The organism is Pseudomonas sp. GW821-FHT02B10, from assembly GCF_059421865.1.
The window spans coordinates 1-57,671 of record NZ_JBWKVU010000021.1; the positions used below are offsets into that span (position 1 = coordinate 1).

The 57,671-nt window shown below is 62.6% G+C and carries 45 protein-coding genes and 5 pseudogenes (1 of these 50 running past the window's edge); 29 read left to right on the forward strand and 21 right to left on the reverse strand.

Going from position 1 to position 57,671, the window contains the following annotated elements; translation table 11 throughout:
* Positions 1-221: 221 nt before the first annotated feature.
* The 8 genes from AC07VU_RS29605 to AC07VU_RS29640 form a co-directional block, all read right to left on the reverse strand.
* The gene (locus AC07VU_RS29605; protein WP_457276528.1) at positions 222-1,421 is read right to left on the reverse strand and encodes an MFS transporter; all 1,200 of its coding nucleotides are present in this window, start codon (positions 1,419-1,421) and stop codon (positions 222-224) included.
* Positions 1,422-1,688: 267 nt separating this feature from the next.
* A complete protein-coding gene (gene efeO / locus AC07VU_RS29610) occupies positions 1,689-2,513 on the reverse strand; it encodes an iron uptake system protein EfeO (protein ID WP_277588660.1) in 825 nt (274 codons plus the stop codon).
* Positions 2,514-2,540: 27 nt separating this feature from the next.
* Positions 2,541-3,863 (reverse strand): iron uptake transporter deferrochelatase/peroxidase subunit, encoded by a 1,323-nt coding sequence (efeB, locus tag AC07VU_RS29615; RefSeq protein WP_495030971.1) that lies wholly within the window; start codon positions 3,861-3,863, stop codon positions 2,541-2,543.
* A gap of 18 nt (positions 3,864-3,881) precedes the next feature.
* Entirely contained in the window at positions 3,882-5,081 is a 1,200-nt protein-coding gene (efeO, locus tag AC07VU_RS29620) for an iron uptake system protein EfeO (RefSeq protein ID WP_277588662.1), read from the reverse strand.
* 9 nt (positions 5,082-5,090) lie between these two features.
* Positions 5,091-5,933: an iron uptake transporter permease EfeU gene (gene efeU / locus AC07VU_RS29625; RefSeq protein ID WP_495030972.1), complete on the reverse strand. Its 843-nt coding sequence runs from the start codon at positions 5,931-5,933 to the stop codon at positions 5,091-5,093.
* A gap of 257 nt (positions 5,934-6,190) precedes the next feature.
* Positions 6,191-7,096, reverse strand: a complete 906-nt coding sequence (locus AC07VU_RS29630; protein ID WP_053261601.1) for an AraC family transcriptional regulator — start codon at positions 7,094-7,096, stop codon at positions 6,191-6,193.
* A gap of 222 nt (positions 7,097-7,318) precedes the next feature.
* Complete coding sequence (locus AC07VU_RS29635) at positions 7,319-8,611, reverse strand: glycosyltransferase (protein ID WP_274303359.1); 1,293 nt, start codon at positions 8,609-8,611, stop codon at positions 7,319-7,321.
* A gap of 129 nt (positions 8,612-8,740) precedes the next feature.
* The gene (locus AC07VU_RS29640; RefSeq protein WP_087090671.1) at positions 8,741-9,100 is read right to left on the reverse strand and encodes a response regulator; all 360 of its coding nucleotides are present in this window, start codon (positions 9,098-9,100) and stop codon (positions 8,741-8,743) included.
* Positions 9,101-9,362: 262 nt separating this feature from the next.
* Here AC07VU_RS29640 and AC07VU_RS29645 point away from each other — a divergent pair, with 262 nt between their 5' ends.
* The 5 genes from AC07VU_RS29645 to AC07VU_RS29665 all read left to right on the forward strand — a co-directional run bounded on the left by AC07VU_RS29645 (position 9,363) and on the right by AC07VU_RS29665 (position 15,887).
* On the forward strand, positions 9,363-12,839 hold the full coding sequence (locus AC07VU_RS29645; protein WP_495030973.1) for a response regulator: 3,477 nt from the start codon (positions 9,363-9,365) through the stop codon (positions 12,837-12,839).
* A complete protein-coding gene (locus AC07VU_RS29650) occupies positions 12,839-13,654 on the forward strand; it encodes a CheR family methyltransferase (RefSeq protein WP_025808689.1) in 816 nt (271 codons plus the stop codon). Before AC07VU_RS29645 ends, AC07VU_RS29650 begins: the two co-directional genes overlap by 1 nt.
* Positions 13,651-14,256 (forward strand): chemotaxis protein CheB, encoded by a 606-nt coding sequence (locus AC07VU_RS29655; protein ID WP_007924855.1) that lies wholly within the window; start codon positions 13,651-13,653, stop codon positions 14,254-14,256. The genes AC07VU_RS29650 and AC07VU_RS29655 overlap by 4 nt, the downstream gene beginning before the upstream one ends.
* Positions 14,250-15,431 carry a hybrid sensor histidine kinase/response regulator gene (locus AC07VU_RS29660; RefSeq protein WP_053261429.1) on the forward strand — a complete coding sequence of 394 codons (1,182 nt, stop codon included), beginning with the start codon at positions 14,250-14,252 and terminating at the stop codon, positions 15,429-15,431. The genes AC07VU_RS29655 and AC07VU_RS29660 overlap by 7 nt, the downstream gene beginning before the upstream one ends.
* Positions 15,432-15,509: 78 nt before the next feature.
* Positions 15,510-15,887, forward strand: a complete 378-nt coding sequence (locus AC07VU_RS29665; protein WP_007924849.1) for a response regulator — start codon at positions 15,510-15,512, stop codon at positions 15,885-15,887.
* Positions 15,888-16,175: 288 nt separating this feature from the next.
* Here AC07VU_RS29665 and AC07VU_RS29670 read toward each other — a convergent pair whose 3' ends face one another.
* Entirely contained in the window at positions 16,176-17,231 is a 1,056-nt protein-coding gene (locus AC07VU_RS29670; protein WP_150051621.1) for a tetratricopeptide repeat protein, read from the reverse strand.
* A gap of 290 nt (positions 17,232-17,521) precedes the next feature.
* Here AC07VU_RS29670 and AC07VU_RS29675 point away from each other — a divergent pair, with 290 nt between their 5' ends.
* Genes AC07VU_RS29675 through AC07VU_RS29685 form a run of 3 tightly spaced genes read left to right on the forward strand, consistent with a single transcriptional unit; the run spans position 17,522 to position 20,806 of the window.
* A complete protein-coding gene (locus tag AC07VU_RS29675) occupies positions 17,522-19,669 on the forward strand; it encodes an FUSC family protein (RefSeq protein ID WP_495030974.1) in 2,148 nt (715 codons plus the stop codon).
* Complete coding sequence (locus AC07VU_RS29680; RefSeq protein ID WP_007924845.1) at positions 19,659-19,862, forward strand: DUF1656 domain-containing protein; 204 nt, start codon at positions 19,659-19,661, stop codon at positions 19,860-19,862. Before AC07VU_RS29675 ends, AC07VU_RS29680 begins: the two co-directional genes overlap by 11 nt.
* The gene (locus AC07VU_RS29685; RefSeq protein ID WP_053261426.1) at positions 19,859-20,806 is read left to right on the forward strand and encodes an HlyD family secretion protein; all 948 of its coding nucleotides are present in this window, start codon (positions 19,859-19,861) and stop codon (positions 20,804-20,806) included. Before AC07VU_RS29680 ends, AC07VU_RS29685 begins: the two co-directional genes overlap by 4 nt.
* 200 nt (positions 20,807-21,006) lie before the next feature.
* Here the strand turns inward: AC07VU_RS29685 and AC07VU_RS29690 are convergent, their stop codons facing one another.
* The 6 genes and pseudogenes from AC07VU_RS29690 to AC07VU_RS29715 form a co-directional block, all read right to left on the reverse strand.
* Positions 21,007-22,428: an efflux transporter outer membrane subunit gene (locus AC07VU_RS29690; protein ID WP_495030975.1), complete on the reverse strand. Its 1,422-nt coding sequence runs from the start codon at positions 22,426-22,428 to the stop codon at positions 21,007-21,009.
* Positions 22,425-25,604 (reverse strand): efflux RND transporter permease subunit, encoded by a 3,180-nt coding sequence (locus AC07VU_RS29695; RefSeq protein ID WP_062826036.1) that lies wholly within the window; start codon positions 25,602-25,604, stop codon positions 22,425-22,427. Before AC07VU_RS29695 ends, AC07VU_RS29690 begins: the two co-directional genes overlap by 4 nt.
* 15 nt (positions 25,605-25,619) lie before the next feature.
* Entirely contained in the window at positions 25,620-26,876 is a 1,257-nt protein-coding gene (mexE, locus tag AC07VU_RS29700) for a multidrug efflux RND transporter periplasmic adaptor subunit MexE (RefSeq protein ID WP_274303343.1), read from the reverse strand.
* Positions 26,877-27,156: 280 nt separating this feature from the next.
* Positions 27,157-27,806 (reverse strand): annotated as a pseudogene (locus tag AC07VU_RS29705) (DUF2931 family protein).
* A gap of 74 nt (positions 27,807-27,880) precedes the next feature.
* Positions 27,881-28,540, reverse strand: coding sequence for a DUF2931 family protein (locus tag AC07VU_RS29710; protein ID WP_092420123.1), 660 nt, complete (start codon positions 28,538-28,540; stop codon positions 27,881-27,883).
* A complete protein-coding gene (locus AC07VU_RS29715; protein WP_495030976.1) occupies positions 28,540-30,114 on the reverse strand; it encodes a phospholipase effector Tle1 domain-containing protein in 1,575 nt (524 codons plus the stop codon). The genes AC07VU_RS29710 and AC07VU_RS29715 overlap by 1 nt, the downstream gene beginning before the upstream one ends.
* Before the next feature lie 258 nt (positions 30,115-30,372).
* Here AC07VU_RS29715 and AC07VU_RS29720 point away from each other — a divergent pair, with 258 nt between their 5' ends.
* Genes AC07VU_RS29720 through AC07VU_RS29755 form a run of 8 tightly spaced genes read left to right on the forward strand, consistent with a single transcriptional unit; the run spans position 30,373 to position 39,433 of the window.
* Positions 30,373-31,689 carry a flavin-containing monooxygenase gene (locus AC07VU_RS29720; RefSeq protein ID WP_277588669.1) on the forward strand — a complete coding sequence of 439 codons (1,317 nt, stop codon included), beginning with the start codon at positions 30,373-30,375 and terminating at the stop codon, positions 31,687-31,689.
* Complete coding sequence (locus AC07VU_RS29725) at positions 31,689-32,099, forward strand: RidA family protein (RefSeq protein WP_007924833.1); 411 nt, start codon at positions 31,689-31,691, stop codon at positions 32,097-32,099. The genes AC07VU_RS29720 and AC07VU_RS29725 overlap by 1 nt, the downstream gene beginning before the upstream one ends.
* A gap of 10 nt (positions 32,100-32,109) precedes the next feature.
* Entirely contained in the window at positions 32,110-32,784 is a 675-nt protein-coding gene (locus AC07VU_RS29730; RefSeq protein WP_274303338.1) for a DUF1028 domain-containing protein, read from the forward strand.
* Positions 32,777-33,937 (forward strand): acetylornithine deacetylase, encoded by a 1,161-nt coding sequence (gene argE, locus AC07VU_RS29735; RefSeq protein WP_495030977.1) that lies wholly within the window; start codon positions 32,777-32,779, stop codon positions 33,935-33,937. The genes AC07VU_RS29730 and argE overlap by 8 nt, the downstream gene beginning before the upstream one ends.
* A 33-nt stretch (positions 33,938-33,970) precedes the next feature.
* Positions 33,971-35,464, forward strand: coding sequence for an aldehyde dehydrogenase (locus AC07VU_RS29740; RefSeq protein WP_420801025.1), 1,494 nt, complete (start codon positions 33,971-33,973; stop codon positions 35,462-35,464).
* A 58-nt stretch (positions 35,465-35,522) separates the two neighbouring features.
* Positions 35,523-36,959 (forward strand): APC family permease, encoded by a 1,437-nt coding sequence (locus tag AC07VU_RS29745; protein ID WP_495030978.1) that lies wholly within the window; start codon positions 35,523-35,525, stop codon positions 36,957-36,959.
* The gene (locus AC07VU_RS29750) at positions 36,956-38,338 is read left to right on the forward strand and encodes an aspartate aminotransferase family protein (protein ID WP_007924823.1); all 1,383 of its coding nucleotides are present in this window, start codon (positions 36,956-36,958) and stop codon (positions 38,336-38,338) included. The genes AC07VU_RS29745 and AC07VU_RS29750 overlap by 4 nt, the downstream gene beginning before the upstream one ends.
* A 54-nt stretch (positions 38,339-38,392) precedes the next feature.
* The gene (locus AC07VU_RS29755) at positions 38,393-39,433 is read left to right on the forward strand and encodes an ABC transporter substrate-binding protein (RefSeq protein ID WP_277588672.1); all 1,041 of its coding nucleotides are present in this window, start codon (positions 38,393-38,395) and stop codon (positions 39,431-39,433) included.
* Between the two features lie 237 nt (positions 39,434-39,670).
* Here AC07VU_RS29755 and AC07VU_RS29760 read toward each other — a convergent pair whose 3' ends face one another.
* Positions 39,671-40,582 carry a LysR substrate-binding domain-containing protein gene (locus AC07VU_RS29760; RefSeq protein ID WP_007924821.1) on the reverse strand — a complete coding sequence of 304 codons (912 nt, stop codon included), beginning with the start codon at positions 40,580-40,582 and terminating at the stop codon, positions 39,671-39,673.
* A gap of 351 nt (positions 40,583-40,933) precedes the next feature.
* On the opposite strand from AC07VU_RS29760, the gene AC07VU_RS29765 reads away from it, so the two are divergent.
* From AC07VU_RS29765 to AC07VU_RS29775, 3 genes and pseudogenes are all read left to right on the forward strand, one after another.
* Positions 40,934-41,569, forward strand: a complete 636-nt coding sequence (locus AC07VU_RS29765; RefSeq protein WP_277588673.1) for a lytic polysaccharide monooxygenase auxiliary activity family 9 protein — start codon at positions 40,934-40,936, stop codon at positions 41,567-41,569.
* Between the two features lie 36 nt (positions 41,570-41,605).
* Positions 41,606-42,616: pseudogene (locus AC07VU_RS29770) on the forward strand (chitinase); the annotation flags it as partial.
* A gap of 128 nt (positions 42,617-42,744) precedes the next feature.
* Positions 42,745-42,906, forward strand: a complete 162-nt coding sequence (locus AC07VU_RS29775; protein WP_277588675.1) for a hypothetical protein — start codon at positions 42,745-42,747, stop codon at positions 42,904-42,906.
* Here the strand turns inward: AC07VU_RS29775 and AC07VU_RS29780 are convergent.
* Positions 42,899-43,471: a LuxR C-terminal-related transcriptional regulator gene (locus AC07VU_RS29780; RefSeq protein ID WP_007924818.1), complete on the reverse strand. Its 573-nt coding sequence runs from the start codon at positions 43,469-43,471 to the stop codon at positions 42,899-42,901. The genes AC07VU_RS29775 and AC07VU_RS29780 overlap by 8 nt on opposite strands.
* A 148-nt stretch (positions 43,472-43,619) precedes the next feature.
* On the opposite strand from AC07VU_RS29780, the gene AC07VU_RS29785 reads away from it, so the two are divergent.
* From AC07VU_RS29785 to AC07VU_RS29805, 5 genes and pseudogenes are all read left to right on the forward strand, one after another.
* Positions 43,620-44,798, forward strand: a complete 1,179-nt coding sequence (locus AC07VU_RS29785) for an acetyl-CoA acetyltransferase (protein ID WP_495030979.1) — start codon at positions 43,620-43,622, stop codon at positions 44,796-44,798.
* A gap of 2 nt (positions 44,799-44,800) precedes the next feature.
* Positions 44,801-46,342 (forward strand): class I adenylate-forming enzyme family protein, encoded by a 1,542-nt coding sequence (locus AC07VU_RS29790; protein ID WP_495030980.1) that lies wholly within the window; start codon positions 44,801-44,803, stop codon positions 46,340-46,342.
* A 43-nt stretch (positions 46,343-46,385) separates the two neighbouring features.
* On the forward strand, positions 46,386-47,726 hold the full coding sequence (locus AC07VU_RS29795; protein ID WP_457276510.1) for an MFS transporter: 1,341 nt from the start codon (positions 46,386-46,388) through the stop codon (positions 47,724-47,726).
* A 246-nt stretch (positions 47,727-47,972) separates the two neighbouring features.
* A complete protein-coding gene (locus AC07VU_RS29800; RefSeq protein WP_495030981.1) occupies positions 47,973-48,290 on the forward strand; it encodes a helix-turn-helix domain-containing protein in 318 nt (105 codons plus the stop codon).
* A pseudogene (locus tag AC07VU_RS29805) lies at positions 48,283-49,541 on the forward strand (type II toxin-antitoxin system HipA family toxin). Before AC07VU_RS29800 ends, AC07VU_RS29805 begins: the two are co-directional and overlap by 8 nt.
* A 323-nt stretch (positions 49,542-49,864) precedes the next feature.
* Here the strand turns inward: AC07VU_RS29805 and AC07VU_RS29810 are convergent.
* Positions 49,865-50,176, reverse strand: coding sequence for a hypothetical protein (locus AC07VU_RS29810; protein WP_277588680.1), 312 nt, complete (start codon positions 50,174-50,176; stop codon positions 49,865-49,867).
* 283 nt (positions 50,177-50,459) lie between these two features.
* The gene (locus AC07VU_RS29815) at positions 50,460-51,575 is read right to left on the reverse strand and encodes an alpha/beta fold hydrolase (protein WP_495030982.1); all 1,116 of its coding nucleotides are present in this window, start codon (positions 51,573-51,575) and stop codon (positions 50,460-50,462) included.
* Between the two features lie 93 nt (positions 51,576-51,668).
* On the opposite strand from AC07VU_RS29815, the gene AC07VU_RS29820 reads away from it, so the two are divergent.
* The 3 genes and pseudogenes from AC07VU_RS29820 to AC07VU_RS29830 form a co-directional block, all read left to right on the forward strand.
* Complete coding sequence (locus AC07VU_RS29820; protein WP_277588682.1) at positions 51,669-52,592, forward strand: LysR family transcriptional regulator; 924 nt, start codon at positions 51,669-51,671, stop codon at positions 52,590-52,592.
* Positions 52,593-52,677: 85 nt separating this feature from the next.
* Positions 52,678-52,968 (forward strand): annotated as a pseudogene (locus AC07VU_RS29825) (transposase); the annotation flags it as partial.
* A 40-nt stretch (positions 52,969-53,008) separates the two neighbouring features.
* Positions 53,009-53,119: pseudogene (locus AC07VU_RS29830) on the forward strand (IS5/IS1182 family transposase); the annotation flags it as partial.
* A gap of 400 nt (positions 53,120-53,519) precedes the next feature.
* On the opposite strand, the gene AC07VU_RS29835 reads toward AC07VU_RS29830, so the two are convergent.
* Positions 53,520-54,224, reverse strand: a complete 705-nt coding sequence (locus tag AC07VU_RS29835) for a TetR/AcrR family transcriptional regulator (protein WP_277588684.1) — start codon at positions 54,222-54,224, stop codon at positions 53,520-53,522.
* A 240-nt stretch (positions 54,225-54,464) separates the two neighbouring features.
* Between AC07VU_RS29835 and AC07VU_RS29840 the strand changes: the two genes are divergently transcribed.
* Both AC07VU_RS29840 and AC07VU_RS29845 read left to right on the forward strand, forming a co-directional pair.
* Entirely contained in the window at positions 54,465-54,989 is a 525-nt protein-coding gene (locus AC07VU_RS29840) for an OmpP1/FadL family transporter (RefSeq protein ID WP_277588685.1), read from the forward strand.
* Positions 54,990-55,155: 166 nt separating this feature from the next.
* Complete coding sequence (locus AC07VU_RS29845; protein WP_277588686.1) at positions 55,156-56,997, forward strand: polyurethane esterase; 1,842 nt, start codon at positions 55,156-55,158, stop codon at positions 56,995-56,997.
* Positions 56,998-57,150: 153 nt separating this feature from the next.
* Here AC07VU_RS29845 and AC07VU_RS29850 read toward each other — a convergent pair whose 3' ends face one another.
* Positions 57,151-57,671, reverse strand: partial view of a LysR substrate-binding domain-containing protein gene (locus AC07VU_RS29850; RefSeq protein ID WP_495030983.1) — the 3' portion only. It continues 427 nt past the right edge of the window; the window shows 521 of its 948 coding nt (coding positions 428-948); its start codon lies off the right edge, out of view — the gene reads right to left on this strand; the stop codon is at positions 57,151-57,153.

Sequence of the window (57,671 nt, forward strand, 5' to 3'; positions counted from 1 at the left end):
CACCCCCCGCCGGGCCTTCATCGGTCCTGAGATCGCCGCGCCCCTTCGGGACGTATGCAGCCTGTGGCAGCGGCTACACGCCAGGCCCCGATCCTGTAGCCGCTGCCGAGCCCGCGAGGCTGCGATAAGGCCCGCAGGACCTTCATCGGTCTCGAGATCGCCGCGCCCCTTCGGGACGTACGCAGCCTTCGGCAGCGGCTACAGGGGTATCGGCGGCCGGATCAGTTGGGGCTTTTCGCCGCCGGCCAGACCGCCACCAACAGCAGCAACAGCGTGGCAATCAGGTAGGGCAGGCGCGGTTCGACGGCGTAGATCAGCGAGCCGGCCAACGGGCCGATCACCACGCCGAATCCCTGGGCCGCGCCGATGGAGCCGGCGGTGGCGCCTTGTTCGGAAGCGTCCACGGCGTTAGCCGCCAGGGCGGAGAAGGACGGGAAGATCGCACCCATGCCCGCCGCCGAGACGAAGAACCCCAGCCACAGCCCCCAGGCGGTTTCCACCAGCATGCAGCCGGCAAAACCGCTGGCGGCCAGCAGCGCGCCGGCGCGGATCATCCGCAGCGGCGGCCATTCGAGTTTGCGCACCACCAGTTGCGAGCAGATCAGCGCCACGCCGACCATGGCCAGGGCGATACCGGCGACCTGGGCGGCGTCGGCGCTGTCCAGGCCCAGGCGGTCGAGGGCGTAGAAGCTCACGGTGATCTGCGCGATGGACACACAGAGCATGGCGACGAAGGCCACCGCCATCGGCCGGCGCAGCCGTGGGTCGCTCAGGCGTACCGAGCGCGGCGCCTGCTTGAGGTGCAGTTCCTGGCGCGGCAGCTTGTACAGCAGCACCAGGAACGCCGCCAGCGGCAGCACGGCCATGGCGTACAGCGGCAGGCTCAGGCTGACCCGGGCCAGCAGCGCGGCCACGGCCGGCCCCAGCACCAGGCCGACGGCGTTGGCGGCGCCCAGGGTGGCCATGGCGCGGGCCCGATGCTCGGATTCGACGTTGTCGGCGATCAGGGCAAAGCCGCCCACCGGAATGGCCGCGTAGAACACCCCGATCAGGCCGCGCCCGAGCATCAGGCCGATAAAGGCCAGCCACATGCCCGGCAGCAGGTGCAGCGAGACATCGATGAACAGGCACAGCGCCCAATAGGCGAGGGTGAAGCCGGCCGTGCCGAGCAGCAGCACCCGACGGCGCCCGAAGCGGTCGCTGGCCTGGCCCCAGGGGCGTGCCAGGAGCATCCAGATCACCCCGGAGACGGTCACCGCCGCGCCGGCCTGCCAGGTGGCCAGGCCGAGCACACGCACGATCGGGCCGATCAACGAGACGAAGGCCATCATCGACATGGTGCACGCCATGTAGGCGAGCATCAGCGGTAGCAGTTTGAACGGCGCGGCGGTCTGCGGCGGTTGGGCCGTGGCAGTGGACATGCAGGGTCTTCCATGAAAGTCGGGAGTGCGCGGGACGTTATAGACAAAACGCGCCCGCGCCCAGGGTTATTGGCGCAGGTGATGGTAGCCCAGCAGGGCAGGTGACGGGGCGAGTCATCGGCACGCCGGCCGGACGCTTGTCTGTAGGAGCGAAGCTTGCTCGCGATAGCCGCGCAGCGGCGGTCGTCAAATTTCACCGCGTTGTCCTGACGGGTTTATCGCGAGCAAGCTTCGCTCCTACGCAAGATCGAGCCGGGTACCCGGAGATCAGTCCAGGCCCAGCTTGCCTCGCAGGGTCGAGAGGTCTTCGGCCAGGGTATTGACCGGGCCCACCAGCGCCTTGCGGTCGCTGTCCTTGACCTTGTCGTAGGTCTCGAAGCCGCCGTCGGCGGTTTTGTACTTGGCCAGGATCTTGTTCACCGTGGCGAAGTTCTTGTCGACCTTGGCGACGAAGGCCGGGTCTTGCTGCTCGATCTGCGCACGGAACAGATCGACGATTTTCTTCGCCCCGTCGATGTTGCCCTGGAAGTCGTAGAGGTCGGTGTGGCTGTAGCGGTCTTCCTCGCCGGAGACCTTGGTCGCGGCCACTTCCTCCAGCAGGGCGGCGGCGCCACCGACGACTTTTTCCGGTGGGAAGGTCAGGCCGGCGACGCGGGCCTGCAGGTCCTTGACGTCCTTGTTCAGGCGGTCGGCCAGGGCGTCCAGGCCCTGGGTGGAGTTCTGGGCGAACAGCGAATACTCGATACGGTGGAAGCCGGTGAAGTCCTCGGCCTCGACACCTTGTTCGTGGTCGTCGACCCGCGAGTCGATGGCCGCGTCGAGGTCGCTGAACAGTTCGGCGATCGGCTCGATCGACTCGTAGTACACCCGGGTCGGTGCGTAGAGTTTTTTAGCCGTAGCCAAATCACCTTTCTTCACCGCGTCGGTAAAGGCCTGGGTGTGGCTGGCCAGCTCGTCGAGCTGCTCGGTGACGTAGATCTTGTAGTCGGAAATCGGCCCCACCAGCTCCAGCGGCGAGGTGGCGGCAACCGCCGACAGCGGAACATGCAGCAGGCCAAGGGTCAGCAACACAGCGAGGGGCGACTTTTTCATGGGACGTTTCCGTGGGGGATGGGATGGTCAGGCGCTGGTTTTCGCTTGGGTGGCTTCGAGCAGCGTGCGCCCGAGGAAGTCCTGCTCGTCGCTGACGCCGGGTAGGCTGAAGAAATAACCGCCGCCCACCGGCTTGAGGTATTCCTCCAGGGGTTCGCCGTTGAGACGGGTCTGCACCGCGATGAAGCCTTGCTCCAGGTCGGCCTGGTAGCAGATGAACAGCAGGCCCATGTCCAGCTGACCGTTCTTGTTCACCCCGTTGGAGTAATTGAACGGCCGGCGCAGGATCAGGTTGCGCTGGGTCTCGGCGGTGCGCGGGTTGGCCAGGCGGATGTGGGCGTCGAGCTTGGTCAGCTGGCCGTGCGGGTCCTTGCGGTAGTCCGGCACCTGGTGTTCCTGCTGGCCGTCCATGGGCGCGCCCGAGGCCTTGACCCGGCCGATGATGCTTTGCTGTTCCTGCAAGGGCGTGCGGTCCCAGCGTTCGACGAAGTTGCGGATGATGCGTACCGCCTGATAGCTGCCATGGGCGGCCCAGGCCGGTTCGTCGCTGTCGGGCTGGACCCAGACGATCCGCTCCATGGCCTTGCGGTCGTTGGAGTCGGGGTTGGCCGAGCCGTCGCGAAAACCCAGGAAGTTGCGCGCGCTCTGCGCCGGCTCGCCAGGACGCGCCGGGGCCTGGGGTGGCACGCTGCCTTCCTGCTTCCAGCGCACCAGCAGCAGGTCCGGCAGATTTTTTACGATGTCGCGCAGGGCGTGGATATTGGTGTCGGTGGTGTTGGCGCAGAACTGCAGGCTCAGGTCGCCGTGGCAGCAGTCGGGCTCCAGCGCATCGTTGGGGAAGCCGACCATGCGTATCAGGCGCTTGGGTTTGGCCGCGGCCAGGCCGAAGCGCTCGTCGAACAGCGAGGCGCCCACCGAGACGGTGATGGTCAGGTTGTCCGGGGTCACCACCGGGCCGAGGATGCCCGAGTCCAGCGGCGGCAGTTTCGGATCGACTTGACGCACCGGGCCGCCGGTCATCAGGAAGCGGATGCGCTGGTCGAGGGTACGCAGCAGCCGCTCCAGGTCTTCGCGGTCGCTGGCCAGCACGTCGAACGCCACCAACATGCCGGCCGCCGGACGCGGGGTGACGATGCCGCTTTGGTGCTGGCCATGGAAGTCGTGGCGGTCCTGGGTCTGGTCGCTGCTCGGTGCTTGTGTGACCTGGGCGGCGGCTTTCCCGGTCTGGGCTGCTAGCGCCGGGCAGCTCAGGCTGCTGCCGGCCAGAGCCACACCGGCGGCGCCCATGCCCAGCAGCACGCGACGGCGTTGGGCGGAGAAATCTGGATTGGAAGCGTCTGAATCGTTCATCGGGCGAAGGTCTTCTGCTTACAGGCCGGAGAGGCCAAGGACGGGATCGATTCCATCGAGTGCATCGGCCAGAACCTTGGCCTGGTCGGCGATCCGCTTGCGCTGATCGGCGCCGACACTGTCGTAGGAGGCATAGCCCTCGGCGCTGCGCAAGGCGCTGTACTGGCTGTCGAGGGCGCCGAGGGCGCTGTCGATCTGCGCCAGCAGCGGGGTGGCGGGCTTGGCCAGCAAGGGCCGCAGCAGGTCGACGACCTTGCGCGTGGTTTCCAGGTTGGCGGCAAAGCCGTTGAGGTCGCTGTGGCTGTAGCGTTCTTCCTCGCCGCTGGCGGCGCGCACCTCGGCGATGCTGCGCTGGGTGCGCGCGACCAGGCTGACCAGTTGCTCCGGTGGCAGCGACTGGGCCAGCAGTTGTTGCTTGAGTGTGGTGACATCGCTGAGCAGGCGCTGGGCGATCGGCGCCAGGCCGCTCAGGTCGCGTTGCTGGAACAGCGCGTATTCGAGGCGGTGGAAGCCGACGAAGGCGGGGTCCTGCTCGCGCTTTTCGAAGTAGTCGGCGCGGGCGTTGATGCGGTTGTCCAGCTCGCCCAGGCGCTGGGCGGCCGGAGCAAGACGCTGGTAGGCCGCGCGCGCCGGCAGGTACAAGGCCTGGGCCTGGGCCAGGTCGCCGGCCTGGATGGCGTGCTCCAGCTCGCTCACGGCCTTGATCAGGGCTGTGCCTTGGCTGCTCAGGTAGACCCGGAACTCCGACAGCGGACCGATAAAGGCGACCATCGACGGTCGGGCCTTGGCCTGGGCGTCGGACTCGGCCGTCGGGGTCACATGCAGGGTGCCGCGCGGGTTGCTCAGCAGGCCGCAGGTGATGGCGTAGTCGCCAGGCTGCAGCCTGGCGTTGATCACCTGGCTCAGGCCCGGCGCGATGTTTTCCCGTTCTTCGACCACCAGCACGCCGTCGAGGATTTCCCATTCCACGGCGCGGTCCGAACGGTTGACGATACGAAAGCTCGCTGGCCCGGCCGGCACGCTCAGGGCGTTCGGCTCGCAACTGCGGGGGTGGATGGTCACGGTGATTTCGTCCTGATGCGCCTGGCGCTTGCTGGCGGCCAGCTGCGAGGCGTAATAGAACAGCCCGCCGGCGGCGATCATCACCATCACGGAGCCCGCGAGTGCCCAGCGCAGGACGCTCGGTGCCGGGGGCTGTGGGGAGGCTTGCTGGGTCATGGAAAGGCCTTACTGGCTGGAAACGGAAGACGATGGGCTGGCGGCGGGTGCCGCGCCGGGCATGAAGAACAGCACCAGGGTCACCAGCAGGTAGATCAGATAGGCGCCCAGGGTGCTGACGGTCGGCGCGTCCTGGTAACCGAACATGCCGGCCAGCACCGAACCCAGCGGTCCGTCCATCGGCAGGCTGGCGCTGAAGTCGAACAGCACGCCCTGCAGGTGGTTCCAGACCCCGGCTTCATGCAGGGCCTGCACCGAGTTGGCGAGGATGCCGGCGGCCACCACCAGGATGAACAGGCCGGTCCAGCGGAAGAACGCGCTGAGGTTCAGGCGCATGCTGCCGCTGTAGATCAGCCAGCCGACGACGATCGCCAGTACCAGGCCGAGCAGGGCGCCGATGGGCGCGGCGGGGCCTTGGCTCTGCTGGAACACCGCGAGGAGGAAGAACACGGTTTCCAGGCCTTCGCGGGCCACGGCGAAGAACACCATGGCGATCAGCGCCGTGACCTGGTGCCGGGAGCCGGTCAGCGCCTGGTCCAGCGAGGCTTGCAGGGAATGCTTGAGCGAACGCGCGACCTTGCGCATCCAGAACACCATGGAACTGAGGATGCCCACGGCCACCAGGCCGACGATGCCTTCGAAGAGTTCTTGCTGCTTTTGCGGAAACTCGGCGCTCATCAGCTCCAGGCCGCCCCCCACCAGCAGCGCCAGGGCCGCGGCGAGAAACACGCCGATCCACACGGCCGGCATCCACTGGCCGCGCCCGGTCTGTTGCAGATAACTGGCGATGATGCCAACGATGAGCGCGGCTTCGATCCCTTCGCGCAGCATGATCAGAAATGGAACGAGCATTCAGCACCGGCGGGGAGATAGATAGGGAGCTAAGTTGTAACATGTTGATACGTATTCGCAAATGACTATGGTTGCTATTTGCTGAACGTCAGCTGAACGGAGCGCGTTTCGCGGGGCGCGTGTTTGTGTCTGTAGGAGCGAGCGGGCGGCGATCCGACTTGCCCGCGATAGCCACGCCGCACAATGCCTGATACACCGCAGTGCCTGCATCGCGGGCAAGCCTCGCTCCTACGAAGGGGGCGGCGGTGTTTGTGGGGTCAGGCCAGGTTCTGTTCGGTCAGGCGCTGCACGGCCAGGCGCCGGTAGTGGGAAGGGGTCATGCCCTTGAGTTGCTGGAAGCGCCGGTTGAAGTTGGAGATGTTGTTGAAGCCGGACTCGAAGCACACGTCGGTCACTGGCTTGTCGCCGTCGGCCAGCAATTCGCAGGATTTGCTGATGCGCAGGCGGTTGACGAACTCGACGAAGCAGCGGCCGGTGGCCTGCTTGAATACCCGGGAGAAGTAGGTGGGCTTCATGCCCAGGTAGTCGGCGACTTCTTCCAGCGGCAGTTCGCGGGCGTAGTGGGCGAAGATGTAGTCCACCGCGCGGTTGGTGCGGTCGACGTTGTGCTCGTCGGCCAGTTGCACGTTGGTGGCGCCGGACAGCAACTGGTAATCGTCACAGGCGGCCAGCAGTTCCAGCAGGATGAAAAAGTGCCCGAGGCGGGTGATGCCGCTGGAGTCGGCGATGCGCTGCATCAGGTCCATGGCCTGGGCGATGGTGCGCTTGCAGCGGAACTCGATGCCGTACTGCGCGCGCTCCAGCAGCGGCGTCAGGCTCTTGAGTTCGGCGAACACCTGATAGCCGCTTTCGAACAGCTCGTCGGTGAAGTTCACCAGCATGTCGCGCTTGGCCACCACTTCGTCCTCGGCCACCTGGCTGATCCAGTTGTGGGGCAGGTTGGGGCCGGTGAGGAACAGCGATTCGGGGTGGAAGTTGCCGATGTAGTCGCCGATGAACACCTTGCCGGAGCTGGCGACGATCAGGTGCAGCTCGTATTCCTTGTGGAAATGCCAGCGCACCAGGGGGCAGGGGAAGCCGTGCTGGCGATAGATGATCGACAGGCCGTTATGGTCGTCCATCAATTCGTAGGAAGGGTCGGTGACTCTCGCTGATCGGCTCATGGCGCTGCGCTTTTTATCGTTGTTGCGCCCGATCATGCCTCCTTCAAACCCTCAGCACCAGTGCCGGCCGTAACACCTGTAGCCGCTGGCGCAGCCTGCGATAAGGTCCGCAGGACCTTCAGGGCCCTCAAGAGCGGCGCCCCCTTCGGGGTCGATCGCAGCCTGCGGCAGCGGCTACAGGGTCGGGTGTCGCCTGGACGTCCGGGGATCGGCGGGCGTGCCTCAGGCCAGGCGGTTTTTCGCTTCGATCCACTGCGCCATGTACTGGGTGCTCTTGTGGTGATGGTGACGCAGCATGCCGCCGGTGAAGTTGTCGCGGCGCAGCTGCGCCAGGTTCGCCCGGCAGTGCTGCAGGCGCTCGACCAGGGCCGGGCCGTGGACCTGCTGCCGATAGCGCGCAAGCAACAGTTGGCGCCCCTGTTCCTGGGCCGCGCTCCACAGCGCCTGGTCCTGGTACAGGCGCACCGCCGCCGCGGCGATGGCGCTGGCCGACTCGGCCACCGCTCCCGGCCAGGGCGCGTCACCGTGCATGGCTTCGGCGCCGACCGGGGTGGTGACGCTCGGCGTGCCACACAGCATGGCGTCCAGCAGCTTGCCCTTGATGCCCGCGCCGAAGCGCAGCGGCGCCAGGCAGATCCGCGCGGCGGACATGACTTGCAAGGCATCCTCGGCCCAGTTCATCACCTGGAAACCCTGGGCCGGGTTGTGCAGGGCCGCGGCCTTGGGCGGGGTGTAGGCGCCATAGAGATGCAACTGCGCGCCCGGCAGCTGCTGGCGGATCAGCGGCCACACGGTGTTCTTCATCCATAGCACCGCGTCCCAGTTCGGCGCGTGGCGGAAGTTGCCGATGCTCAGGAAGTGCGCCCGTTCGGCGAAGGGCACATAGCTGTGCGGCATGTGCTCGGGCATCAGCGGGCACCAGTGCAGCAAGGCCGGCGGCAAACCGAATTGCCTGACCAGCAGCTCGATCTCGAACTCGGAGATCATCAGGCTCAGGTCGCAGCGGTACAGCGCGGCGATTTCGCGCCGGGCCTGGTCGGTGTCGGCCATGGCGGCGAACTCCTGCGCGGCGGCGGGGGCGAACAGGGCGCTGAAGTCATCGTTGTCGTCGCTGGCCTTGAGGCGCTCCTTGAGGCGCTGATGGCGGGCGTGGCGCAGGCTCTGCAGGTCGGAGGTCTCGAGCACGCGCAGCGCGCCGGGGCACTGCTGCTCGACGCGCCAGCCGAACTGTTCCTCCATCATGAACTGGTCGAACAGCACGATATCCGGCGCCAGTTCGGCGATGAAACGGTCGAAGCTGCTGTTGTTCAGTTCGATCGGGCACTCGCGGATGCCCAGGGCGCTCAGGTCTTCCTTGTGCTCGCCGGGGTTGGCCGGGCTGCTGAAGGTGATGTCCCAACCTTGCCGGAGGAGGACCTGGAGGATCTGCATCAGGTGCCCGCTGGCCGCCGATGAGCGGGGTTCGGGCCAGACATAACCAATGACCAGGACTTTGGTGGCGGCGGTCGGACTCATGAGTGGGTATTCCTGAAAAGCGCGGGGGTGTCTGCGGGGGGCGCCATTAAACCACAGCAGGGCGCTGGCGCGGCCGCCCTGGCGCCCATGGCCGAGGCGCTCGTCGGGTCGGCGCGGGTTACCGAGGGTTCAGCCGAGGATGGCGCGGACCTTGTCGCGCAACTGGTCGATGGAGAAGGGCTTGCCGATCACCGCCATGCCGGCGGGCACCTCGATGTTTTCCGCGTAGCCGCTGGCGAACAGCACTGGCAACTCCGGGCGCAAGGCGCGGGCGCTGGCCGCCAGTTCCTTGCCGTCCATGCCGGGCAGGCCGACGTCGGTCATCATCAGGTCGATCCGCAGCGCGCTGTCCTGCAACCGGGCCAGCGCCTCTTCGCTGCCCGCGGCTTCCAACACCTTGAATTCCAGCTCCTCCAGCACATCGACAATCAGCATGCGCACGATGGCATCGTCTTCGACGACCAGGATGGTGGAATCGGTGGGGGACATGGCAAGGCTCTCGAAAAAATGGAAAAAAAAGACGGCAGCGGAAAAAAGTGCTTGTCTCTTGCATCAGTAAATAGCGCGCAATGACAAGTTCCCGAAGCTGTACAAAAAGGTAATCCTGTACAAGCTGTGCCAGAATAACCTGTCTGATCGAGGGCGGGCAGTGCAGGATGAAAAATTGCCACCGAGCTTGTCGCAAGCATAGATACGCTGCCCTCCTTTGGGGCAAACTCCATGGTTTTTGACCCTTTACCAAGGCCTTTCAATGATCTCTTCGTCTTCGGTCGATGAACAGAGTTTTCGCAAGCTGCTAAGCCGCAACATCGCGCTTCCCCTGGGCGTGGGCGTGCTCAGCGCGGTGGTCTTCGTGTCCCTGATCAGCTATCTGCTCTCGGCGATCCAGTGGGTCCAGCACAGCGATCGGGTGATCAACGGCATCAACCAGGCCGCCAAGCTGACGGTCGACCTGGAAACCGGCATGCGCGGCTTCCTGATCACCGGCGACGAGCATTTTCTCGACCCGTATGAAGTGGCCAAGCCGCAGATCTTCAGCGAATTGCGCGAGCTGCGGGAGCTGGTGGCGGATAACCCACAGCAGGTGGACCGCTTCAAGCGCCTGGAAGCCTTGCAGGAAGAGTGGGGCCTGCACGCGAAAAACATGATCGAGATGCGCCGCCAGGAGGGCGATTATCGCCGCTCGGTGCAGTCCGGCCGGGGCAAGCGCCTGACCGACCAGATGCGCAAGGAATACGACGAAGCGGTGGCGATGGAGCAGCAACTGCGGGTCGATCGCAACGAGAATGTCACGCGCACCACGATCCTCAGCGTGGTCCTGTACCTGCTGTTCGTGGTGGTGATCAGCGGCCTGCTGGCCTATATCGGGCGCCGCGACCTGCTCAACCTGTCGAAGAGCTACAGCGCCAACCTCGAGGCCCAGCAGCAAAGTGCCCGGAGCCTGGCGCAACAGGCCTGGCTGCGCAGTGGCCAGACCGAACTGGCCGAGCAGTTGCTGGGGCAACTGACGCTGAACCTGCTGGGGCGCAACCTCCTGCAGTTCTGCGCGCAATACCTGGGCAGCGTGGTGGCGGCGCTGTACGTGCGTGAAGAGCACGGCGGCCTCAAGCGCGTGGCCGCCTACGGTTTCTCCCGCGAGCAGGAAGAGCGCGAACAGTCGATTTTCCTCGGTGAAGGCATGGTCGGCCAGGCGGCCCAGCAGGACCGGCTGATCCGCCTGGACGAGGTGCCCGCCGATTACTTCAAGGTCAGCTCCGGCCTGGGCGAAGGCGTGCCGCGCAGCGTGCTGGTGGTTCCGACCAGCGACGACGACCGGGTCAACGGGGTGATCGAGCTGGGCTTCCTGCGCGCCCTCAGCGAGCGTGATGTCGAGCTGCTGGAACTGATCGCCGGCAATATCGGCACTGCCATCGAGGGCGCGCGTTATCGCCAGCGCCTGCAGGAAGTGCTGGCCGAAACCCAGCAGCTCAACGAAGAGCTGCAAGTGCAACAGGAAGAATTGAAGACCGCCAACGAGGAGCTCGAGGAACAGTCGCGGGTGCTCAAGGAGTCCCAGGTGCACCTGGAGGCCCAGCAGGTGGAGCTGGAGCAGACCAACGAGCAGCTGGCGGAGCAGCGCGACGCCATGGACCGCAAGAACGGCGAGCTGAACCAGGCCCAGGTGCAGCTGCAGGAGCGTGCCGAGGAGCTGCAGCGCTCGAGCAAGTACAAGTCCGAATTCCTCGCCAATATGTCCCACGAGCTGCGCACGCCGCTGAACAGCTCGCTGATCCTGGCCAAGCTGCTGGCGGAAAACGCCGAGGAAAACCTCAGTGCCGAACAGGTGCAGTTCGCCGAGTCGATTTATTCGGCGGGCAACGATCTGCTCAACCTGATCAACGACATTCTCGATATTTCCAAGGTAGAAGCCGGCAAGCTCGAAGTGCGTCCGGAAAACGCCAGCGTCGCGCGTCTGGTGGAAGGCCTGCGCGGGCTGTTCCAGCCGCTGACCGCGGACAAGGGCCTGGAATTTCGTGTCGAGTTGCAGCCCGGCGCGCCTTCGATGCTGTTCACCGACTGCCAGCGGGTCGAGCAGATTCTCAAGAACCTGCTGTCCAACGCGGTGAAGTTCACCGAGAAGGGCCAGGTCAGCCTGACCGTGTCGCGCGAGCCCGAGGCGGGCATTGCCTTTGCTGTGCGCGACTCAGGGATAGGCATCGCCCCGGAACAGCAGGAAAGCATTTTCGAAGCCTTCCGCCAGGCCGATGGCACCACCAATCGCCGTTACGGCGGCACGGGCCTGGGGTTGTCGATTTCCCGCGACCTGGCGGCATTGCTCGGCGGTTCGATCATGGTCGCCAGCGAGCCGGGGCAGGGCAGTGTCTTCACCCTGGTGCTGCCGGAACAATACGTCGAGCACGCACCAGAGCCGCAAGAGGCGGCCAGGCCCGCCGCCGTGCGGGTGATGCCGGCGCCGAGCAAACCGGCTACGTCGCCGATTCCCCCGGTGCCCGAGGTGGAGATTGCGCGTTTCGCCGACGATCGCGACAAGGCGCCGTTCGCCACCCGCTGCATCCTGGTGGTGGAGGACGAACCGAACTTTGCCCACATTCTGTATGACCTGGCCCACGAGCTGGGTTACCAGTGCCTGGTGGCCCACGGCGCCGACGAGGGCTACAGCCTGGCCGAGCAGTTCGTGCCGGACGCGATCCTGCTGGACATGCGCCTGCCGGATCATTCCGGGCTGACGGTGTTGCAGCGCCTCAAGGCGCATGCCACCACCCGGCATATCCCGGTGCATGTGATCTCCGTGGAAGACCGGGTCGAGGCCGCCATGCACATGGGCGCCATCGGCTACGCGGTCAAGCCCACCACCCGGCAAGAGCTCAAGGACGTGTTCGCCCGCCTGGAAGCCAAGCTCACCCAGAAGGTCAAGCGTGTACTGCTGGTGGAGGACGACGACCTGCAGCGCGACAGCATCGCCCGGCTGATCGGCGACGACGACATCGAGATCACCGCCGTCGGCCTGGCCCAGGAGGCCCTGGAACTGCTGCGCGACAACCTCTACGACTGCATGGTCATCGACCTGAAATTGCCGGACATGCTCGGCAACGACCTGCTCAAGCGCATGTCCACCGAGGACATCTGCTCGTTCCCGCCGGTGATCGTCTACACCGGGCGCAACCTGACCCGCGACGAAGAGGCGGAGCTGCGCAAGTATTCGCGCTCGATCATCATCAAGGGCGCGCGCTCGCCCGAGCGCCTGCTGGACGAAGTGACCCTGTTCCTGCACAAGGTCGAGTCGCAGCTGTCCCATGAGCGGCAGAAGATGCTCAAGGCCGCCCGCAGCCGAGACAAGGTCTTCGAGGGGCGCAAGGTCCTGCTGGTGGACGACGATGTGCGCAATATCTTCGCCCTCACCAGCGCCCTGGAGCAGAAGGGCGCGATCGTGGTCATCGGCCGCAACGGCCATGAGGCGATCGCCAAGCTCAACGAAGTCGAGGACATCGACCTGGTGCTGATGGACGTGATGATGCCCGAGATGGACGGCTACGAAGCCACCCAGGAAATCCGCAAGCAGCCGCGCTGGCGCAAGCTGCCGATCATCGCGGTGACCGCCAAGGCCATGAAGGACGATCAGGAGCGCTGCCTGCAGGCCGGGGCCAACGATTACCTGGCCAAGCCGATCGACCTCGACCGGCTGTTTTCCCTCATTCGAGTCTGGTTACCCAAGATGGAAAGAATCTAGTGGAGCGCAATACCGAGATCGAACTGCGCCTGTTGATCGAAGCTATCTACCTCAAGTACAGCTACGACTTCCGCGATTACTCCGGCGCCTCGATCAAGCGCCGGATCAACCATGCGCTGCGCCAGTTCGAATGCAAGACCATTTCCGCCCTGCAGGAGCGGGTGCTGCACGATCCGGGCGCGTTCATGCAGCTGCTGCAGTTCCTGACGATCCCGGTCAGCGAGATGTTTCGCGACCCGTCGCACTTCCTGGCGATTCGCCAGGAAGTGGTGCCGCTGCTCAAGACCTATCCCTCGATCAAGATCTGGATCGCCGGCTGCAGCACCGGCGAAGAGGTCTATTCCATGGCCATCCTGTTGCGCGAGGAAGGGTTGCTCGAGCGCACCATCATCTACGCCACCGATATCAATCCCAGCTCCCTGGAGAAGGCCAAGCAGGGCATCTTTTCCCTGGAGAACATTCGCGCCTACACCCAGAACTACCAGCAGGCCGGCGGTTTGCGCTCCTTTGCCGACTACTACACGGCGGCTTACGACTACGCGATCTTCGACAAGACCTTGCGTGAGAACGTGACCTTCGCCGATCACAGCCTGGCGACCGACAGCGTGTTTTCCGAAACCCAGCTGATTTCCTGTCGCAACGTGCTGATCTATTTCAACAAGAAGTTGCAGGACCGGGCCTTCGGCCTGTTCCACGAGTCGCTCTGCCACCGTGGGTTCCTGGTGCTGGGCAGCAAGGAAACCCTGGACTTCTCGGCCTACGGCGAGCATTTCGAGCCGCTGGTCAAACAAGAACGGGTCTACCGCAAATCATGAACGATGACGCCAACGGGCAATCCGCCTTGCCGCGGGTCGAGGCCATAGTGATAGGTGCGTCGGCCGGCGGCGTCGAGGCGTTGCTGAAAATCTTCACCGCGTTTCCCGAGGGCTTCAGCCTGCCGATAGTGGTGGTGCTGCACCTGCCCGAAGAGCATCGCAGCCAGTTGGCCGAGCTGTTCGCCCAGCGCCTGGCGCTGCCCGTGAAAGAGGCCCGCGACAAGCAGACCATCGAGCGCGGCACCCTGTATTTCGCCGTGCCCGGTTATCACTTGTCGGTGGAGCAGGACCGCAGCCTGTCCCTGAGCCAGGAGGAGCGCGTGCATCATTCGCGTCCCGCCATCGATTACCTGTTCGACTCCGCCGCCGATGCCTATGGCCCGCGCCTGGCCGCGGTGCTGCTGACCGGGGCCAACCAGGACGGCGCGCAAGGCCTGGCCCAGGTCAAGCGGCGCGGTGGCCTGAGCATTGTCCAGGACCCGGCCGAGGCCCAGGTGGCGACCATGCCCGAGGCGGCCATCGCGCTGCACCGGCCGGATTACATTCTCCCTTTGCACGGCATCAGCCGTCTGCTTGTCGAGCTGGAACGAATCGCATGTTAAGTAATATCCAAGCCAAGCTGCTGATCGTCGACGATCTGCCAGAGAACCTGTTGGCCCTCGAAGCGCTGATCAAGCGCGAGGATCGCCAGGTGTACAAGGCGCTGTCAGCGGACGAGGCATTGTCGCTGTTGCTCCAGCATGAGTTCGCCATGGCCATCCTCGATGTGCAGATGCCCGGCATGAACGGCTTCGAGCTGGCCGAGTTGATGCGCGGCACCGAGAAGACCAAGAACATCCCCATCGTGTTCGTCAGCGCCGCCGGGCGCGAGCTCGACTATGCCTTCAAGGGCTACGAAAGCGGCGCGGTGGACTTTTTGCACAAGCCGCTGGATACCCATGCGGTGAAGAGCAAGGTCAATGTGTTCGTCGACCTGTACCGGCAGAGCAAGGCCATGAAACAGCAGGTCGAAGCCCTGGAGCAGAGCCGGCGTGAGCAGGAGGCGTTGCTCAAGCAGTTGCAGGCGACCCAGAACGAGCTGGAGCAGGCGGTGCGCATGCGTGACGATTTCATGTCGATCGTCGCCCACGAGGTGCGCACGCCGCTGAACGGCCTGATCCTGGAAACCCAGCTGCGCAAGATGCACCTGGCCCGCGACAACGCCGCCGCCTTCACCCTGGACAAGATGCACGCCATGGTCGACCGCGACGAGCGCCAGATCAAAAGCCTGATCCGCCTGATCGAGGACATGCTGGACATCTCGCGGATCCGTACCGGCAAGCTGTCGATCCGCCCGAGCCGGGTCGATCTGGTGCAACTGGTGCGCGGCCTGCTGGAGAATTTCGCGCCCCAGGTCGAGGCTGCCGAGTCGTCGATTGCCCTGAGCGCCGAAGACTCGGTACTCGGCCAGTGGGACGAGTTCCGCATTGAACAGGTGATCTCCAATCTGCTGACCAATGCCTTGCGTTATGGCGCCAAGAGCCCGATCGAAGTACGGGTGTACAGCACAGGCGGGCAGGCGCGGGTCGAAGTGCGCGATCACGGGATTGGCATCAGCGAGGAAAACCAGGCGCGTATCTTCCAGCAGTTCGAGCGCGTCTCTGTCAATCATGCGGTGGCCGGGCTCGGGCTGGGGTTGTTCATTTCCGAGCAGATCGTCACCGCCCATGGCGGCACCATCGAAGTCGACAGCAGGATCGGCGAAGGTGCCCTGTTTCGCGTTTGTCTGCCGCTGTAGGAAAACACCGGCTCCCACGCAACCTTCTGGATGACCGGATGGTCGTATCAGCAGCTATTGACCGAACAAAGGTTTCTCATGAGTGAAGATGCACAAGACGTCGTACTGATCGTCGAAGATGAACCGGTGATTCTGATGTTGCTCGCCGACTATCTGTCGGGCCTGGGCTACCGGGTGTTGCAGGCGGAAAACGGCGAGCAGGCATTCGAGATCCTCGCCAGCAAACCGCACCTGGATGTGATGATCACCGACTACCGGCTGCCGGGCGGGATTACCGGGGTGATGATCGCCGAGCCCGCGGTGAAACTGCGCCCCGACCTCAAGGTGATTTTCATCAGCGGCTATCCCACCGAGATTCTCGAATCCGGCAGCCCCATCGCGAGAAGCGCGCCGATCCTGGCCAAACCCTTCGACCTCGACAGCCTGCAAGAGCAGATCCAGCGCCTGCTGGCGTAACCTCCCGCGGCCGGCAGCGGGCATGTAGCCACCAGCAAGATCGTCAATCGACCCTCGCGGCGTATCAGACAACATGCATGTTCAGGACTTGCGCCTGCGGCAGCGGCTACACGAAGCCTGGCCGCGCTCCTGTAGCCGCTGCCGAGCCCGCGAGGCTGCGCTCGCCTGCAAAGCAGGCGTAAATCCAGGCCGCGCACTCCACCTGGTCCACCGCAGAATCAGGTTTTGCGACAACTGCGTTGTCGATCGCAGCCTCGCAAGCTCGGCAGCGGCTACAGGGAATAGCCTTTACAGGCCTTGCTGCAAGGCCGGATCGTCGGGGTTCTGTTGCTCCAGCTGGGCCAGGAGGATCTGCACGTTCTGCAGCTGGCCGCTTTCCTTCCAGTACTTGATCAGCAGCACCCGCGCCTTGCGGTTGGCGGGTTGGCGCTGGACGATTTCCTCGAGCTGTTTCTGCGCCGCTTCCAGCTCTTCTTCGCTGTGCAGGGTGGTGGCCAGGTCGTAGCGGTAATTGGCGTTGTTCGGCTCCAGCTCCACGGCGCGGGACAGGCCGAGCAGGGCGAACTCGCCCTGGTCGTGGTGCAGCAGCCACATGCCCAGGGCGTGTTGCAGGTAGGCGGAATCCTGTTGCGCCTGCAGCTGTTTGGCCAGCAACTGGCGGGCGGCTTCGCTGCGGCCCTGGCGGTCGAGCACCTCCAGTTGCAGGATCACCGCTTGCAGGTTGTCCGGTTGCAGGCTCAAGGCGTGCTCCAGCGTCTGCTGGGCCTGGTCCAGGTTGGCGTTGTGCAGGTACAGGCGCGCCAGCTGGTATTGCGCCTCGACGTTCTCCGGCTGGGCCTTGAGCACCTGGGTGTACTCATCGATCACTTGCTGCAGCGGCCCGAAATACAGGCCCTGTTCATCCGGCGACAGGCCGAGCAGGGCGGTGACGGCGGCGAAGCGCACGCTTTGCACTTCATCGTCCAGCAGCGGGCCGATCAGCAGGCTGCGCTGGCGCGCCGGAACCAGGCCGAGCACCGCCTGGATGGCGGCCTCGCGGACCTCGGGCTCGGTGTGGTGCAGGCCGGCGTCGGCCAGTTTCAGCGCCTGTGGGCTGGGGTAGTTGTGCAGCTCGGCGAGCAGACGGATGCGCCGGCTGTCCGACAGGTCCGGACGCCCCAGCTGCTGATACAGCACCCGCGCCGCGCCGGGCTGGCCGTTGCGCGCCTGCTCCAGCGCCTTGCCGTAACCATGCCTGATCGCATCCGGCACCGCCGGTGGCGTGGTACGCAGGAACAGCCACGCCAGGCCCAGGGCCAATACGACGAGGAGGCTGATCAACAGGGTGCGGCGGGGCTTGGTCATGCAGGCATCCATGGCAGGGGCGGCTTTACGAAGGCGCAAGCTTCGGTCAGCTTCCCCTCGGAGTCAAACCCGCTTGCGGGGCGGCGGGCACGACTCGGGTTTTTGCGGCGGGGCGGGGCTGGAAGAGCGGCGCCGGCCGGTCCAATCACTCTGCTTGACCAAGCGATTGGTGCGAAGGATCGACAGTTCGGGAAAAATTGCCTTCCTGCCGGGAAGGCCGGGACGATAAGCTTTCCCGGCCGCAGACTGACTACGCTAGCCGCAGGTGCCCCTTTGTCCAGAACCCACTCATGCAGCCACTGATCAATTACTTCAAGGTCGTGATCCACCCGGGGGGCGCGGTGCTGCGCTTCGCCCTGCGTACCATTGCCGCGGGCCTCTTGACCCTGTACCTGGCGTTCATCTTCGACCTCGACCAGCCCAAGTGGTCGCTGATGGCGGTGATCATTGTCAGCCAGCCCCTGGCCGGCATGGCCCTGGCCCGCAGTTTCGGCCAGGTGGTCGGCACCACCCTGGGGGCCGCGGTGGCGGTGCTGATCATGGCGATCTTCCCCCAGGCACCGCTGCCGTTCCTGGTCACCCTCGGCCTGTGGCTGGCGTTGTGCACCGCCGGCGGCACCTTGCTGCGCTACACCAGCTCCCAGGCCTTCGTGCTCAGTGGCTACACCGCGGTGGTGGTGGCGATGCTGGCGATCCCCGATCAAGGCAACACCCTGATGCTGGCCATTACCCGGGTCACCGAAACCCTGCTGGCGGTGGCCTGCGTCTGCGTGGTCAGCCTGCTGACGGCCCGGCCGGAGGCCGTGGCCCATGGTTACTTCGCCAAGATCGACCAGGTGCTCAAGTTGCTGGCGACCCACGCCGCGGCGGCGATCCGCACCGACGAAAGCGAGGCCGACTTCCACAAGCGGCAGATGCAGTTGCTGGGCGAGATCAGCGCCCTGGAAGGTTTGCGCCGCCACCTGTACTTCGATGCGCCACGCCTGCGCAGCGCCGACGGCCTGGTGCAGCTGCTGGGCAACCAGCTGGTGCTGCTGACTTCGCGCCTCACCGTACTGCGCCACCAGCGCGAGCTGCTGCGGGCGCGCTGGGTCGGCGAGCTGCCGGAGGCGATCCAGCAACTGCGCGCCGACGAACTGGCGTTTCTCGACGAACTGGCGCAGCACGGGCGTGCCTTGCCCGCCGCCTCGCGGCAGCAGTTCGCGCACTTGCAGCAGCGTTTCGACGAACAAGCGCGGCGCGCCGAGCGCGAGGCCGATGCCTTGCCCGCCACCTTGCGCTCCCTGGCCTGGGCCCTGCGCTGGGAACAGGCGCGGATGCTCAAGCAGCTCGAAGACATTCTCGAATTCAGCGATGCCATCCAGGACGGCCGCCAGGCCAGTTGCCTGTACCGCCAGGGTCGCTCAAACCCACTGCACCTGGACTGGCCGCTGGCGGCGATGAATGCGCTGCGGGCCTTCACCGCGCTGCTGGTCGCCGGACTGATCTGGATCGAAACCGCCTGGGACGGCGCGCGTTCGAGCATGGTCCTGGTGGGCATTCTCTGTTCGCTGATGGCGACCTTCCCGCGGCCCCTGGCGGCGGCGCAAAGCTATATGCGCGGCCAGGCCCTGGCGCTGCTGGTCTCGGCGGTCTACGTCTTCGCCCTGGTGCCCTTGATCGGCGATTTCGAGTGGCTGGCGCTGTTGCTGGTGCCGCTGCTGTATACGGTCGCGGTGGGCCTGGCCAGCCCGATGACCGCCGGGATCGGCATGGGTCTGGGGCTGTCGAGCCTGCTGATGATTGGCCCGCAGAACATCAGCGCCTGGCAGAACAATGCCGCTCAATGGTTCGAGTTCGCCGGGGCCTATGTCAGCGGCGGGGTGCTGTCGTTGCTGGTCTATGCGTTCATTTTCCCGTTCAACCCGGTGCTGCGCATTCGCCGCTTGTTCCGCGACACCCGCGAGCAGGTGTACGCCTTGCAGAAAACCACGGCCAGCGATGAGGAGCAGTTTGTCTTCGAGAGCCGCATGGTCGACCGCCTGACCCAGATGCTCGGGCTGTTGCCCGCCGCCGGCGACCGGGTTTCCGCCGAACGTTTCGAGACCAGCCTGGCCTGCATGACCCTGGGCGTGGCGATGAACCAGCTCAAACAGCAGAGCCTGGACAACCCCTGGCTGAGCGGCGCGGCCAACGCCGACCTGCAGCAGTTGCTGCGGCGGGTCGGGCGCTATGTGGCGGGGCGCCCGGGGCTGGATGTAGACGAGCTGCTGGCGCGGCTGCGGCAGCTGGGCGACCACCTGGACCAGCTGCACGCGGACGACCGACCCCAGGCCCACGAACAGCTGTGGTCGGTGTTCCGCATGCGCGTTTCGCTGCTGATCGTCGGCGCTTTCCTGGAGCGCTACCGCCCCATGCTGCAACCCACGGAAACAGGAGAACCGGCCCTTGCCCATTGATTTCGAATTCGGCGGCGTCTACCTGCCGCCCATTGCCCAGGCCCTGTTGCTGGCCTTGCCGATTTTCCTGCTGCTCGACTGGGGGCTGCGGCGCCTCGGTGTATTGCGTTTCGTCTGGCACGAAGCGTTGTTCGAAGGGGCGCTGTATGCCTGCGTCTGCGCCACGGTCATTCTGTTGATGGGAAGCCTATGAATCTGAAAAATACCCTGGCCCGTTCGATCACCCTGGTGGCGGTAGTGCTGGCGCTGGTGCTGGGCTGGTTCGCCTGGGAGCATTACACCCGCGCGCCCTGGACCCGCGATGCGCGGGTGCGGGCCGATGTGGTGACCCTGTCGGCGGACGTCGCCGGGCGCATTGTCAGCCTGCGGGTGCAGGACAACCAGCACGTGGACAAGGGCCAGCTGTTGCTGGAGATCGACCCGGCGCAATATGCCCTGGCCGTGGAACATGCCAAGCGCTCGGTGGAAGTGGCGGTCGCCACCCTCGGCCAGTCCGAGGCGGCGATTGCCGCCAGCGCGGCGCAGCTCAAGCAGCGGCAAAGCGAAGAACGCCGGCGGCGGACCCTGAAGCAGGGCTTCGCGATTTCCGGCGAGGAGTGGGAAAAGTCCAATACCGATGTGGCGGTGGCCCAGGCCGACCTGTTGCGCGACCAGGCCAACCTCGGCCTGGCCCAGGCCAACGTGCACCTGGCCCAGGCCGCGCTGAAGCAGGCCGAACTGGACCTGCAGCGCACCCGGGTCGAGGCCCCGGTCAGCGGCTATGTGACCAACCTGCAGACCCGCCAGGGCGACCATGCCGCTGCCGGCGCGGCTTTGCTGGCGCTGGTGGACAGCGCTTCCTTCTATGTCAGCGGCTACTTCGAGGAGACCAAGCTGCCGCGGATCGAGGAGGGCAGCGCGGTGCGCATCCAGCTGATGAGCGGCGAGACCTTCAACGGCAAGGTGCAGAGCATCGCCTTTGCCATTACCGACCGCGAGAATTCCCAGGGCAGCCGCCTGCTGGCCAACATCAATCCCAGCTACACCTGGGTCAAGCTGGCGCAGCGGGTGCCGGTGCGGATCGCCATCGACCCCGATTATCCGGGCAAGGACAGGTTGCGCGCCGGCACCACGGCGACGGTGACGGTGCTGGAGTAACGTGCGGCGGTGCCGGGAAGGAGGCTATCGCGGGCAAGCCTCACTCCTACGAAAGCGTATGAATCTGCAGGAGCGAGCGGGCGGCGATCCGACTTGCCCGCGATGCTTTTCCAGGGCCAAAAAAAAGCCCCGCGACCGAATGAGAACACGGGGCAAAAATTTGGTTGGTTGCGGCCAACCAAAGGAGCTCGGTTGAAGCCTTACTTGCTGGCCACCGTCTCAGGCTGCCAGCCGCCACCCAGGGCCTTGTAGATGGCGACGATGCCACGGTACAGGTCGACCTCGGCCTGGGCCTGGGAGTCCTCGGCGGCCAGGCGTTCGCGCTGGGCGTCGAGCAGCACCAGGAAATCGACGGTGCCTTCGCGGTAGCGGATCTCTGCCAGGTCGGCGGCGGCGCGGCTCGACTCGCTCTGGCGAATCAGCGAGATCAGGCGTTGCTGGCGCTTGCCGTAGTCGCTGAAAGCGTTTTCCGACTCTTCCAGGGCCAGCAGCACTTGCTGCTCGTAGGTCGCCAGGGCGCCGTCGGCGTCGGCATTGGCGCCCCGCAGGCGGGCGCGCACGCTACCCAGGTCGAAGGCCGCCCAGGTAATGCTCGGGCCCAGGGCCCAGGCATTGGCGGCCGAGGAGCCGATCTGCGAACCGCGGCCGGCGGTGAAGCCGAGGAAGCCGCTGAGGCTGACCCGCGGGAACAGGTCGGCCTTGGCCACGCCGATCCGCGCGGTGGCGGCGGCCAGCTGGCGTTCGGCGCTGAGGATGTCGGGACGCCGTTGCAGCAGTTCGCCCGGGTCGCCGATCGGCAGGGCCTTGGCAATCGCCGGCAACTGCGCGGGCTTGAGATCGACACTGAGCTTGTCCGGACGCTCGCCCAGCAGGGTGGCGATACGGTTGCGCTGGCGCACCTGTTCGGCCTGCAGTTGCGGCACGCTGGCCTCTACCGCGGCCAGGCGCGCGTCGGCGCGGACCACGTCGAGCTGGTCGCCGACGCCGGCGTCACGCAGGCTTTCGGTGATCTTGCGCGACTCCTGCTGGTTGTCCAGGTTGGCCAGGGCGATCTTTTCCCGCAGCTGGGCGCCGCGCAGTTGGCCGTAGGCGTCCACCAGCTCGGCAATCATGGTGACTTGCAACTGGTAGAGGTCGGCCTCGGCGGCCTGCTGGTCGGCTTCGCTGGCTTCCAGGTTGCGCTGGATGCGGCCGAACAGGTCCAGCTCCCAGGCCATGTCCAGGCCCAGGTCGTAGCGTTCGCTGTTGACCCGGCGGGTGGTCTGCCCAGGTATCTGCCCCTTGGCCAGATCGCTGCTGGCACGGCTGGTGATGGTTGGCATCGCATCGTTGCTGGCGTCGTCGCGGATCGCCCGGGCGGCCCGCAGACGGGCGAAGGCCACGCGCAATTCACGGTTACCCTGCAGGGACTTTGTCACCAGCTGGTTGAGCACCGGGTCGTCGAACTGCTGCCACCAGATGCCTTCGAAGCGCGCGCGGTCGAAACTCTTCTGGCTCGCGGTGCCATCGGCGGCGGCCGCGATATGGGCCGCCTCGGTGGTTGGGGTCTGATAGTCCGGGCCCACGGCACAGGCGCTCAGGGCCAGTGCCAGCAAGCTCGGCAGGAAGACTTTCAGGCTCATTGTTGCGCCTCCAGTTTCAGGGCACGGGTCGCTTTGCGGGCTTCGCTGCGCTCCACATAGTTGCGGATCAGGACGTAGAACACCGGGGTCAGCAGCAGGCCGAAGAAGGTCACCCCGAGCATCCCGGAGAACACCGCGACACCCATGGCATGACGCATTTCCGCGCCGGCGCCGCTGGAGAACACCAGGGGCACCACACCCATGATGAAGGCGAACGAGGTCATCAGGATCGGCCGCAGACGCAGGCGGCAGGCTTCCAGGACCGCGGCCAGCGGGTCGAGGCCTTCTTCCTGCTTGTCCTTGGCGAACTCGACGATCAGGATCGCGTTCTTACAGGCCAGGCCCACCAGTACGATCAGGCCGATCTGGGTAAAGATGTTGTTGTCGCCACCGGACAGGATCACCCCGGCGATGGCCGACAGCAGGGTCATGGGCACGATCAGGATCACCGCCAGCGGCAGGCTCCAGCTCTCGTATTGCGCGGCCAGTACCAGGAAGGCCAGTAGCACGCAGAGCGGGAAGACGAACAGCGCGGTGTTACCGGCCAGGATCTGCTGGTAGGTCAGCTCGGTCCATTCGTAGGTCATGCCGTTGGGCAGTTCTTCCTTGAGCAGTTTCTCGATCGCCGCTTCCGCCTGGCCGGAGCTGTAGCCCGGTGCGGCCGCGCCGTTGATTTCCGCGGTGACGAAGCCGTTGTAGTGCATCACGCGGTCGGGACCGGCGGTGTCACTGACCTTGATGAAGGTCGCCAGCGGGATCATCTCGCCCTTGTTGTTGCGTACTTTCAGCTGGCCGATCTGCTCGGCTTCGAGACGGAACTGCTGTTCAGCCTGGACGTTGACCTGGTAGGTACGGCCAAAACGGTTGAAGTCGTTGGCGTACAGCGAGCCCAGGTAGACCTGCAGGGTGTCGAAGATATCGCTGATGGCCACGCCGTGGGTCTTGGCCTTTTCCCGGTCGATAGCCGCATCGACCTGGGGCACGTTGACCTGGTAGCTGGTGAACAGCCCGGCCAGTTCCGGCACGCTGCGACTCTTGGCGATGACGTTCTGCACTTCTTTATACAGCTCTTCGTAACCCATGCCGCTGCGGTCCTCGACCTGCAGGCGGAAGCCGCCGATGGTCCCCAGGCCCTGTACCGGCGGCGGTGGGAAGATCGCCATGTAGGCTTCCTGGATATCGGCGTACTTGCCGTTCAGGGCGCCGGCGATGGCCCCGGCGGACATGCTCGGGTCCTTGCGCTCGTCGAAGGGCTTGAGGGTCACGAACACGATGCCGTTGTTCGGGCTGTTGGTGAAACCGTTGATCGACAGGCCGGGGAAGGCCACCGCGCTTTCCACGCCCGGTTGCTTCAGGGCGATGTCGGACATGCGCTTGATCACGTCCTCGGTACGGTCCAGGCTCGCGGCGTCCGGCAGTTGGGCGAAGGCCACCAGATATTGCTTGTCCTGGGCCGGGACGAAGCCCATCGGCGTGTGGGCGAAGCCGAACCAGGTCAGCACCATCAGGCCTGCGTAGAGGAACAGGGCGATGCCGCTGCCACGAATCACCCGGCGCACGGTGCCGACGTAGCCACCACTTGCGCGGTCGAAGAAGCGGTTGAAGGGTTTGAACAGCCAGCCACCCAGCAACCTGTCGAGGAACTTGGAGAAGCCGTCCTTCGGTGCGTGGTGATCCTTGAGCAATACCGCGGCCAGGGCCGGCGACAGGGTCAGGGAGTTGAAGGCCGAGATCACCGTGGAGATCGCGATGGTCAGGGCGAACTGCTTGTAGAACTGCCCGGTCAGGCCGCTGATGAAGGCCGCCGGCACGAACACCGCGCAGAGCACCAGGGCGGTGGCGATGATCGGCCCGGTCACTTCGCGCATGGCGCGCTTGGTGGCTTCCACCGGATTCAGGCCGAGGCCGATATTACGCTCGACGTTTTCCACCACCACGATGGCGTCGTCCACCACGATACCGATCGCCAGTACCAGCCCGAACAGCGACAGGGCGTTGAGCGAGAAGCCGAACAGGTGCATCACGGCAAAGGTACCGATCAGCGAGACCGGCACCGCCACCAGCGGGATGATCGAGGCGCGCCAGGTCTGCAGGAACAGGATCACCACCAGCACCACCAGGATCAGCGCTTCGAACAGGGTATGCACCACTGCCTCGATGGAGCCACGCACGAAGATGGTCGGGTCGTAGACGATGCTGAAGTCCATACCTTGCGGGAAGCTCTGTTTCAGCTCGGCCATCTTGGCCCGCACTTCGTTGGAAATCTCGATGGCGTTGGAGCCAGGGCGCTGGAAGATCGGGATCGCCACCGCCGGCTGGTTGTTCAGCAGCGAACGCAGGGCGTACTGGTTGGAACCCAGCTCGACCCGGGCGATGTCTTTCAGGCGGGTGATCTCGCCGTTGTCGCCGGAGCGGATGATGATGTTCTCGAACTCTTCCTCGGTCACCAGGCGGCCCTGGGTGTTGACCGACAGCTGGAAGCTGGTGGCGCTCGGCGCGGGCGGGGCGCCCAGGGTACCGGCGGCGACCTGACGGTTCTGCTCGCGAATGGCGGTGACCACGTCGGTGGCGGTCAGGTTGCGCGAAGCGGTCTTGTTCGGATCGAGCCAGACCCGCAGCGAGTAGTCGCCCATGCCGAACAGCTGCACATCGCCGACGCCACCGAGGCGCGCCAGCTCATCCTTGATATTGAGGATGGCGTAGTTGGACAGGTAGAGCATGTCGTAGCGTTTGTCCGGCGAGGTCAAGTGCACGACCATGGTCAGGTCGGGCGAGGCCTTGTCCACGGTGATGCCGATGCGCGTCACCTCTTCAGGCAGCTTGGGTTCGGTGCGGGTCACGCGGTTCTGCACCTGCACCTGGGCGTTGTCCAGGTCGGTACCCAGGGCGAAGGTGATGGTCAGGGTGATCTTGCCGTCGGCGGTGGACTGCGAGGACATGTAGAGCATGTTCTCGACACCGGTGATGGCCTGCTCCAGGGGCGCGGCCACGGTTTCGCCGATGACTTTCGGGTTGGCGCCCGGGAAGTTGGCGCGTACCACCACGGTCGGCGGTACCACTTCCGGGTATTCGCTGATGGGCAGCTGGAACAGCGAGATGGAGCCGGCGATCAGGATCAGCAGCGACAGCACCGCTGCGAAGATCGGCCGTGAAATGAAGAATTGGGAGAAATTCATCTTGAGTCTTTTCCCTTAACCGCGTGGAGTCGCAGCGCTGGCCAGTTTCGCAGCCGCTTCAGACGCGCCCTTGGCGGGGGCGACTTGAGGCAGGTTGCTGGCTTCCAGGGCCTTTCTTTGTTGCGCCAGGGCGGCGAGGGTTTCCTTGCTGGCCATCGGTACCACTTCAGGGCTGACCGGTGCGCCCGGACGGGCGCGCTGCAGACCCTTGACGATGATGGTGTCGTCCTTGTTCAGGCCGTTGCGCACGATGCGCAGGCCTTCGATCTTCGGCCCCAGCTCGACGGCGCGGTACGCCGGCTTGTTGTCGGCATCCATCACCAGCACGAACTTCTTGCCCAGGTCGGTCCCCACCGCTTCGTCGTTGATCAGCACGGCGGAATAGGTGCCGCTGCCCACCAGTTTCAGGCGCGCATACAGGCCCGGGGTGTAGCTGCCGTCGGCGTTGTCGAACACCGCGCGACCGCGGATGGTGCCGGTCTGCGGGTTGACCTGGTTGTCGACGAAGTTCATCTGGCCCAGGTGCGGGTGGCCTTCTTCATTGGACAGGCCGAGGTAGACCGGGGTGGTCTGGCCACGCTGGCCCTGGCGAGCGAGCTGGGTGTACTTGAGGTACACACGCTCGTCGGCGTCGAAGTAGGCGTAGACCTTGTCGGTGGAGACCACGCTGGTCAGCGGGGTGACATCGGCGGTCACCAGATTGCCGGCGGTGATTTGCGCGCGGCTGACGCGACCGCTGATGGGCGCGCTGACCCGGGTGAAACTCAGGTTGAGCTTGGCCACGTCCAGTTGCGCCTGGATTGCGTCGACTCCGGCGCGGGCTTCCTGGGCGGCGCTGGTGCGGGTGTCGGCCAGCTCGGCGGAGATCGCGTTGCTGGTCAGCAGGCGCTGGCCGCGCTGGGCTTCATTGGCACTGCGGGTGGCGGTGGCCCGGGCTTGTTGCAGCTGGGCTTCCAGGCGGCGCACTTCGGCCTGGAACGGCCGCGGGTCGATCTGGAACAGCAGGTCGCCTTTTTTCACCAGGGCGCCTTCGGTGAAGGCCACCTGGTCGATCTGGCCGGAAACCCGTGGGCGGATCTCTACGGTTTCAGGCGCCTCGAGGCGCCCGGTGAACTCGTCCCATTCGTTGACCGGCTGTTCGAGCACCTTGGCTACGCTGACTTTGGCGGCGGGCATGCTGGCGGCCGTTTCCGGCGCCTTGCCACAAGCGCTCATCACCAGCACGGCCAGGAGTGCGAGAGGGAAGCGTAAGTGTTTGAGTGACTGTTCCATGGATCATCCGCCAATGTATTTGAGATGGGCGGATGATGCTCGGCAGGGTTGTATCGCACGAATCGAATGAGCCGAAGGTAACTATCATTCGGAATGATATAAGCGCGATGAAAGCCCTCTAGCATGCACCTTTCGTTAGGGTGCTATCAATTACTTAAATGGAATTTCATTGTTTCCGCGATTGCAAGGGTCGGGGGCGAGGGCGGTGACGGCATAAGGTGTTATCGCAAGGATTGTCGTCCTGGTTGCGGTCTGCCCGGCAGGGAGGTGAGTGCTTTCATTACCAACTGCCATAGGGGATGCCGTACTTCTCTATATAGCGTTTGGACTCTTCACTGATCGGGTAGGCGTAACGGCCATTGGTTTTGCCTTGGCTCGGCCCTAAAGGCTCAACGTCGGCTTGGACGCGAGTGACTTTGATCGGGTGATGACATTCATCTCTTACCCAGACCTGGACAGTGCCCCCAGGCGCCAATCCCAGATTGACCGAGGCCATATAGCTGGCAGTTTGTTTCGGTGTTTCCGGGCAACGCCGGGCGGTGGTCTTGCGCATGATCTGCCGGGCCTCTTCCGGGATATCGATCCATACCCGATAGGTTTGCGGTTCAACCACCGATTGCCAGCGTACGAAAATGCGTTTGGGCAGGTCGGCACCGATCTGCCATCACCACCAATCTCGCTCCAACCTCTGGCCCATTCCCTTTGGTAACCAAGCTTGCCGCCTGATGCAGTTCCACGGCCAGTGCGGCGAAACAGTTTTCCGTTGATGTCTTCTACCGCGCTGTCTTCAACCCAGACTTTCATGTAGTAGGGCTCGGTAAAGCCAAGCTCCCACCAGGGGCTTTTGGGATCATTTTTTGCGGAAAGCGGATCGCTGGCCAGGCAGCCAGTTAGCAGTAGTGCGCCCAGCAGGGCGATGAATACTCTCATTACCAACGGGTTCAGCCAGGTGGGTGGGGGATGTGTTCACATCGTAAAGGGTGTCGATACCAAGAGAACTCTGTCTACCAACTGCCATAGGGGATGCCGTACTTCTCTATATAGCGTTTGGATTTCTCGCTGACCTTATAGGCATAACGGCCGTTGTTTTTTCCTTGGCTGGGTCCCAATGGTTCGACTTCAGCTTGAGCTCGAGCGACTTTGACTGTGTGGCGGCATTCATCTCTTACCCACACTTGAACAATGCCGCCCGGCGCCAAACCCAGATAGACGGACGCCATATAGCGGGCGGTCTGGTCCGGTGTTTCCGAGCAGCGTCGGTTAGTTGAGGCCCGCATGATTTTTCGGGCCTCTTCGGGGATCTCCACCCACGCCCGATAAGTCTGTGGTTCCACGATGGATTGCCAACGTACGTAAATACGCTTGGGCAGGTCGGCTCCCACCACTGACCATCCATTGCCTCCAACTTTATCTTCCCAGCCCCGGGCCCACTCTGTGTCATAACCGAGGTCGCCACCTGCTGCGGAGCCGCTGCCAGTGTGGGTGAATAGCTGGCCATTGATGTCTTCAACGGCGCTGTCTTCGACCCAGACTTTCATGTAGAACGGCTCGATAAAGCCAAGCTGCCACCAGGGGGCTTTCGGGTCATTCTTTCCAGAAAGTGGATCAGTGGCTTGGCAGCCACTTAGCAGCAGTGCGCCCAGCAGTGCGATAAATGCTCTCATTACCAAAGTGTCCAGTCAGGTACGTGAGGGTGTTGCACACGCATGGCATCCACCGTGGGGGCATTGATGTAGACGACTTTAAGACTGCCGCCGTCCCGTTTACCCAGCGGGTGGTTCCAGTGGGCCGAGAGATGGATATAGCGCAGCTTGAGCATGATCTCCTCAGCTGGAGTCGTACTGTAGTCACCGGCGACAAACCTGTCACATAGTGCTTGAAGCTCCGTTGGAATCGCGTACTCGGGTGTCTCCGGGATTTCCTCGAATTGCACACCGTTCTGCCTGGCCAGCTCATACATGACGCGCAAAGTGACTCCCGCCAGCTTATTGCTCATTGGCCTATTGAGTTGCAGGCCGGCATATACCCGTTTTCTTCGTGGTCCGAGGCGATTCTGTGGATCCTGGGGCAGCAACAGCGGCTCCGGTGTGACGATTTCCAGCCATTGCGCGGGCCAACCCTTGGCCAGCCAGTGTGCTCTTGCCTGGCGCGCATCCCGGTAAATCGAGGTGTGGGTCACATCGGTATTGATTGAGACTTCCAGCGCCTGCATCGGAGTGACCAGTACACACTCCTGCACCTCATCGAGATAACCGCCGCCGATATCCGAATGCGCGCCGGGTAGAGTGATCTCGGCGTGATCAGGTTTGACCTGGCTCAGGGCGAAGTTGGCCCGATACTCGTCGCGGGCGACCAGTTGCACCACCGAGCGAAAGTAGCGGCGGTCGAGGTGGAGCTTGATACCGGGAGCAATGGCGCTGCGCACATTGCCCAGATTGCTCAAGCCGGCAATCGAAGGCACGGTGTCGAACAGACCGATAAAACCCATATCGACATCGTGGCCGTACTGCCGGTTGAAGTTGGGACTGAGGGCCTCGCAATGGCTATGCAAAATCAGTTGCAGCGGTCCGAGCCAGCGCACGACCTCATTGGCAAAGTGCCGGGCTGCTGCCGCGCCTCGGCTAAAGCCGAAGGCATCGAAGGTCAGTGAAGTGATTTCACTTTCGAGATTCTCTTCATGGGTTTCACGGACAAGTTCCTCTATTTCCCGAAATGCCCTTTGTACACACCCCAAGACACCTCTTTCTCCACGCCCGGTGCCAGAGGTAATCACGCTGTCTTTCTCGCCTGTCTTTGTGCCGATGCCCTCGATATAGATTGAGCGAAAGGCTTGCTTATGTAGACCTTCACCTTCGACTTTTTGGGGGGCGTGGTACAGCTCTCTCAACAGTTTTATATTGCTCACCCCATTCCCATAACTGCTCTGCGGATCGCTCATATATGGCTTGCAACTACCATCGATATCCCTGGCTTCAACAGGATGCTGAGCCCCACACAACTCACCCATAGCCGAGTTGCCAGCATTGTTTCCGGTACCGTCAAAGAACACGCCAATGCGCAGCGCCACCTGAATCTTTTCAGGCGGTGGCGTGGGCTCTTTGGCGTACTTCTCGTACTGGGCCCAGAGCTGTTCGCCGTAGCTGGGTTGTTCGGTTTCAGCGGCGCATTCGGCGGGGCTCTGGTTAGGATTGGGGGGCCGTAAAAGTCTGGGCATCGGCCCGGGTCCGTTGCTGGCCATGGCGGTCCTGGTTCAAGCGAAAGGGTCGCTGGAAACCGTACCGGGAATGCTGGGGCAAGGATTTAGGAGGATTCTGCAAGAGGCTGGGCAGTGGCTGATTCGGTTGTAGGGCTGATGCAGAGCCCCCCCGATAGCCGGACAGTTTTTTACTCTCTAGCAACCACAAAAATCATAATTTCGGCATTTCCCGCCTTCTCCCAGAATGCGTCCTACACCTCCCACGGCTGCCTACGTGGGATCACTCAACAGGGCGCAGACATGACAACCCATAAAACAATAATCGACACGCTTGTAGTGGGCGCCGGCCAAGCCGGCGTGGCCATGAGCGAACACCTGAGCCGCTTGGGCGTGCCGCACCTGGTGCTGGAGCGCAACCGCGTTGCCGAAGCCTGGCGCACCGGGCGCTGGGATTCGCTGGTGGCCAACGGCCCGGCCTGGCACGACCGCTTTCCGGGCCTGGAATTCGAAGGCCTGGACCCCGATGCCTTCGCCGGCAAGGACCAGGTCGCCGACTACTTCGAAACCTACGCCCGCAAGTTCAATGCGCCGATCCGCACCGGCGTCGAAGTCAGGAAAGTGGTGCGTAACACCAACCGCCCGGGCTTCACCGTGGACACCAGCGACGGCGTGATCGAAGCCCGGCAAGTGGTGGTGGCCACCGGTCCGTTCCAGTGCCCGGTGATCCCGCCGATCGCCCCACAGGATCAGCGTGTGCTGCAGATGCACTCGGCGGCCTACCGCAATCCGCAACAGCTGCCCGAAGGCGCGGTGCTGGTGGTGGGGGCGGGCTCTTCGGGGGTGCAGATCGCTGATGAGCTGCAACGCGCCGGCAAGCAGGTCTACCTCTCGGTCGGGGCCCATGACCGCCCGCCGCGGGCCTACCGCAACCGTGACTTCTGCTGGTGGCTGGGGGTGCTCGGCGAGTGGGATGCCGAGACCATGCAGCCGGGCAAGGAACACGTGACCATCGCCGTCAGCGGCGCCCGTGGCGGGCATACCGTGGACTTCCGCCGGCTGGCCCACCAGGGCATGACCCTGGTCGGCCTGACCAAGGCCTTCGATAATGGCGTGGTCAGCTTCGAGGCCAACCTGGCCGAGAACATTGCCCGCGGCGATGAAAACTACCTGGCGCTGCTCGACGCCGCCGATGCCTACATCGCCCGCAACGGCCTGGACCTGCCGCAAGAGCCCGAAGCCCGGGTGATGCTGCCGGACCCGCCGTGCCTGACCCAGCCGATCCTCGAACTCGACCTGGTCAAGGCCAACGTCGCCACCATCATCTGGGCCACCGGTTATTCGGTGGACTACAGCTGGCTGCAGGTCGATGCCTTCAAGGACAACGGCAAGCCCCGGCACCAGCGCGGCGTGTCCAGCGAGCCCGGGGTCTATTTCGTCGGCCTGCCGTGGCTGTCGCGCCGTGGCTCGGCGTTTATCTGGGGCGTGTGGCACGACGCCCGGCACATCGCCGAGCACATCGTCAAACAGCGCCTCTACTTCGATTATCGCGACGCCGCGCAGCGTCAAGCCGAGCGCGAATCCGCCACTCAACCCGCCAGCCGCATGGGAGCCCGCTGATGCCTACTCATACCCGCATCCGCATGTTCAACACCAAAGACACCTACCCGAACCAGAGCCTGGACAACGACCTGTGCCAGGCCGTGCGCGCCGGCAACACCGTGTATGTGCGCGGCCAGGTCGGCACCGACTTCAATGGCCAGCTGGTCGGCCTCGGCGACCCGCGGGCCCAGGCCGAGCAGGCCATGCGCAACGTCAAGCAACTGCTGGAAGAGGCTGGCAGCGACCTCAGCCATATCGTCAAGACCACCACCTACCTGATCGACCCGCGTTACCGCGAGCCGGTCTACCAGGAGGTCGGCAAGTGGCTCAAGGGCGTGTTCCCGATCTCCACCGGGCTGGTGGTCAGCGCCCTGGGCCAGCCGCAGTGGCTGATGGAAATCGACGTGATTGCGGTGATCCCCGAATAAGGAGTACGCCATGACTTTTTCCATCGTCGGCCGCTGCGCCGAAACCGGCCAGCTGGGCATTGCCATCAGCTCTTCGAGTATCGCCGTCGGCGCCCGTTGCCCCTGGCTGCGCAGCGGGGTGGGCGCGGTGTCGAGCCAGAACATCACCTTGCCGGCCCTCGGCCCCCAGGTGCTCGACGGCCTGGTCGAAGGCCTGGCGCCAGCGCAGGCCCTGGACCAGGCGCTGACCCGCAATGGCTACAGCCAGTACCGCCAGGTGGCGGTGGTGGATGCCCGGGGGCGCACGGCGGTGTTCAGCGGCAATCACGCGCTGGGCATCCACAACGCGGTGGCCGGTGAGCAATGCGTGGCGGCCGGCAACCTGCTGGCCAACAGCGCGGTGATCGAGCGCATGGTCGAGGCCTTCGAAAGCAGCGAGGGCTGCCTGGCGGCGCGACTGCTCAGCGCGCTGCAGGCCGGGCAGGACGCCGGGGGCGAGGCGGGCGTGGTGCATTCGGCGGCGCTGTCGGTGGTCGGCGAGCTGGTCTGGCCGATCGTCGACCTGCGGGTGGACTGGGCCGAGGCCAACCCCATCGGCGAGTTGCAGAAACTCTGGGGCGCCTACGAGCCGCAGTTGCAGGACTACCTGACCCGCGCCCTCAACCCGACCCTGGCGCCGAGCTACGGAGTACCGGGCGATGAGTGAGCTGCGCAGCCGCGCCTTGCTGGCCAGGCTGGTGGGCTTTGCCACGGTCAGCCGCGATTCGAACCTGGCCTTGATCGAGTGCGTGCGCGACTACCTGCACGGCCTGGGCGTGAGCTGCGAGCTGATCTACAACGCCGAACGGACCAAGGCCAACCTGCTGGCCAGCATCGGTCCGGCGGTGGAAGGCGGCATCGTGCTGTCCGGGCACACCGACGTGGTGCCGGTGGACGGCCAGCCCTGGACGCTCGAACCCTTCAGCCTGACCGAGCGCGACGGCAAGCTCTACGGGCGCGGCACCGCCGACATGAAAGGCTACCTGGCCTCGGTGCTGGCCGCGGTGCCGCTGTTTCTCGAAAGCCCGCTGCGCCGGCCGGTGCACCTGGCGTTCTCCTATGACGAGGAAGTCGGCTGCCTCGGCGTGCGCAGCCTGCTGGAAGTGCTGCCACAGCGCATCCCGCAACCGGCGCTGTGCCTGATCGGCGAGCCCACCGAGCTCAAACCGGTGCTCGGCCACAAGGGCAAGTTGGCCATGCGTTGCCATGTGCACGGCGCACCGTGCCACTCGGCCTATGCGCCTTATGGGGTCAACGCCATCGAACAGGCGGCGCGGCTGATCGGCCGGCTGGGGGAGATCGGCCGACGCCTGGCGGCCCCGGAGCATCACGACGCCCGCTTCGACCCGGCGTTCTCCACCGTGCAGGTCGGGGTGATCCAGGGCGGCACGGCGCTGAATATCGTCCCGGCCGACTGCCGCTTCGACTTCGAGGTGCGCGCCTTGCCGGCCTTCGAACCCCGGGCGGTGGTGGACGAACTGCAAGGCTATGCCGAACAGGAGCTGTTGCCGGCGATGCAGGCAGTCAAGGCCGACACGGCGATCCGCTTCGAAGCGATCTCGGCTTATCCAGGTTTGGCGACTGCTCCCGAAAGCGCCGCCGCGCAACTGGTGGCGAAGCTGTGCGGGAGCGATGCCTTCGGCACCGTAGCCTTTGGCACCGAAGGCGGATTGTTCGACCAGGCCGGCATCCCGGCGGTGGTCTGCGGCCCCGGCAGCATGGACCAGGGCCACAAGCCGGACGAGTTCGTCAGCGTCGAGCAGATGGCGGCCTGCGACCGCTTGATGGACCGCCTGGCCGAATACCTCTGCAAGCATTGATAACGATTTTTCAATAAGAACAAGGAATCCGCGGTGAAAGATTTCAACGAGTGGACAGCCCTGGCGCAACGCCAACGCCTGATCGACAGCGCCTTTATCGACGGTGAGGCGTGCCAGGCCGAGAGCGGCGCGCGCTTCGATGTGGTCAACCCGGCCACCGAGAAACGCTTGGCCCAGGTGGCTGCCTGCGGTGCGGTCGAGGTCGACCGGGCGGTGCGCAGCGCCCGCCGTGCGTTCGAGCAGGGCCCCTGGGCCAGGATGGCGCCGGGCGAGCGCAAGGCGATCCTGCTGCGCCTGTCGCAGCTGATGCTGGAGCACCGCGACGAACTGGCCTTGCTCGATTCCCTGAGCATGGGCAAGCCGGTGATGGATGCCTGGAATATCGATGTGCCGGGCGCGGCCCATGTATTTGCCTGGTACGGCGAAAGCCTCGACAAGCTCTATGACCAGGTGGCGCCGAGCGCCAGCAATGTCCTGGCGACCATCACCCGGGTGCCGCTGGGGGTGATCGGCGCGGTGGTGCCGTGGAATTTCCCGTTGGACATGGCTGCCTGGAAGCTGGCCCCGGCCCTGGCCGCCGGTAACAGCGTGGTGCTCAAGCCGGCCGAACAGTCGCCGTTCTCGGCCCTGCGCCTGGCCGAGCTGGCCATCGAAGCCGGTATTCCCAAGGGCGTGCTCAACGTGGTGCCGGGCCTGGGCGAGGAGGCCGGTCGCGCCCTCGGCCTGCACATGGAGGTGGATGCCCTGGTGTTCACCGGTTCCACCGAGGTCGGCAAGTACTTCATGCAGTACGCCGCGCAATCGAACCTCAAGCAGGTCTGGCTGGAGTGCGGCGGCAAGAGCCCGAACCTGGTGTTCGCCGATTGCCAGGACCTGGACCTGGCGGCCGAGAAAGCCGCGTTCGGCATCTTCTTCAACCAGGGCGAAGTCTGCTCGGCCAACTCGCGCCTGCTGGTGCAGCGCTCGATCGCCGATGGGTTCATCGAGCGCCTGGTGGCCAAGGCGCGCCAGTGGCAGCCGGGCAATCCGCTGGACCCGGCGAGCCGGGCCGGGGCCATCGTCGATGCGCGCCAGGCCCGGCGCATCAAGCAGTACATCGAACAGGCCCAGGCCGAGGGCGCGCAGCTGGTGTGCGGCGGTCGGCAACTGAGCTTCGACGGTTCGAGCAACTTTATCGAGCCGACGATCTTCACGGGCGTGACCGCCGACATGACCCTGGCCCGCGAAGAGGTGTTCGGCCCGGTGCTGGCGATCACGCTGTTCGACGACGAAGACCAGGCGGTGGCCCTGGCCAATCAGCACATCTATGGCCTGGCCGCTTCGCTGTGGACCGACGACCTCAATCGCGCGCATCGAGTGGCGCGGCGGCTGAATGCCGGGACCGTGTCGGTGAATACCGTCGATGCGCTGGATGTCACCGTGCCCTTTGGCGGCGGTAAGCAGTCGGGCTTTGGCCGCGACCTGTCGCTGCATTCGTTCGACAAGTACACCCAGCTGAAAACCACCTGGATTCAACTGCGCGGCTGAGGCCCCGCAGCGCAGCACCGATCTTCGAAAAAAATAGAACAACAAGACGGAGCAACCGATGAACAGCAATGCAAGCGTGCAAACCGGCGCCCTGGCGCCGCCCGCGAGTCACAAGAAACTCGGCCTCACCGCGCTGTTGGCGGTGGCCATCGGCCTGGTGGTCTCACAAGGCGTGATGGTGCTGATGCTGCAAGGCGTCGGCATCGCCGGCCTGGGCTTTATCGTGCCCCTGGGCCTGGCCTACCTGCTGGCCCTGAGCTACGCCTGCTCGTTCTCCGAACTGGCGCTGATGATCCCCCGCGCCGGCAGTCTGAGCACTTACACCGAGGTCGCCATCGGCCAGTTCCCGGCGATCCTGGCGACCTTTTCCGGCTACATAGTGGTGGCGATGTTCGCCTTGTCGGCCGAGCTGTTGCTGATGGAGTTCATCATCGACAAGGTCTACCCGCACGCCATGCCGCCGCTGACCGTAGCCCTGGGAGTACTGGCGCTGTTCACCGTGCTTAACCTGTTCAACATCGACATCTTTGCCCGCCTGCAGACGGTGCTGGCGGTGGTGATGACCGTGGTCCTGCTGGTGATGGGCCTGAGCGCGATGAACAGCGACATTGTCACGCCCAACCCGACGCTGTTCGACAGCGCCCACTGGAACCCCCTGGGCCTGGGGGTGATCGCCCTGACGGCGATGGCGGTCTGGGGCTTCGTCGGCGCCGAGTTCGTCTGCCCGCTGGTGGAAGAAACCTGGCGTCCGGAGCGCAATATCCCGGGCTCGATGATGCTCGGCCTGAGCATCATCTTCGTGATCATCAGCCTGTATGGCCTGGGCGCCTTGCTCACCGTGCCCCAGGCGGAACTGGCCAGCAACGGCCTGCCGCATTACCTGTTCGCCACCACCGTGTTCGGCGAGGCGGGCAAGGTGTTCCTGGTAACGGCCGCGATCACCGCCACCTGCAGCACCCTCAACAGTTCGCTGGCGGCGATCCCGCGCATGCTGTTCGGCATGGCTCGCAATGGCCAGGCCTTTGGCGTGTTCAAGCGCCAGGGCAAGCGCACCGGCGCGCCCTGGGTGGCGGTGCTGTTCATCGCCGCGGTCACCGGCCTGCCGTTGCTGCTGATGCACGACCATGCCGACGCGATCAACCAACTGCTGCTCTCGGCGGCCCTGGCCTGGCTGCTGGCCTACATCATCACCCACGTCAATGTCATCGCCCTGCGCCTGCGCTACCCGCAGGTGGCGCGGCCGTTCCGTACACCGTTCTACCCCTTGCCGCAGGTGTTCGGCATCACCGGCATGCTGTTTGCGATCTGCAACGTGTCGCCCAGCCCGGAGATGACCTTTTCGATTTTTGCCTATGCAGGTCTCGTGCTGCTGATCGTCTCGATCATCGCCGTGCTGTGGATCAAGGGCGTGATGGGCAAGCCACTGTTCAAGCCGGAGCCGCTGGCCAGCGTGCTCGGCACTCTCGATAAAAACCCGCAAGGAGACTCGCAATGACCGTTCAGATCAAACCCGTGCGCAGCACCGGCGACTACCAGGCCGCGGATGCCGCGCACCACATTCATGCGTTCCTCGACCAGAAGGCGCTGAACGCCGAAGGGCCACGGGTGATCGTGCGTGGTGAGGGCCTGGCGCTCTGGGACAACGACGGCAAGCGCTACCTGGACGGCATGTCGGGCCTGTGGTGCACCAACCTCGGCTACGGCCGCAAGGACCTGGCCGCGGCCGCTAGCCAGCAGCTCGAGCAACTGCCGTACTACAACATGTTCTTCCACACCACCCACCCGGCGGTGGTCGAGCTCTCGGAGCTGTTGTTCAGCCTGTTGCCCGCGCACTACAGCCACGCGATCTACACCAACTCCGGCTCCGAGGCCAACGAGGTGCTGATCCGTACCGTGCGCCGCTACTGGCAGATCCTCGGCAAGCCGCAGAAGAAGATCATGATCGGCCGCTGGAACGGCTACCACGGCTCGACCCTCGGCGCCACGGCGCTGGGCGGGATGAAGTTCATGCACGACATGGGCGGGGTGATCCCGGACGTGGCGCACATCGACGAGCCGTACTGGTTCGCCCACGAAGGCGACCTGACCCCGGCCGAGTTCGGCCTGCGCGCGGCGCGCCAGCTGGAGGAGAAGATCCTCGAACTGGGCGCCGAGAATGTCGCGGCCTTCGTCGCCGAACCCTTCCAGGGCGCCGGCGGCATGATCTTCCCGCCAGAAAGCTACTGGCCGGAAATCCAGCGCATCTGCCGCCAGTACGACGTGCTGCTGTGCGCCGATGAAGTGATCGGCGGTTTCGGTCGTACCGGCGAGTGGTTCGCCCACCAGCATTTCGGCTTCGAGCCCGACACCCTGTCGATCGCCAAGGGCCTGACCAGCGGCTACATCCCCATGGGCGGTCTGATCCTCTCCAGGCGCATGGCCGAGGTGCTGGTGGAGCAGGGCGGGGTGTTCGCCCACGGCCTGACCTATTCCGGCCACCCGGTGGCGGCGGCGGTGGCTATCGCCAACCTCAAGGCCCTGCGCGACGAAGGCATCGTCAGCCGGGTCAAGCACGAGACCGGGCCGTACCTGCAGCGCTGCCTGCGCGAGGTGTTCGACAACCATCCGTTGATTGGCGAAGTGCAGGGCGCGGGTCTGGTCGCCGCCTTGCAGTTCGCCGAAGACAAGGCCAGCCGCAAGCGCTTCGCCAACGAGAACGACATGGCCTGGCGTTGCCGCACCATCGGCTTCGAAGAGGGCCTGATCATCCGCTCGACCCTGGGCCGGATGATCATGGCCCCGGCCCTGGTGGCCAGCCACGCCGACATTGATGAACTGGTCGACAAGACCCGTACCGCCGTAGACAGGACCGCCCGCGAATACGGTCGTCTGTAGGCCCAAAAGCGGCCGGCGCGCGCGGGCGCGTCGGCCTATTCGAGGAACCGCTACATGTCCAGATCCTTGCGTTGCTGTGTTCCCTTTGCCCTGGCCCTGTTGTGCACCGCGGTTGCGGCCGCACCGCAGAGCCTCACCGTCATCTCCTTTGGCGGTGCCACCAAGCAGGCCCAGGACAAGGCCTACTTCCAACCTTTCACCGCCAGCGGCGCAGGACGCGTGGTCGCCGGCGAATACAACGGTGAGCTGTCGAAAATCAAGGCCATGGTCGATGTCGGCCATACCAGTTGGGACGTGGTCGAAGTCGAAAGCCCGGAGCTACTGCGTGGCTGTGACGAAGGCCTGTTCGAACGCCTCGACCCGGCGCGCTTCGGCGACGCGGCGCAGTTCGTCCCGGGGACCCTGAGCGAATGCGGGGTGGCCACCTATGTCTGGTCGATGGTCATGGCCTACGACCAGGACAAGCTGGCCAAGGCGCCGACCTCCTGGGCGGACTTCTGGAACGTCGCCGACTTCCCCGGCAAGCGCGGCTTGCGCAAGGGCGCCAAGTACACCCTGGAAATCGCCTTGCTCGCCGACGGGGTCAAGCCGGACCAGCTGTACCAGGTGCTGGGTACTCCCGAGGGCGTGACCCGGGCGTTCGCCAAGCTCGATCAGATCAAGGGCAATATCCAGTGGTGGGAGGCGGGCGCGCAGCCGCCGCAATGGCTGATCGCCGGGGACGTGGTGATGAGCGCGGCCTACAACGGGCGGATCGCCTCGGCGCAGAAGGAAGGCATGAAACTGAGCATCGTCTGGCCGCAAAGCCTGTACGACCCGGAGTACTGGGCGGTGGTCAAGGGCACGCCGAACAAGGAGCTGGCCGAAGACTTCATCGCCTTCGCCAGCCAGCCGCAGACCCAGAAGGTGTTCTCCGAGGAGATCCCCTACGGGCCGGTGCACCGTGACGCGCTGGCGCTGCTGCCGGCGGCGGTACAACGGCAGCTGCCCACCGCCGAGGCCAACCTGGCCGGGGCGCGGGCGGTGGACGCGGAGTTCTGGGTGGACCATGGCGAGGAGCTGGAACAGCGCTTCAACGCCTGGGCGGCGCGCTGAGGTCGATGGCCGCCGGCTTCGTAAAGGAGGGCACCCGCTCTTTGTAGGAGCCAGCTTGCTGGCGATAGAGGCAACGCGGTGTGCCTGATGCGACGCTTCGCGAGCAAGCTGCGCTCCTACAGATGCAGATGGGGTATTGGCCGCGAGCCCGGGGCTGGCCCATAACCTGTTCACCCTGGATAGGCGGGTTGCATTGGCCGCATCGCCGGCAAGCCCGCTCCGGTTATACCTGGGGTGCTATTTCAACCACGCAGCGAACTGCTCCTTGCAGTAATCGACGAACAACTGCGCAGGCTTGGTCAGCTGCGCCCGTTTCAGCCAGCCGGCCACCAGCGCCGAGCCGGTGACATCCTCGGCAATCTCCACACAGACCACTTCCTGGCCGTCATAGGTGCTGTTGCCATGGGGCCTGGTCACCAGCAAGGCAAAGCCGAACCCCTGGCCGACCATGCCGCGCACCATCTCGATCGACGGCGAGCCGAAGACGATATTCGGCGTCAGTTGCAGCTCCTCGAAGATGCTCACGAAGTAGGTGCGGCTGGGCTGCACATCCAGCAGGATCATCGGCTCCAGGACCAGGTCGCGCAGCGACACCTGGGCCTGTCCGGCAAAACGGTGCCCGGCCGGCACCAGGGCATACGGCCGTTGCGGCGCCATCAGCGCCTCGGTCTCGATGGTGCTGTCCAGGTCGTGCTCGTAGAAGATCGCCAGGTCGAAGCGCCCGCCGGTCAAACCCTGCACCAGCTCCTGCTGCTCGCCGTCCTGCAGGCGGATCTCCACCCCCGGAAAACGCTGGCGAAAGCCGGCGATCAGCCGTGGCAGGTAGAGCGGGGCGACCGTCTCGAAACAACCGATATCGATCTGCCCGCACACCACATCGTTGTCGGCCAGGGCGTTCTGCTCGAACTCATGGGCCATGCGCAGCAGTTCCTGGGCCTTGCGGTAGAAACGCGCGCCGCCCGGGGTCAGGGACACGCCCTGGGCGTGATGACGGATCAGCAACTGCACGCCGAAGCTGTCTTCCAGGCCCTTGACCGCCGTGGAGATCGACGGCTGGGCGATATACAGCTTGCGCGACGCCTCGGCGACGCTGCCACATTCGACGGTGGTGACGAAATACTTCAATTGACGCAAGGAATAGGACGCCACAGTGCACCTCTGGCCGATGGTTTTGCTCCACGATACCCGCTCCGCGGACTGGCGCTGCAGCGGATTTTGCTCGGCAGTGGGGATATTTTCGCTGGGTAGGCGCGCAGTGCCGCAAAGGCTTGCGGGTAGAGGTACAGCTTCCAGGTGCCGCCTGGACATGTAGGACTTTTACTTCAAGTTGGGTAGGAGAAATCTAGGGGTACTGGTTATATATCCAGTATTCTCGGGCGATTCCTCTGCCAGCGTGATGCGGAACGAAAAATGGGTGCGTGGACAGAAAATCCAGCTCGGTTAATTTGAAGACCTCTCCTTTGGAAAGGGAGAGTTTCTTAAATCAATGGAGCAATAAACATGAACAAACCACAAACCCAATCACCGCTTCGCCACGGTCGCGTCACCTCCCCAGCCTCCCGCGGCGCAGTCGCCATCGACCTGGGCCTGTTGGGCGGTTGGCAGGTCAATGAGATGGAAGGCGGCAAGAACTTCCCGGCCCTGGTCGCGGGTCCGTTCCCTGCACCGTTCAACACGGACAACCCAAGCGACGTGCCGCCGGCCGATGGCTTCATCCTCAGCGGTGGCAAGACCGATGCCCGGGACTGCGTCAACTTCACCGATGAGGAAATGAGCAAGAAGCTCGGTCGCGCCTTCACCTGGCCGACGCTCAACGTCAACCCCGGCCAGATCTTCAAGGTGACCTGGCAGTACACCGCGCCACACACCACCCGTGGTTATCGCTGGCTGATCACCAAGGACGGCTGGGACCCGAAACAGCGCATCACCCGCGCCCAACTGGAGGTTCAACCTTTCGCCGAGGACTTCTATCCGCAGGTGCCTTACTACAGCCATGCCGGCGAACTGAAGGCCAAGGTCGATCACGAAGTGAAGCTGCCGGCCAATAAAAAGGGCCGTCATGTGATTGTCCTGATGTGGATCGTGGCCAATACCGGCAACGCCTTCTATCAGGCCTTCGACGTCGACTTCAAGTAAGTCTGCAGATCTCCAAACGTTCTGAAGGATTAGAACATGTCACAGATTGACTTTACCCAACTGAAAACGACGCAGGATGATGCCGCGTCGCGGATGCCGAGCCTGGATGGCAAGAAAATCCTCATGGGCTACTGGCACAACTGGCCGGCCGGCCCCTCGGACGGCTACCAGCGCGGGCAGTTTGCCAATATGAACCTGGAGGATGTGCCCCGGGACTACAACGTGGTGGCCGTGGCGTTCATGAAAGGCAGCGGTATTCCGACGTTCAAACCGTACAACCTGTCCGATGCCGAGTTTCGTCGCCAGGTGGGCGTGCTGAACAGCCAGGGCAGGGCGGTGCTGATGTCCCTGGGGGGCGCCGACGCTCATATCGCGTTGAACCCGGGCCACGAACAGCCTCTGGCCAATGAAATCATCCGCCTGGTGGAAACCTACGGCTTTGACGGGCTGGACATCGATCTTGAACAGAGTGCGATTGACTCTGCCAGCAACAAGATCGTCCTGCCGGCCGCATTGAAGCTGGTCAAGGATCACTATGCTGCCGAGGGCAAGCATTTCATCATCAGCATGGCGCCGGAGTTCCCCTACCTGACCGCTGCCGGTCGATACGTCGACTACCTCAAGGCGCTGGAAGGCTACTACGACTTCATCGCGCCGCAGTTCTACAACCAGGGCGGCGATGGCCTCTGGGTTCAGGAGGCCAACAACGGCAAGGGGGCCTGGATCGCCCAGAACAACGACGCCATGAAAGAGGACTTCCTCTATTACCTGACCGAAAGCCTGGTGAGTGGTACTCGCGGTTTCACCAGGATTGCCGCTGACAAATTCGTCATTGGCCTGCCCGCCAACGTCGATGCCGCGGCCACCGGATACGTGGTCAACCCGGCGGCCGTTGCCAATGCGTTCAAACGCCTCCATGCCAAAGGGCTGTCGATCAAGGGCCTGATGACCTGGTCGGTCAACTGGGACAATGGGTTCAACAAGGACCACGTGCCCTACAACCAGGAGTTCAGCCGGCGCTACGGGCCGTTGATCAACGGTGGCAAGCTGTCCTCCTCAACCCAGGATGAGCCCCACCCACAGACCGCCCTCTAGCATTCGATCAAGGAGACATCCGGCAGACGTGTCTGATGCTCCAACAGTCAAGCCTGTTGACTGATCGATGAGGGCAAGCAATGAAAATCCGATGTCGCAAGGCATCGGATTTTTTTGGCTTTCAAGATGGGGCCGTCCACCAGGTCCTGGCAGAGGACGGCAGCGTGGAGGGCCCGACTATCGGGCCATTGCAGCTGCTGCGCATCAGTGCCGGCGACATGCTTGCGCAGGCGCTCAACTGATGAAGATGATCTTCGACACCAGTTCTGCGCTGTTCTTGGCCTGAAGTTTCTTCATCAGCCGGGCGCGGTGGACTTCCACGGTGCGGTGGGAAATGCCCAGCTTGCGTGCCACTTCCTTGCAGGTCAGGCCATTGACGATATGCAGCGAGATTTCCCGTTCGCGCGGGGTCAGCTGGATCATCGGCGCCGGTTGGCGGTCCAGGCGCTCGAAATGCCAGACCATCAGCTTGAACGGGTCCTCGGCCGTCAGGGAAAAACCGTGGGCGCGGGCCCAGAACACCTCGCCGTTGCGATGCTGCATGAAGCGTTCGTCGGAGTAGAAGGTGCCGGGTCCGTTGCGCAGCCAGTGCTCGCTGCGTTCGCCGATGCTCTGGTAGTCGGCCTGGGAGGGGTACAACAGCAGGGTCAGGTGGCCTTGCAAGTGTTCGCGCTCGTAGCCGAACAGGCGTACGAAGGCCTGGTTGCAATCGAGCATCCGGCGATGTCCGGTGATCATCTGCGGTGCGGGGGAAACCTGGAAGGCCAGGCGCTCGAGGTCCTGGAATTGCTGGGCGTGTAGGGTCATCAGGCATCCTGCCTCGGGTTTGTCGGCGCGCCCCTTTTTTTGGGGGGCGGGGGACTACTTACTGCCGTACGTAGTTCCCCCAACTAGCGTGTGATTCGGGTGTTGAATCATTGTATGGAATACCCGCTTCAAGGAAGAAGAAAATCACATGATTCAGGATTCCGTATCCATCGTCGCTGCCGCCCATAGCCCTTTCGGTCGTCTGGACGGCCTGAACCTCGAGGACCTGATCGTCCAGGTTACCCGCGAGGCCCTGGCAGACGCTGAGATCGAGGCTGCACAAATCGACGCGCTGTTTCTCGGGCACTTCAACTCCGGCCTGGTGGCGGATGGTTTCCCCGCCTCGCTGATGCTCCAGGCCGATCCGCAACTGCGCTTCAAGCCCGCCACTCGCTGCGAGAACGCCTGCGCCTCCGGTTCGGCGGCGATCCAGGCCGGGATCAACGCGATCCGCAGCGGCGCCGCCGAACTGGTACTGGTGGTCGGCGCGGAGAAAATGACCGGCAACAGCACAGTCGAGGTCACCCGGGCCCTGGCCGGCGCCGGCTACCAGAACGCCCTCCAGGAGGCCGGCATGAGTTTCGCCCAGCTTTTTGGCCGGGTGGCGCAGCAGTACGCCGACCGTTACCACAACCCGTTGTCCTCAATGGCCATGATCGCGGTGAAAAACCATGCCAATGCCATGGCCAACCCTCTGGCGCAGATGCACCGCGTGATGGATTTTGAACATTGCAACAACGTTTCCCAGGGCAACCCGCTGATCGCACCGCCACTGCGCCTGACCGACTGCTCGTTGATCAGTGACGGTGCGGCGGCGATCATCCTGGCCTCGCCCCAGCGCGCCCGTTCGATGCGACGCCAGGTGGCGATTCGTGCCATGACCCAGGTGAACGACTTCCTGCCCTTGTCGAGCCGTGACATGCTGGCCTTCGAGGGGCCGCGACGTGCCATCCACGGGGCCCTGCGCCAGGCCGGAGTGACCCTTGGCGACCTGAGTTTCGCTGAGGTACACGACTGCTTCACCATCTCTGAATTGCTGATCTACGAAGCCATGGGCCTGGCGCCCAGGGGCGAGGGGCACCGGGCCCTCGACGACGGCACCGTGCGCCAGGGCGGACGCCTGCCGGTGAACCTGTCCGGCGGGCTCAAGGCCAAGGGGCATCCGGTGGGGGCCACCGGGGTATCGATGCATGCCCTGGGCTTTGCCCAACTGATCGGCAAACCCATCGGCCTGGGTGTGCCCGGTGCCGAGTTCGGCTTGCTGTTCAACATGGGCGGCATGGCGGTGGCCAACTACGCCAGCGTCCTGCAAGCGGTCAAGGTCTGAGGATGAACATCGCCCATTGGCTGCGCGATGCGGCCCAGCGCTGGCCGCGGCGGGGAGCTCTGTTCGAGGGGCGCCGCCAGGTCGCCGACTACCAGGCGTTTGCCGAGCAGGCCAGGGCACGCGCCCTGCAACTGCGCCACGAGTACGGCATCGAGCCTGGCGACCGAGTGGCGCTGCTGCTGAAGAACAGCTGCGGTTATCTCGAACTGTTGTACGCCATCTGGTGGAGCGGGGCGGTGGCGGTTCCGATCAACAGCAAGCTGCATGTACTGGAAGCCGCCTGGATTGCCGGCAATGCCGGGGCCCGGCTGATCTACACCGATGAGGGCCAGAGCTTCGACACCGTGGCCCTGCCTGCCGGCTGCCGCGAACTGGTCGCGCCCGGGCTGGCCGTGCAAGGCGGGGTGCCGGGCGATGAACTGGTGGAGCCGCACCTGCGGGAAGACTCCGACCTGGCCTGGCTGTTCTACACCTCCGGTACCACCGGGCGCCCCAAGGGCGTGATGCTGTCCCATGGCAATCTGATCGCCATGTCCTTGTGCTATCCGCTGGACGTGGACCCGGTGGCCGCTGATGACGCAGTGGTCTATGCCGCGCCGATGTCTCACGGCGCCGGCCTCTACAACTTCATCCATGTGCGCTGTGGCGCCCGGCATGTGGTGCCGACGTCCCAGGGGTTCCAGGCGGCGGAATTGTTCGAGCTGGCGCAGGCGCTGGGCCAGGTCAGCCTGTTTGCCGCGCCAACCATGCTCAAGCGCATGGTGCAGCAGGCCCGGCAGCAGGGCTATTGCGGCGAAGGGATCAAGACCATCGTCTACGGCGGCGGCCCGATGTACCTGGCGGATCTCGCCCAGGCCCAGGACACCTTCGGCCCGCGGCTGGTGCAGATCTACGGCCAGGGCGAATGCCCAATGACCATCAGCGCCCTGTCCAGGGAGACCATTGCCGACCGTGGCCATGCTGACTGGCCGACCATTGCTGCCTCGGTAGGGCGTGCCCACGCCTGCGTTGAGGTGCGCGTGGTGGATACTGCGGGCCACCCCCTGGTTGCCGGGGAGAGGGGGATAATCGCCGTGCGCGGGGCTGTGGTGATGCAGGGGTACTGGAACAATCCGCAAGCCACCCGGGAGGCCCTGGTGGACGGCTGGCTGCTCACCGGTGACATCGGTTTCCTGAATGAGCGGGGTTACCTGACCCTGACCGATCGCAGCAAGGATGTGATCATCTCCGGCGGCAGCAACATCTACCCGCGGGAAGTCGAGGAAGTGCTGATCCAGCACCCCGAGGTATTCGAAGTGTGCGTGGTGGGGGAGGCCGACCCGCAGTGGGGCGAGTCGGTGGTGGCCTTCGTGGTCCTGCGTTCGCCCGGCAACCTCGATGCGCAGGCGCTCAACCATTGGTTCCTGGCGCGCATGGCCTCGTTCAAAAAGCCGAAGAAGTACCTGTTTTGCGCCGAGCTGCCCAAGAATAGCTATGGCAAGATTCTCAAGACCCGCTTGCGCCAGTGGTTGCAGGACCCCACCGGGCCCTTGAGCAACCTCTGAAACGCGGCATTTCATGGATAGCACTACGACAGGAGTCCCCACGATGGGCGTGCCACCTTCCAACCCCCAGCGCCAGCGGCGCCGGGCCTTCATCGGCGCCACTTCCGGCCACTTGATCGAGTGGTACGACTATGGCGTCTACGGTTTCCTGGCCTTGTACATCGGCAAGGCCTTCTTCGTTTCCGACGATCCCACCAGCAGCCTTCTGGCAAGCTTCGCGGCCTTTGCCCTGAGCTTCTTCATCCGGCCCCTGGGCGGCCTGTTCTTCGGCCCCCTGGCCGACAAGATCGGCCGACGCAAGACCCTGATCACGGTGCTGGTGATGATGGCCGGCTCCACCTGCCTGCTGGGCCTGTTGCCGACCTACGCGAGCATCGGCATCGCCGCGCCGGTGATCCTGGTGCTGGTCCGCTGTGTGCAGGGTTTCTCTGCCGGTGGCGAGATCGGCACCATCACCAGCTTCATTTCCGAATACGCCAGCCCAGGGCGCCGGGGATTCGCCACCTGCTGGCTGATGGTCACCGCTGTGCTCGGCCTGCTCCTGGGCGGCGCCGTGGCCAACGGCATGACTTGGGCCCTGGGCGCCGAACTGATGCAGGACTGGGGCTGGCGGATACCGTTCCTGATCGCAGGTCCCCTGGGCTTCATCTCGCTGTATATCCGCCTGAAGCTGGAGGACAGCCCGGAGTTCCTGGCCCTAGTGCAGGCCGGGCAGACCTCCAAGGCGCCGCTGCACGAGGTCTGGCAGTGGAAGCGCTCGATCGCCCTGGTGTTCTTCATCATCACCCTGCACAGCTCGATCTTCTACCTGGTGCTGACCTTCGCCTCGACCTACATGTCCAACACCCTCAAGTTCGACAGCGGCACGACCTTGCTCTATGTATTCGTCGCCAGCCTCTCGGCGGCGGTGGTCATGCCCTTCGGCGGCGCCTTCACCGATCGCTACGGGCGCAAGCCGTTCCTGATGGTGATCGGTACTCTGGCGACTCTGGCCATGTACTGGTTCTTCAAGGCCGCGCCCAACGCGACCCCGGCCACCTTGTTCTGGCCGCTGATGGCCGTGGCGATCCTGTTCGGGCTCTATGCGTCCTCGACCTACGCCCTGATGAGCGAACTGCTGCCGACCCGCATCCGCTCCACCGGCATCGCCGTGGCCTACAACATCCCGGTGGCGGTGTTCGGCGGCAGCGCGCCGCTGATTTCCACCTGGCTGATCAAGCTCACTGGCGACATCACCGCGCCCTGGTACTTCTACGTGGCGACCGGGGTCGCGTCGCTGCTGGCCCTGGTAGTGCTGCGCAAGGGGGACTTCGTCGCCTGTACCCACGACGTCCGGCACCAGGGCCGTGGGGCTTCGCAACTCCTGGTCAATCCGCAAGCTTAAGCCCACCTGTCAGCGCCGGCCCTGGCCGCGTTGAGCTCGACGCGCGCGGTCTGGGGCTGTCGAACGTGATGCACAACTACCAACAGGGCGAATCTTCCATAAATAGCATTAACTCCAATAAATTGTGGTTATTGTCTGGAATAACTAGATAAACCACAAAATTGGGGAATTACGCGCCTTAAGCTGAATTATGGTTAATTCTATAATTTTGGGTATTAAACGGTGTGCAGCGACGGAAGACATGTGATGTTGGATTTAAGCTTCAGTAAGCCGAGTGAGATCGTCAAGCGACTCTGCGATCGCTTGCGCACGGAGCGGCTGGCTCTGCAGATGACGCAAGCCGATGTAGCCGGTCGCGCCGGTATCGGGACCAATACCGTGTCCAACCTCGAAGCTGGGCGCAATGTCGGGTTCGAGAATGTGGTCCGTGTGGCCATGGTCCTTGGACGAACCAAGGAGCTCGAGGGACTGTTTTTGCCAAAGCTGGATAGCATTGAAGACATTCGCCGATACGAAAACAGTGTCAATCGTCATCGTGCCAAGAGGAAGTCCGACAATGCTTGAGCAAGTTGACGTCTACTACGGTGGTTGGGGTGAACGTTGGCTGTGGGGCACGCTTGTGTCTACGACTGCCATCACCGGTCGCCCGCAGATTGTGTTTGAGTACAGCAATGAAGCGAAGAGTAGAGGTTTGGAGCTGTCGTCCTACACTCTTCCATTGGAGGGGGCCCAGTTACGTCGAGGCTTTCCGTCCCACCAGTTGGGCCTGCCAGGGCCTGTTTATGACTCGTTGCCTGACGGTTGGGGCATGCTGCTGATGGATCGGTTGTTCAGGCGCCGCAGCCTCAACACCGCACGCATAGGACCTCTGGGGCGGCTGGCGTATATTGGCAACAATGCCATCGGGGCAATGTCGTTCGAACCCGTGGCGCCCGAGGGGCTGGAGCCGGAAGCGCATATCCCCCTTGAGCTGCTTGCGGCTGAGGTTCAGGAAGTTCTCAATGGTGAAGGTGGGGAATTCCTGCCGACGTTGCTGCTGGTGGGGGGCTCGCCTCAAGGCGCCAGGCCAAAGGCGTTGGTCTATCGCGATCCTCAAAATGGAGCCTTTACCACCGCCGCCAAGCCGGGCTTTGAAGCCTGGATGATTAAGTTCCCGGCAAAAGAAGAACATCCCGAAGTTGTGCTATCGAAATGGTCTATGCCGAGTGCTTGCGCATGTGCGGCATCCAGACTCCGGACACGCAGCACTTCAGTCTGCCCAGCGGGCTGGCAGCCTTCGCGAGTAAACGCTTTGATCGTATAGACGGTCAGCGTGTGCCCATGCAAAGCCTTGCAGCCTTTACCGGGGCCGACTACAAGTCACCGGGGGCCTTGGACTACGTCAACTTCTTGCGTGCGACACAGATGTGCACTAACGATGTGCGAGAGAAAGCTATCGCCTTCGAGCGTGCCGTCTTCAATGTCGCGTTCAACAACCGAGACGACCACCCCAAAAACTTCGCCTACGTCATGTCACCGTCCGGTGCATGGCGGCTGGCGCCGGCCTACGACGTGACTTTCTGCGAGGGACCGGGCGGTTACCATCAGATGGACGTGATGGGCGAGGCCTTGGAGGTTGACCGAGATGCGATGCTCAGACTTGCAGACGAAGCAGAGGTCTCAGTGGAGACTGCTGGCGGCATCATTGACAATATTTGCCGCGTCGCTAGCCAGTTTGCAACCATCGCCGAGAACCTGTGCCCACGCTTGATCACCCAAGACACCCTGGACATCATTCAAGGCCGAATCGACGAGAACATCGACCTGCTGCGCTAATGCTACTGCTCGCCTACAACTTCAAATGGGTATTGAACCTGCGGGGCGGTAACGCCCTGATGGCGGCGATGAAGGTCTGAAGCGCAGTTGATGGCCTTCTGTACACATCACAGGGCACGACGGAAATCTCAGCCTAGAAAACAGCATCCACTTGAGCGGTGAGCCTGGCGCGCGCATACCTCATTCGGGGGTAGTAAATCGGCCCTCGATCTGGATTACCACTACCGACGATGTTGTTACACGGCCTGGGTCAAAAGCGGACGTTCGCATAGCGTCGTTTAAGGCGGTTGGGAGGTTTCCCGAGGACAACCCCGGCAAACGAGCTAGAGGCAAGGGCGGGAAGCGCGGCAGATGATCGACTTTTCTGTCCCTTCAAGTCGTGACGACACCGACAGTTCGAGTTGGGTGCCCCCCTGTGAATGATGCACGGCGCGGACGATGCGGTTGGAGCTTGGCTCTTGCTGTGCTGGCCCCAGAAAGAGCGCCCAGCGGTCCGGGTCGTTGCGTTCCTCGGCGACCAGTTCGGGGCGTTTTCGGGCGAGGAAATCACGAATTTCATCAGGCGACATGATGGGGCCTTGCGGCGCCTGCATCTGATTGAAGTACTCCTGAAGGTTACCAAGTCGAATGCGCATGTCATCACAGGCCTATGGGTAAAGGGTCGGTGTTTCAAAGTACAAGGGACGCGTCATTGGGTGTTCTCGAGTACTGAGAAATCTGCCGATGGTTGAAAGCGTCAGTACACGCATAGTAAATGCCCCGGACACACCGATTGCGCGACATATTAAGATCAAGGCCGCTGCTAACCTCACACCCCTGCATGGGCTGAGTAGCTTGAGCCGTGTGCTGGGAAACGGCATTAAGGGGGGACGCGGGCAACCGCGTCTGACTACCCGACCAACCAGATCCGGCCTTGGGCTATCGCCTTTCAGCCGCGAGAAACTTCACGATCTCATCAATAAATTGGCTCCTTCCCCGTTCAGGACGGTCGAGATGCGCGTAGTGGGTCGCATTGGCCAGCGTGACAGTACGGATGCTTTTCGCATGAATCGCATCATGAACAAAGTCTTGCGCGTCCTCTGGCCGGCTCCAGAAGTCACGCTCGGAGCGGACGACAAGCACAGCTGCCCTGATGCTAGCCGCATCAAACAGGCGACGTCCGGTCGCTTGGTAAAAGCTGTCTTCCACAGCACCCAAGGGGGCGCGGAACGCTGGCGGTTGATGTTCGCCCGATCGGGGATCACTGGAGAGCGCAGCGCGTGCATAAGCCTCCAAGACCAAAGGATCCCGCCACTCCGCCTTATCCTCCATGGGGATCGTCCCGTCCCATGAAGGCAAAAGCGAAGCCGCAGTATTGAATGCATACCCACCTATCGCAGAATTGAAGCGGCCCGAATGGACAGGATCATCATTTGCTGATCCTAAGCCTAGCCCTTCGTGCTTGCTCGATCCGCCATACAAGGCATTGAATGTAATGAGCTCACTGACGTGCTCGGGCCAGAGTGATGCATAATACGCGGCCCACATGCCCCCGGTCGCCCAGCCCAACAGAGCCACCTGATCGACACTTGTGCGTTGCCGTGCAATCGCTGCAACGGCATCAATGTCACGTATAACTTCGTAGGCGTGCGAAAGCGGCTTGCACTCGCGTGGCGGGTGATCCATGGCCGCAGGTCGATCCGACTGACCGTAACCGCGCGCATCCAGAATAAAAATTGTCCGCCCTGTCAGACGTGCGAGATCGCCCGCGAGTGATCCGTTTGACACATCCAGATCGAACGACCCTATACCGGGGACGCGCGCACCATGCACAAGGATGAGCGGCGGTCGTCCGGCAGTTCCGTCCCCGCGAACCTCTCGAACATGTAGTCCAACACCGTCCGCCGTTGAGACACGGAAGTCCTGTCGCATAAGGCCTCTTTCACTCTGTTGCGCCGTCGCCGAAGCAATCATGCCCATCATCAACACCGTTGCGAGAACGAACGTTGTCGCGACTGACACTTTCTTGGGGACGCTTATTCTTTGCTTCACCATTCCAAATAGCTCCCTAGAATATTGCCTCTAAGCAAAATAGAGTTGCAGACACGATACGTCTAATACGGTTAATATTGCCGTTTGATATGATAAATGTATCGCATGCTTAGTTTGCGCCAGTTTCAGCAATTCCTCGCGGTCGCTGAGACCATGAACTTTCGTCGTGCGGCGGAGCGCCTGAACATGGCCCAGCCGCCCCTCACAGCCGCTATTCGTCAGATGGAAGACGAGCTTGGTGTGCGGCTGTTGGAGCGTACCAACAGAATTACAGGTCTGACCGTCGCAGGCGAAGTTCTGAGACTTGAAGCAAGGAAGACAATTGCGCAAGCCGAGCGTGCCGTCGTCATGGCGAAGCGAGCGGGCGAAGGTTCCATCGGGACGCTACGTATCGGTTTCGTCGCCAGCGCCGTGCGTTATCTGGTGCCGCACATCGTCACTACGTTTCGGCATAGCCATCCGATGATAGTGCTGGAGTTGGAGGAGGCGACGACAGCACGGCAAATCGCGGCGATCATGGCCGATAGCATGGATGTTGGAATTGTCGCTCTACCAATTCCACCTAGCGCGGAATCGTATGTCCGGACGAAACTCTTGGTAGAGAGCCGTCTGATAGCCGCAATTCCCGCCGATCACCCGTTGGCTCTGACGCCTTCATCTCCGCTTACGTTGGCTTCGTTGGCAAACGAATCGTGGATTCTATTCCCCGGAGAAGAAGGCCCCGGCCTCTATGCCACAATTCTGCGTGGATGTTCCGAAGCGGGTTTCACCCCGCACGTCACACAACGCGCCGTACAGATGGAAACGATCATCGGTCTTGTTGCAGCTGGTCTTGGCGTAGCCTTGGTACCTGAGCTATTCCGACTTTCGAACCGTGAAGGCGTGATCTTCAGAGACCTCGTTGGGGCAGGCACACCTATACCCTACCGGGTTGGTTTGGCTTGGCAAGACGGGCGATCATCAGCCGTTCTTTCCTCTTTCCTACAAGCAATGGCGGGCTTGGACAAAGCCCCCTATTGACCGACTACTTCTATAGTCCTAGTCCCTCAGCCGCCCTAGGGGCTCTGTTAGGGACTGATTAGCTGTGATTTCCGAGGTTTGCGTGATGAAGTCGTCTCGCAAAGCCTATCCGTCTGATGCTTCCGATGAAGAATGGGCGCTTGTCGCGCTGTATCTGGCGCTGCTTGCGGAGGATGCCGCGCAGTGGGGCCATTCGCTGCGCGGTGTTTAACGGCTTGCGCTATGTCGTGAAAACGGGCGCACCCTGGCGCTGGATGCCGAACGACCTGTCGCCGTGGAAGACCGTCTACCAGAAGGCTCGAGGCCGGCTCAGGGCGGGCTGCTTGAGGCCCTGGGGGAGAATTTGCGGACCATCCTGCGCTTTGCGGACGGGCGAAGCAAATAGCCGATAAGCACGGCATCACGCTCGAGTAGTCAAGCGCTTCGGGGCCAAGTGCGGCTTCGTGCTCCTTCCGCGCCGATGGGGCGCCGAGCGCTCCTTCGCATGGGCCACACGCTTCCGAAGGCTGGTGAAAGACTATGAAAGATGCGCGCAAACACGCGCAGACCTGCACATCGTCGTATTCGTTAACTGCAGGGCGGTCACTAACAGCCTCTAGTTGCGAAGCCACCAATCCGCCCTGCGTAACGTCCCAGTACTGCGTATTCGGCGAACGTGATCAGGGATTTCGGTGGATCGCGATTACGGATTCCGAATAATGGTGATCACGATGCGAAAACGTTGGCCAGTTTTAGCCTGGCGGGAGGGGGGGCGAGTTGCTGGTGCCCGACAACCAGCGGGCGTGCTGCCAATGCGAGGCATCACCCCATGCGCCATGGGCAAGCAGGATATGGTGTTTGCGGATCATGGTCGTACGCTAAAGACTGGATCCAGTGGTATGCGGTGCTGATTTCATCTGTGTGACATGAGTGCTTGGTGGCGTGTCATCAGTGCTCTGTTTTCGTTGTTATCTTGATCTGGCGAAGCCGTTCGGCCTGCTCCTCGGAGTAGGGCTGCCCGCCTGGTTTCGCCTGAATATGGGGAGATATGAGCTGCACCCAGGTTTCGAGGTAGTGCTCAAAGAATGTCTCAGAGTTGAGGTAGCGGTCTTCAGCCATGCCTCGAAGTAACCACTGAGTCAACACCATCAATTTATGAACTTTGAACTCTTGCGAGAGCGGCTCGAAGTAGTGTTCGCAAGCGATTCGGGTGAACTGGTAGCTACTGTGCCAGAGCTCTTGCAGGCGGGTGGCCAACTCTGCGTCTTGCTTGCTTGCAACCAAGACCTCTAGCAGCACATGTAGCTTGCTGCCGCTGAAGACTTCGCGCCAGAAAGCCATGACCATGTCATGCAGCCGCTCCTGCCCACTGGACGCCTCCATGTTGAGGTAAACCTGCCCCATGGCCTGGTAGATACGGTTAATGATGTGTTCGGCCGCAGCAACGATCAGTGCGGCCTTGCTGGAAAAATGGTGCATCGGTGCACCGCGGGAAACCTGTGCAACATCCACGATTTTGCTGATCGTCGTGGCGGCATAACCTTCGTTTTCCAGGCACGTCATGGTGGCTTCGATCAGCCGCAGGCGCATGGCTTCACTACGTTCGTTCTGGGTCCTGCGCTGAGGAGGCGGTGTTTTGTGTATTTCAGTCATGGCAGTTCCTGCTGACAACTGGCTCGATAGCAGCCCGGGCCGGGATTTGGCCCTGTCTGTTGGTTAGGTCCGTGACCATACAGCCAAATAGTTTGGCGATGAAATCCTTTCAGAGAGAAAGGTTTTTTGTGCTCATCAAATTTTCTCTTGACAAGGCTGGGAGGTGAGTAGAATTTATCTTACATGTTGTACGTATGGTATGTAAGTTTTTGCAAGATGAAGCCCGCAGGATGTGTGGGAGTGACCCTGGTAGACATGAAGAAGCTCTGCTCCAGGGGAAGGGGACCGAAGCAGCGAACCTTAAATGACCGCTGGATGTTACAGGGCGGCGCGGCCTGGATACGTTGGAGTCGACTGCAAGCAGTGAAAGTGGTTAACGATGCGCCTGCGGGTTCACCCTTTGCGACGTCCGAAGAACCATTGGGTTGGAGCAATACCTGGGCCTACAGCATGGGGGCGTCCTATCAGTTTGATAAACAGTGGGTATTCAGAGCCGGTTATGCCTATGACGGATCGCCCACAAATAATGCCAAGCGGGCAGTGCGCATACCTGTCAGCAACCGAAAAATCTTTGCCATCGGGGCGGGCTGGTCGCCTGATGAAGATACAACCATTGACGTGGCGCTGGCCTATATTCAGGAAAGTGCCGGTCGAGTGGATGCGGATGGTCGTGAGTTATTAGGTGTTCAGGTTCAACCGGCCTACAGTGCTAAGTTTAAGAACAGTGCTCTCGGTCTGGGAACACAGTTGACTGTCCACTTCTGAATGATGGTCAAGTTTGTAATAAGTAGATAGCTTGACTTTGTTTTAATTCAACCGCTCGGGCGTTTGCACTTCTGCCGGGACAGGGAGTTGGTGTCGTGGCTGTGTTCGAGTTCTTAACTTAAATTGTTCTAAACTAAATCAGGTTTTAACTTGGCTGAGGTGATTTATGGGCGTTTTTAGCTATAAGGACTTAACCACGACTGAATCAGCGGCACTCTTTTCCGATGCGTTGGCGCTGACGATGTATTCCTATCATGGTTTTGATGATGGTTTTGCATCTGGTTATCAGAAGAGTGGGCTTGGGTTAGGTTTACCGCTGACAATGATTGAGGCGATTTTTGGCGGTTCCTCTTCCCAGGGATTGATACCTGGGGTTCCATGGAACACTGACTCTGAGAAAGAAGCCTTGGAGGCTATCGAGGCCGCAGGCTGGAAACCTATCAGCAGTGAAGTTTTGGGGTACGGTGGGACTGTGGATGTGCGCGGTACGTATTACGGTGAGCAGCCTGGTTTTAAGACGGCTCAAATGGACGTCATGGGAAAATATGATGCTGCAGGTGAGCTTATATCTATTGGTCTCGCTATCAGGGGGACAACCGGACCAAGAGAGAGTTTTTTGACGGATACGCTAGGTGACTTAGTCAATGATTTAATAATGTTTGCTGATCCTGATGGCTATGCGAAGCAGTACATGAAAAATGCGTTTGATGTGTTGCTTGGTGATGTTGTGAAATATGCGTTGTCGAAGGGCTTGACGGGTGAAGATATCGTCGTGACAGGTCACAGCCTGGGAGGCATGGCAACCAATAGCTTAGCGGCTTTGAGTGAAGATGAGTGGAATGGCTTTTATAGCACGTCCAATTATATAGCATACGCCTCTCCGACGATATATGACGGTCTGGATAAGGTGCTGAATGTGGGGTATGAAAATGATCCGGCGCTCAGGCTCGCAGCAGGGAGTTTGTCTGACTTCTTAGGTGTTCATGATTCTCCAAAAGAGTCAGCGACTGATAATATTGTCAGCTTTAATGATCAGTACGCTTCGGCCCTGTGGCAGGTGACGCCTTTTAGTGTGTTGAATCCTTCGACGTTAACGGCACATCTGCCGTCGTTTTATGGGGACGGTCTTGGCCGTATTACACAGTCGGAATTCTATGATTTGACGTCGCGGGACTCCACGATCATTGTCGCTCAACTGTCAGAGCCGACAAAGGTGAATACTTGGGTGACGGACCTCAACTACAACGCTCAACCCCATGTTGGGCCGACGTTGATTCTGGGCAGTGAGGGGCGTGACCTTATCAAGGGCGGGGGGGGCGTTGATTACCTGGAAGGGCGAGGTGGCGACGATATCTTTCGAGATGCCGGTGGCTACAATCTGATTTCTGGTGGGGAGGGCAGGGATACCTTTGACTTACAGAAGTCATTGAGCAGTTTTAAAGTGGCTAATGATGATGCGGGTAATTTGTACATAAAAGACACTGCGGGCGCGATCAGCATCGCTTCTAGCATAGAAGTGCTGAAGACCAAGGAGTCCTACTTGCTACTTTTCAGCCAGGAACGGTCTTATGATGTTACCCAAGAGGGACTGAAGTACTCCGGTGGTGTTACTGGCTACGAGAAGTCTTTAAACGGTGATACTACTGACAACAAACTTGTGGCGACTACTCAAAATGAATGGCTGTTCGGGCATGATGGCAATGACACCCTGATCGGTGGTCGAGCCACAAATATAGTTGGGGGGGCGGGTAACGACCTGATCCAGTCGGGCGGCAACTTTAATACGTTGCTGTTCACCAAGGATTTCGGGCATGACACCGTTTCTGGATTATCCTCTACAGACAAACTTGTTTTCATGGGGGTTCAAGCTTATGAACCCAATGATAACTGGACCCACCATGCGGTTGCCGTCGATGAAGGGGTCAAGTTGATGTTCGGCGATAATTCGGTGACGTTGGTAGGTGTGAACATGGGCGACCTGTCTGCCAGTCAAGTAGTGATCGCGTAAGCAAAGCTGCTTGTTTTATGTCATAACAACTTGTGGATCAGGCACAGGGATGTGTCTTGATCCGTTTTATAGCTGAAAATGCCGTATCCAATTGTGCTGTGACGCGGCACGTTCTATAGGGGCTGCCCATAGAAAAAAAGACCTTGTTTAACTTCAGGTGTTGGATTGGTTTGCCATTTTTATAACACCATTTAGAAGTGGGGGTATTGTTTCATGTAAATAGTCAATGAAAACTCTTACTGCGGGTACTACACCCCGTCGAGAGGGATAAAGTACAGCTAATTCCCCCGTTTTTGGGTGCCATTCAGGAAGGACTATTTTAAGTGAGTTGGAGCTTATTTCATCTTGGCAGGCATATAAGGGCAGTCCGACAATGCCCTGACCGCTCAAGGCGGCTCGGCGTAAAATATTTAAATTGTCACTGTGTAGGCGTACTTCTACAGCTATGGTTTTTAATTCGGAGCTTGGTCCATATAAATTCCATAACGTGCTATCTGAAGCGACTTGGTAGAGTAGGCAGTGCCTGTTTTTTAGTTCGCTAATATCCTGTGGCGTACCGTGGCGATCCAAGTAGTCTGGACTTGCAGCCAGAACCCACCTTGTGATTCCCAAGGATCTTTGTACTAGTGTGCTAGGCTCGGCTGGAGAACCAATTGCACGTATCACAACATCAA

Excerpts from the sequence above, each read along its gene's own strand:
- AC07VU_RS29605 (WP_457276528.1), bottom strand. The coding sequence starts at position 1,421 with ATGTCCACTGCCACGGCCCAACCGCCGCAGACCGCCGCGCCGTTCAAA.
- efeO (WP_277588660.1), bottom strand. The coding sequence starts at position 2,513 with ATGAAAAAGTCGCCCCTCGCTGTGTTGCTGACCCTTGGCCTGCTGCAT.
- efeB (WP_495030971.1), bottom strand. The coding sequence starts at position 3,863 with ATGAACGATTCAGACGCTTCCAATCCAGATTTCTCCGCCCAACGCCGT.
- efeO (WP_277588662.1), bottom strand. The coding sequence starts at position 5,081 with ATGACCCAGCAAGCCTCCCCACAGCCCCCGGCACCGAGCGTCCTGCGC.
- efeU (WP_495030972.1), bottom strand. The coding sequence starts at position 5,933 with ATGCTCGTTCCATTTCTGATCATGCTGCGCGAAGGGATCGAAGCCGCG.
- AC07VU_RS29630 (WP_053261601.1), bottom strand. The coding sequence starts at position 7,096 with ATGAGCCGATCAGCGAGAGTCACCGACCCTTCCTACGAATTGATGGAC.
- AC07VU_RS29635 (WP_274303359.1), bottom strand. The coding sequence starts at position 8,611 with ATGAGTCCGACCGCCGCCACCAAAGTCCTGGTCATTGGTTATGTCTGG.
- AC07VU_RS29640 (WP_087090671.1), bottom strand. The coding sequence starts at position 9,100 with ATGTCCCCCACCGATTCCACCATCCTGGTCGTCGAAGACGATGCCATC.
- AC07VU_RS29645 (WP_495030973.1), top strand. The coding sequence starts at position 9,363 with ATGATCTCTTCGTCTTCGGTCGATGAACAGAGTTTTCGCAAGCTGCTA.
- AC07VU_RS29655 (WP_007924855.1), top strand. The coding sequence starts at position 13,651 with ATGAACGATGACGCCAACGGGCAATCCGCCTTGCCGCGGGTCGAGGCC.
- AC07VU_RS29660 (WP_053261429.1), top strand. The coding sequence starts at position 14,250 with ATGTTAAGTAATATCCAAGCCAAGCTGCTGATCGTCGACGATCTGCCA.
- AC07VU_RS29665 (WP_007924849.1), top strand. The coding sequence starts at position 15,510 with ATGAGTGAAGATGCACAAGACGTCGTACTGATCGTCGAAGATGAACCG.
- AC07VU_RS29670 (WP_150051621.1), bottom strand. The coding sequence starts at position 17,231 with ATGACCAAGCCCCGCCGCACCCTGTTGATCAGCCTCCTCGTCGTATTG.
- AC07VU_RS29675 (WP_495030974.1), top strand. The coding sequence starts at position 17,522 with ATGCAGCCACTGATCAATTACTTCAAGGTCGTGATCCACCCGGGGGGC.
- AC07VU_RS29685 (WP_053261426.1), top strand. The coding sequence starts at position 19,859 with ATGAATCTGAAAAATACCCTGGCCCGTTCGATCACCCTGGTGGCGGTA.
- AC07VU_RS29690 (WP_495030975.1), bottom strand. The coding sequence starts at position 22,428 with ATGAGCCTGAAAGTCTTCCTGCCGAGCTTGCTGGCACTGGCCCTGAGC.
- AC07VU_RS29695 (WP_062826036.1), bottom strand. The coding sequence starts at position 25,604 with ATGAATTTCTCCCAATTCTTCATTTCACGGCCGATCTTCGCAGCGGTG.
- mexE (WP_274303343.1), bottom strand. The coding sequence starts at position 26,876 with ATGGAACAGTCACTCAAACACTTACGCTTCCCTCTCGCACTCCTGGCC.
- AC07VU_RS29710 (WP_092420123.1), bottom strand. The coding sequence starts at position 28,540 with ATGAGAGCATTTATCGCACTGCTGGGCGCACTGCTGCTAAGTGGCTGC.
- AC07VU_RS29715 (WP_495030976.1), bottom strand. The coding sequence starts at position 30,114 with ATGGCCAGCAACGGACCCGGGCCGATGCCCAGACTTTTACGGCCCCCC.
- AC07VU_RS29720 (WP_277588669.1), top strand. The coding sequence starts at position 30,373 with ATGACAACCCATAAAACAATAATCGACACGCTTGTAGTGGGCGCCGGC.
- AC07VU_RS29725 (WP_007924833.1), top strand. The coding sequence starts at position 31,689 with ATGCCTACTCATACCCGCATCCGCATGTTCAACACCAAAGACACCTAC.
- AC07VU_RS29730 (WP_274303338.1), top strand. The coding sequence starts at position 32,110 with ATGACTTTTTCCATCGTCGGCCGCTGCGCCGAAACCGGCCAGCTGGGC.
- argE (WP_495030977.1), top strand. The coding sequence starts at position 32,777 with ATGAGTGAGCTGCGCAGCCGCGCCTTGCTGGCCAGGCTGGTGGGCTTT.
- AC07VU_RS29745 (WP_495030978.1), top strand. The coding sequence starts at position 35,523 with ATGAACAGCAATGCAAGCGTGCAAACCGGCGCCCTGGCGCCGCCCGCG.
- AC07VU_RS29750 (WP_007924823.1), top strand. The coding sequence starts at position 36,956 with ATGACCGTTCAGATCAAACCCGTGCGCAGCACCGGCGACTACCAGGCC.
- AC07VU_RS29755 (WP_277588672.1), top strand. The coding sequence starts at position 38,393 with ATGTCCAGATCCTTGCGTTGCTGTGTTCCCTTTGCCCTGGCCCTGTTG.
- AC07VU_RS29765 (WP_277588673.1), top strand. The coding sequence starts at position 40,934 with ATGAACAAACCACAAACCCAATCACCGCTTCGCCACGGTCGCGTCACC.
- AC07VU_RS29775 (WP_277588675.1), top strand. The coding sequence starts at position 42,745 with ATGAAAATCCGATGTCGCAAGGCATCGGATTTTTTTGGCTTTCAAGAT.
- AC07VU_RS29780 (WP_007924818.1), bottom strand. The coding sequence starts at position 43,471 with ATGACCCTACACGCCCAGCAATTCCAGGACCTCGAGCGCCTGGCCTTC.
- AC07VU_RS29785 (WP_495030979.1), top strand. The coding sequence starts at position 43,620 with ATGATTCAGGATTCCGTATCCATCGTCGCTGCCGCCCATAGCCCTTTC.
- AC07VU_RS29790 (WP_495030980.1), top strand. The coding sequence starts at position 44,801 with ATGAACATCGCCCATTGGCTGCGCGATGCGGCCCAGCGCTGGCCGCGG.
- AC07VU_RS29795 (WP_457276510.1), top strand. The coding sequence starts at position 46,386 with ATGGGCGTGCCACCTTCCAACCCCCAGCGCCAGCGGCGCCGGGCCTTC.
- AC07VU_RS29800 (WP_495030981.1), top strand. The coding sequence starts at position 47,973 with ATGTTGGATTTAAGCTTCAGTAAGCCGAGTGAGATCGTCAAGCGACTC.
- AC07VU_RS29810 (WP_277588680.1), bottom strand. The coding sequence starts at position 50,176 with ATGCGCATTCGACTTGGTAACCTTCAGGAGTACTTCAATCAGATGCAG.
- AC07VU_RS29815 (WP_495030982.1), bottom strand. The coding sequence starts at position 51,575 with ATGGTGAAGCAAAGAATAAGCGTCCCCAAGAAAGTGTCAGTCGCGACA.
- AC07VU_RS29820 (WP_277588682.1), top strand. The coding sequence starts at position 51,669 with ATGTATCGCATGCTTAGTTTGCGCCAGTTTCAGCAATTCCTCGCGGTC.
- AC07VU_RS29835 (WP_277588684.1), bottom strand. The coding sequence starts at position 54,224 with ATGACTGAAATACACAAAACACCGCCTCCTCAGCGCAGGACCCAGAAC.
- AC07VU_RS29845 (WP_277588686.1), top strand. The coding sequence starts at position 55,156 with ATGGGCGTTTTTAGCTATAAGGACTTAACCACGACTGAATCAGCGGCA.